This window comes from Oceanobacillus jordanicus (assembly GCF_022095695.1).
Classification (GTDB): domain Bacteria; phylum Bacillota; class Bacilli; order Bacillales; family Amphibacillaceae; genus Oceanobacillus_B; species Oceanobacillus_B jordanicus.
Window position 1 is genome coordinate 1 of sequence record NZ_JAIFZM010000010.1, and the last position, 57,671, is coordinate 57,671.

61 protein-coding genes are annotated in these 57,671 nt (G+C 37.9%); 22 read left to right on the forward strand and 39 right to left on the reverse strand.

The window, feature by feature from the left end:
- Positions 1–7: 7 nt before the first annotated feature.
- Both K3T81_RS12285 and K3T81_RS12290 read left to right on the forward strand, forming a co-directional pair.
- The gene (locus K3T81_RS12285; RefSeq protein ID WP_238020502.1) at positions 8–970 is read left to right on the forward strand and encodes a helix-turn-helix transcriptional regulator; all 963 of its coding nucleotides are present in this window, start codon (positions 8–10) and stop codon (positions 968–970) included.
- Positions 971–1,044: 74 nt separating this feature from the next.
- The gene (locus tag K3T81_RS12290; protein WP_238020358.1) at positions 1,045–1,677 is read left to right on the forward strand and encodes a type 1 glutamine amidotransferase family protein; all 633 of its coding nucleotides are present in this window, start codon (positions 1,045–1,047) and stop codon (positions 1,675–1,677) included.
- A 595-nt stretch (positions 1,678–2,272) separates the two neighbouring features.
- Here the strand turns inward: K3T81_RS12290 and mscL are convergent.
- The 3 genes from mscL to K3T81_RS12305 form a co-directional block, all read right to left on the reverse strand.
- Complete coding sequence (mscL, locus tag K3T81_RS12295) at positions 2,273–2,668, reverse strand: large conductance mechanosensitive channel protein MscL (RefSeq protein WP_238020359.1); 396 nt, start codon at positions 2,666–2,668, stop codon at positions 2,273–2,275.
- A 252-nt stretch (positions 2,669–2,920) separates the two neighbouring features.
- The gene (locus tag K3T81_RS12300) at positions 2,921–3,073 is read right to left on the reverse strand and encodes a small acid-soluble spore protein P (RefSeq protein WP_058949927.1); all 153 of its coding nucleotides are present in this window, start codon (positions 3,071–3,073) and stop codon (positions 2,921–2,923) included.
- Positions 3,074–3,134: 61 nt separating this feature from the next.
- Entirely contained in the window at positions 3,135–4,484 is a 1,350-nt protein-coding gene (locus K3T81_RS12305) for a dihydrolipoyl dehydrogenase family protein (RefSeq protein WP_238020360.1), read from the reverse strand.
- Between the two features lie 111 nt (positions 4,485–4,595).
- Here K3T81_RS12305 and menC point away from each other — a divergent pair, with 111 nt between their 5' ends.
- On the forward strand, positions 4,596–5,705 hold the full coding sequence (menC, locus tag K3T81_RS12310) for an o-succinylbenzoate synthase (protein WP_238020361.1): 1,110 nt from the start codon (positions 4,596–4,598) through the stop codon (positions 5,703–5,705).
- A gap of 124 nt (positions 5,706–5,829) precedes the next feature.
- Here menC and K3T81_RS12315 read toward each other — a convergent pair whose 3' ends face one another.
- The 3 genes from K3T81_RS12315 to K3T81_RS12325 form a co-directional block, all read right to left on the reverse strand.
- Positions 5,830–6,762 (reverse strand): manganese-dependent inorganic pyrophosphatase, encoded by a 933-nt coding sequence (locus K3T81_RS12315; protein ID WP_238020362.1) that lies wholly within the window; start codon positions 6,760–6,762, stop codon positions 5,830–5,832.
- A 71-nt stretch (positions 6,763–6,833) separates the two neighbouring features.
- Positions 6,834–7,400: a hypothetical protein gene (locus K3T81_RS12320; protein WP_238020363.1), complete on the reverse strand. Its 567-nt coding sequence runs from the start codon at positions 7,398–7,400 to the stop codon at positions 6,834–6,836.
- Positions 7,401–7,416: 16 nt separating this feature from the next.
- The gene (locus tag K3T81_RS12325) at positions 7,417–7,971 is read right to left on the reverse strand and encodes a hypothetical protein (RefSeq protein WP_238020364.1); all 555 of its coding nucleotides are present in this window, start codon (positions 7,969–7,971) and stop codon (positions 7,417–7,419) included.
- Positions 7,972–8,097: 126 nt separating this feature from the next.
- Here K3T81_RS12325 and K3T81_RS12330 point away from each other — a divergent pair, with 126 nt between their 5' ends.
- Positions 8,098–8,550, forward strand: coding sequence for a DinB family protein (locus K3T81_RS12330; RefSeq protein ID WP_238020365.1), 453 nt, complete (start codon positions 8,098–8,100; stop codon positions 8,548–8,550).
- Entirely contained in the window at positions 8,534–9,676 is a 1,143-nt protein-coding gene (locus tag K3T81_RS12335; protein WP_238020366.1) for an NAD(P)/FAD-dependent oxidoreductase, read from the forward strand. Before K3T81_RS12330 ends, K3T81_RS12335 begins: the two co-directional genes overlap by 17 nt.
- A 134-nt stretch (positions 9,677–9,810) precedes the next feature.
- Here the strand turns inward: K3T81_RS12335 and K3T81_RS12340 are convergent, their stop codons facing one another.
- The 3 genes from K3T81_RS12340 to K3T81_RS12350 form a co-directional block, all read right to left on the reverse strand.
- On the reverse strand, positions 9,811–10,167 hold the full coding sequence (locus K3T81_RS12340; protein WP_238020367.1) for a hypothetical protein: 357 nt from the start codon (positions 10,165–10,167) through the stop codon (positions 9,811–9,813).
- A gap of 74 nt (positions 10,168–10,241) precedes the next feature.
- Positions 10,242–10,658: a universal stress protein gene (locus K3T81_RS12345; protein ID WP_238020368.1), complete on the reverse strand. Its 417-nt coding sequence runs from the start codon at positions 10,656–10,658 to the stop codon at positions 10,242–10,244.
- A 41-nt stretch (positions 10,659–10,699) separates the two neighbouring features.
- Positions 10,700–12,160, reverse strand: coding sequence for a SulP family inorganic anion transporter (locus K3T81_RS12350; RefSeq protein ID WP_238020369.1), 1,461 nt, complete (start codon positions 12,158–12,160; stop codon positions 10,700–10,702).
- A gap of 260 nt (positions 12,161–12,420) precedes the next feature.
- Between K3T81_RS12350 and K3T81_RS12355 the strand changes: the two genes are divergently transcribed.
- A complete protein-coding gene (locus K3T81_RS12355; RefSeq protein WP_238020370.1) occupies positions 12,421–12,591 on the forward strand; it encodes a hypothetical protein in 171 nt (56 codons plus the stop codon).
- A 111-nt stretch (positions 12,592–12,702) separates the two neighbouring features.
- Here the strand turns inward: K3T81_RS12355 and K3T81_RS12360 are convergent, their stop codons facing one another.
- The 3 genes from K3T81_RS12360 to K3T81_RS12370 all read right to left on the reverse strand — a co-directional run bounded on the left by K3T81_RS12360 (position 12,703) and on the right by K3T81_RS12370 (position 15,221).
- Positions 12,703–13,383: a DUF7986 domain-containing protein gene (locus tag K3T81_RS12360; protein ID WP_238020371.1), complete on the reverse strand. Its 681-nt coding sequence runs from the start codon at positions 13,381–13,383 to the stop codon at positions 12,703–12,705.
- A 183-nt stretch (positions 13,384–13,566) separates the two neighbouring features.
- Complete coding sequence (locus K3T81_RS12365; RefSeq protein ID WP_238020372.1) at positions 13,567–14,553, reverse strand: cation diffusion facilitator family transporter; 987 nt, start codon at positions 14,551–14,553, stop codon at positions 13,567–13,569.
- 23 nt (positions 14,554–14,576) lie between these two features.
- Positions 14,577–15,221 carry a YczE/YyaS/YitT family protein gene (locus K3T81_RS12370; RefSeq protein ID WP_238020373.1) on the reverse strand — a complete coding sequence of 215 codons (645 nt, stop codon included), beginning with the start codon at positions 15,219–15,221 and terminating at the stop codon, positions 14,577–14,579.
- 193 nt (positions 15,222–15,414) lie between these two features.
- Between K3T81_RS12370 and K3T81_RS12375 the strand changes: the two genes are divergently transcribed.
- Positions 15,415–16,314: a 3-hydroxyacyl-CoA dehydrogenase gene (locus K3T81_RS12375; RefSeq protein ID WP_106896105.1), complete on the forward strand. Its 900-nt coding sequence runs from the start codon at positions 15,415–15,417 to the stop codon at positions 16,312–16,314.
- Positions 16,315–16,886: 572 nt separating this feature from the next.
- Here the strand turns inward: K3T81_RS12375 and K3T81_RS12380 are convergent.
- Together K3T81_RS12380 and K3T81_RS12385 are read right to left on the reverse strand one after the other, a co-directional pair.
- Positions 16,887–18,077 (reverse strand): DUF4317 domain-containing protein, encoded by a 1,191-nt coding sequence (locus K3T81_RS12380; RefSeq protein ID WP_238020374.1) that lies wholly within the window; start codon positions 18,075–18,077, stop codon positions 16,887–16,889.
- 288 nt (positions 18,078–18,365) lie between these two features.
- Entirely contained in the window at positions 18,366–20,189 is a 1,824-nt protein-coding gene (locus K3T81_RS12385) for a M3 family oligoendopeptidase (RefSeq protein ID WP_238020375.1), read from the reverse strand.
- Positions 20,190–20,430: 241 nt separating this feature from the next.
- On the opposite strand from K3T81_RS12385, the gene K3T81_RS12390 reads away from it, so the two are divergent.
- The 4 genes from K3T81_RS12390 to K3T81_RS12405 are packed head-to-tail and all read left to right on the forward strand — an operon-like array spanning position 20,431 to position 24,597.
- Positions 20,431–22,179 (forward strand): class I adenylate-forming enzyme family protein, encoded by a 1,749-nt coding sequence (locus tag K3T81_RS12390; protein WP_238020376.1) that lies wholly within the window; start codon positions 20,431–20,433, stop codon positions 22,177–22,179.
- A 34-nt stretch (positions 22,180–22,213) separates the two neighbouring features.
- Positions 22,214–22,663 (forward strand): acyl-CoA thioesterase, encoded by a 450-nt coding sequence (locus K3T81_RS12395; protein WP_161465007.1) that lies wholly within the window; start codon positions 22,214–22,216, stop codon positions 22,661–22,663.
- A gap of 26 nt (positions 22,664–22,689) precedes the next feature.
- Positions 22,690–23,970: a beta-ketoacyl-[acyl-carrier-protein] synthase family protein gene (locus K3T81_RS12400; RefSeq protein ID WP_238020377.1), complete on the forward strand. Its 1,281-nt coding sequence runs from the start codon at positions 22,690–22,692 to the stop codon at positions 23,968–23,970.
- A gap of 51 nt (positions 23,971–24,021) precedes the next feature.
- A complete protein-coding gene (locus K3T81_RS12405) occupies positions 24,022–24,597 on the forward strand; it encodes a Maf family protein (RefSeq protein WP_238020378.1) in 576 nt (191 codons plus the stop codon).
- A gap of 290 nt (positions 24,598–24,887) precedes the next feature.
- Here K3T81_RS12405 and K3T81_RS12410 read toward each other — a convergent pair whose 3' ends face one another.
- The 5 genes from K3T81_RS12410 to K3T81_RS12430 all read right to left on the reverse strand — a co-directional run bounded on the left by K3T81_RS12410 (position 24,888) and on the right by K3T81_RS12430 (position 29,159).
- Complete coding sequence (locus K3T81_RS12410; RefSeq protein WP_238020379.1) at positions 24,888–25,397, reverse strand: YehS family protein; 510 nt, start codon at positions 25,395–25,397, stop codon at positions 24,888–24,890.
- Positions 25,398–25,790: 393 nt separating this feature from the next.
- Positions 25,791–26,435: a hypothetical protein gene (locus K3T81_RS12415; RefSeq protein WP_238020380.1), complete on the reverse strand. Its 645-nt coding sequence runs from the start codon at positions 26,433–26,435 to the stop codon at positions 25,791–25,793.
- Between the two features lie 271 nt (positions 26,436–26,706).
- Complete coding sequence (locus K3T81_RS12420; RefSeq protein WP_238020381.1) at positions 26,707–27,357, reverse strand: SDR family oxidoreductase; 651 nt, start codon at positions 27,355–27,357, stop codon at positions 26,707–26,709.
- Positions 27,358–27,491: 134 nt separating this feature from the next.
- Positions 27,492–28,238: an SDR family NAD(P)-dependent oxidoreductase gene (locus K3T81_RS12425; protein ID WP_238020382.1), complete on the reverse strand. Its 747-nt coding sequence runs from the start codon at positions 28,236–28,238 to the stop codon at positions 27,492–27,494.
- A gap of 108 nt (positions 28,239–28,346) precedes the next feature.
- Positions 28,347–29,159, reverse strand: a complete 813-nt coding sequence (locus K3T81_RS12430) for an alpha/beta fold hydrolase (RefSeq protein WP_238020383.1) — start codon at positions 29,157–29,159, stop codon at positions 28,347–28,349.
- Positions 29,160–29,364: 205 nt separating this feature from the next.
- Between K3T81_RS12430 and K3T81_RS12435 the strand changes: the two genes are divergently transcribed.
- The gene (locus K3T81_RS12435) at positions 29,365–30,216 is read left to right on the forward strand and encodes a DegV family protein (protein ID WP_238020384.1); all 852 of its coding nucleotides are present in this window, start codon (positions 29,365–29,367) and stop codon (positions 30,214–30,216) included.
- A 155-nt stretch (positions 30,217–30,371) separates the two neighbouring features.
- On the opposite strand, the gene K3T81_RS19495 is transcribed toward K3T81_RS12435, so the two are convergent.
- Positions 30,372–31,586, reverse strand: a complete 1,215-nt coding sequence (locus tag K3T81_RS19495) for a YecA family protein (RefSeq protein ID WP_338044648.1) — start codon at positions 31,584–31,586, stop codon at positions 30,372–30,374.
- Between the two features lie 289 nt (positions 31,587–31,875).
- On the opposite strand from K3T81_RS19495, the gene K3T81_RS12445 reads away from it, so the two are divergent.
- The 4 genes from K3T81_RS12445 to K3T81_RS12460 all read left to right on the forward strand — a co-directional run bounded on the left by K3T81_RS12445 (position 31,876) and on the right by K3T81_RS12460 (position 34,253).
- Positions 31,876–32,043, forward strand: coding sequence for a hypothetical protein (locus K3T81_RS12445; RefSeq protein ID WP_238020385.1), 168 nt, complete (start codon positions 31,876–31,878; stop codon positions 32,041–32,043).
- 107 nt (positions 32,044–32,150) lie between these two features.
- Positions 32,151–32,552, forward strand: a complete 402-nt coding sequence (locus K3T81_RS12450) for an Rrf2 family transcriptional regulator (protein ID WP_238020386.1) — start codon at positions 32,151–32,153, stop codon at positions 32,550–32,552.
- A gap of 160 nt (positions 32,553–32,712) precedes the next feature.
- On the forward strand, positions 32,713–33,612 hold the full coding sequence (locus tag K3T81_RS12455) for an NAD(P)/FAD-dependent oxidoreductase (protein ID WP_238020387.1): 900 nt from the start codon (positions 32,713–32,715) through the stop codon (positions 33,610–33,612).
- Between the two features lie 44 nt (positions 33,613–33,656).
- The gene (locus K3T81_RS12460) at positions 33,657–34,253 is read left to right on the forward strand and encodes a class I SAM-dependent methyltransferase (protein ID WP_238020388.1); all 597 of its coding nucleotides are present in this window, start codon (positions 33,657–33,659) and stop codon (positions 34,251–34,253) included.
- Positions 34,254–34,351: 98 nt separating this feature from the next.
- Here the strand turns inward: K3T81_RS12460 and K3T81_RS12465 are convergent, their stop codons facing one another.
- The 10 genes from K3T81_RS12465 to K3T81_RS12510 all read right to left on the reverse strand — a co-directional run bounded on the left by K3T81_RS12465 (position 34,352) and on the right by K3T81_RS12510 (position 43,354).
- Positions 34,352–34,987: a hypothetical protein gene (locus K3T81_RS12465; protein WP_238020389.1), complete on the reverse strand. Its 636-nt coding sequence runs from the start codon at positions 34,985–34,987 to the stop codon at positions 34,352–34,354.
- Positions 34,988–35,004: 17 nt separating this feature from the next.
- Positions 35,005–35,928: a CPBP family intramembrane glutamic endopeptidase gene (locus K3T81_RS12470; protein WP_238020390.1), complete on the reverse strand. Its 924-nt coding sequence runs from the start codon at positions 35,926–35,928 to the stop codon at positions 35,005–35,007.
- Between the two features lie 2 nt (positions 35,929–35,930).
- On the reverse strand, positions 35,931–36,524 hold the full coding sequence (locus K3T81_RS12475; protein ID WP_238020391.1) for a TetR/AcrR family transcriptional regulator: 594 nt from the start codon (positions 36,522–36,524) through the stop codon (positions 35,931–35,933).
- Positions 36,525–36,652: 128 nt separating this feature from the next.
- Positions 36,653–37,087 (reverse strand): regulatory YrvL family protein, encoded by a 435-nt coding sequence (locus K3T81_RS12480; protein ID WP_238020392.1) that lies wholly within the window; start codon positions 37,085–37,087, stop codon positions 36,653–36,655.
- Positions 37,088–37,275: 188 nt separating this feature from the next.
- On the reverse strand, positions 37,276–37,746 hold the full coding sequence (locus tag K3T81_RS12485) for a VOC family protein (protein ID WP_238020393.1): 471 nt from the start codon (positions 37,744–37,746) through the stop codon (positions 37,276–37,278).
- A 118-nt stretch (positions 37,747–37,864) separates the two neighbouring features.
- Complete coding sequence (locus K3T81_RS12490) at positions 37,865–39,760, reverse strand: FtsX-like permease family protein (protein WP_238020394.1); 1,896 nt, start codon at positions 39,758–39,760, stop codon at positions 37,865–37,867.
- Positions 39,735–40,499: an ABC transporter ATP-binding protein gene (locus K3T81_RS12495; RefSeq protein WP_106896087.1), complete on the reverse strand. Its 765-nt coding sequence runs from the start codon at positions 40,497–40,499 to the stop codon at positions 39,735–39,737. The genes K3T81_RS12490 and K3T81_RS12495 overlap by 26 nt, the downstream gene beginning before the upstream one ends.
- Positions 40,500–40,581: 82 nt before the next feature.
- Positions 40,582–41,583: a sensor histidine kinase gene (locus tag K3T81_RS12500; RefSeq protein WP_238020395.1), complete on the reverse strand. Its 1,002-nt coding sequence runs from the start codon at positions 41,581–41,583 to the stop codon at positions 40,582–40,584.
- Positions 41,580–42,284 (reverse strand): response regulator transcription factor, encoded by a 705-nt coding sequence (locus K3T81_RS12505; RefSeq protein WP_238020396.1) that lies wholly within the window; start codon positions 42,282–42,284, stop codon positions 41,580–41,582. Before K3T81_RS12505 ends, K3T81_RS12500 begins: the two co-directional genes overlap by 4 nt.
- Before the next feature lie 197 nt (positions 42,285–42,481).
- Positions 42,482–43,354 (reverse strand): nuclease-related domain-containing protein, encoded by an 873-nt coding sequence (locus tag K3T81_RS12510; RefSeq protein ID WP_238020397.1) that lies wholly within the window; start codon positions 43,352–43,354, stop codon positions 42,482–42,484.
- Between the two features lie 194 nt (positions 43,355–43,548).
- On the opposite strand from K3T81_RS12510, the gene K3T81_RS12515 reads away from it, so the two are divergent.
- Together K3T81_RS12515 and K3T81_RS12520 are read left to right on the forward strand one after the other, a co-directional pair.
- Complete coding sequence (locus K3T81_RS12515) at positions 43,549–43,872, forward strand: nucleoside triphosphate pyrophosphohydrolase (protein WP_238020398.1); 324 nt, start codon at positions 43,549–43,551, stop codon at positions 43,870–43,872.
- A gap of 226 nt (positions 43,873–44,098) precedes the next feature.
- Positions 44,099–44,497, forward strand: a complete 399-nt coding sequence (locus K3T81_RS12520) for a (deoxy)nucleoside triphosphate pyrophosphohydrolase (RefSeq protein ID WP_238020399.1) — start codon at positions 44,099–44,101, stop codon at positions 44,495–44,497.
- A 27-nt stretch (positions 44,498–44,524) separates the two neighbouring features.
- Here K3T81_RS12520 and K3T81_RS12525 read toward each other — a convergent pair whose 3' ends face one another.
- Positions 44,525–47,422, reverse strand: a complete 2,898-nt coding sequence (locus K3T81_RS12525; RefSeq protein ID WP_238020400.1) for a DEAD/DEAH box helicase — start codon at positions 47,420–47,422, stop codon at positions 44,525–44,527.
- A gap of 285 nt (positions 47,423–47,707) precedes the next feature.
- Here K3T81_RS12525 and K3T81_RS12530 point away from each other — a divergent pair, with 285 nt between their 5' ends.
- Positions 47,708–47,815, forward strand: a complete 108-nt coding sequence (locus tag K3T81_RS12530; protein ID WP_222705296.1) for a putative holin-like toxin — start codon at positions 47,708–47,710, stop codon at positions 47,813–47,815.
- Positions 47,816–47,990: 175 nt separating this feature from the next.
- Here K3T81_RS12530 and K3T81_RS12535 read toward each other — a convergent pair whose 3' ends face one another.
- The 4 genes from K3T81_RS12535 to ahpC form a co-directional block, all read right to left on the reverse strand.
- Positions 47,991–49,922 (reverse strand): fructose-1,6-bisphosphatase, encoded by a 1,932-nt coding sequence (locus K3T81_RS12535; protein WP_238020401.1) that lies wholly within the window; start codon positions 49,920–49,922, stop codon positions 47,991–47,993.
- A 159-nt stretch (positions 49,923–50,081) separates the two neighbouring features.
- The gene (locus K3T81_RS12540; RefSeq protein WP_238020402.1) at positions 50,082–51,020 is read right to left on the reverse strand and encodes a hypothetical protein; all 939 of its coding nucleotides are present in this window, start codon (positions 51,018–51,020) and stop codon (positions 50,082–50,084) included.
- A gap of 132 nt (positions 51,021–51,152) precedes the next feature.
- Positions 51,153–52,724 carry an alkyl hydroperoxide reductase subunit F gene (gene ahpF, locus K3T81_RS12545; protein WP_238020403.1) on the reverse strand — a complete coding sequence of 524 codons (1,572 nt, stop codon included), beginning with the start codon at positions 52,722–52,724 and terminating at the stop codon, positions 51,153–51,155.
- A 14-nt stretch (positions 52,725–52,738) separates the two neighbouring features.
- Positions 52,739–53,302: an alkyl hydroperoxide reductase subunit C gene (ahpC, locus tag K3T81_RS12550; protein ID WP_036574467.1), complete on the reverse strand. Its 564-nt coding sequence runs from the start codon at positions 53,300–53,302 to the stop codon at positions 52,739–52,741.
- Positions 53,303–53,625: 323 nt separating this feature from the next.
- On the opposite strand from ahpC, the gene K3T81_RS12555 reads away from it, so the two are divergent.
- Positions 53,626–54,003 carry a PH domain-containing protein gene (locus tag K3T81_RS12555; protein WP_036574470.1) on the forward strand — a complete coding sequence of 126 codons (378 nt, stop codon included), beginning with the start codon at positions 53,626–53,628 and terminating at the stop codon, positions 54,001–54,003.
- 135 nt (positions 54,004–54,138) lie between these two features.
- Here K3T81_RS12555 and K3T81_RS12560 read toward each other — a convergent pair whose 3' ends face one another.
- On the reverse strand, positions 54,139–54,534 hold the full coding sequence (locus tag K3T81_RS12560) for a VOC family protein (protein WP_238020404.1): 396 nt from the start codon (positions 54,532–54,534) through the stop codon (positions 54,139–54,141).
- Between the two features lie 314 nt (positions 54,535–54,848).
- Here K3T81_RS12560 and K3T81_RS12565 point away from each other — a divergent pair, with 314 nt between their 5' ends.
- Both K3T81_RS12565 and K3T81_RS12570 read left to right on the forward strand, forming a co-directional pair.
- Complete coding sequence (locus K3T81_RS12565; protein WP_238020405.1) at positions 54,849–55,199, forward strand: MerR family transcriptional regulator; 351 nt, start codon at positions 54,849–54,851, stop codon at positions 55,197–55,199.
- The gene (locus K3T81_RS12570) at positions 55,192–55,653 is read left to right on the forward strand and encodes an SRPBCC family protein (protein WP_036574477.1); all 462 of its coding nucleotides are present in this window, start codon (positions 55,192–55,194) and stop codon (positions 55,651–55,653) included. The genes K3T81_RS12565 and K3T81_RS12570 overlap by 8 nt, the downstream gene beginning before the upstream one ends.
- Before the next feature lie 167 nt (positions 55,654–55,820).
- On the opposite strand, the gene K3T81_RS12575 is transcribed toward K3T81_RS12570, so the two are convergent.
- Genes K3T81_RS12575 through K3T81_RS12585 form a run of 3 tightly spaced genes read right to left on the reverse strand, consistent with a single transcriptional unit; the run spans position 55,821 to position 57,666 of the window.
- Entirely contained in the window at positions 55,821–56,750 is a 930-nt protein-coding gene (locus tag K3T81_RS12575; protein ID WP_238020406.1) for a helix-turn-helix transcriptional regulator, read from the reverse strand.
- A gap of 21 nt (positions 56,751–56,771) precedes the next feature.
- A complete protein-coding gene (locus tag K3T81_RS12580) occupies positions 56,772–57,086 on the reverse strand; it encodes a MazG-like protein (protein WP_036574480.1) in 315 nt (104 codons plus the stop codon).
- Complete coding sequence (locus K3T81_RS12585; protein WP_238020407.1) at positions 57,076–57,666, reverse strand: DNA-3-methyladenine glycosylase I; 591 nt, start codon at positions 57,664–57,666, stop codon at positions 57,076–57,078. The genes K3T81_RS12580 and K3T81_RS12585 overlap by 11 nt, the downstream gene beginning before the upstream one ends.
- Positions 57,667–57,671: the final 5 nt, after the last annotated feature.

A 57,671-nucleotide genomic window follows, 5' to 3' on the forward strand; every position in this document is an offset into this window, starting at 1 on the left:
GAATTACATGCCTAAAATTGACAATATGTTAGCAATTCTATGGATGCTTCGTTCAGGTGAAAAAATTACTGCAAAACAAATTTCAGAAAAATTAGAGCTGAATATAAGGACTGTGTACCGATATATTGATACAATTTCAACAAGTGGTGTACCTATAATTTCAGAACCAGGACATAACGGTGGTTACTCTTTATTGAACAATTTTATTGAGGCTCCTCTTTTCTTTGATTTTGAGGAACAAACTTCACTATTTCACGCTGCTGTTTTTGCAGAAGAAGCCGGATATTATGGAGGGGAAGCACTAAATAGGGCCATTTCAAAACTAAGTAAATACTCAAATCAAGAGCAGGAAAAAAAGATAAACCAACATGTAACTAGTCTTGACGTAATAAGTCGAGTAAGTTCAGTCTCGATGGAACCTTTTTTGAAGGAGCTGGAGCAGGCCGTAGCTGACAGGTACTCAGTAAAAATTCTTTACCATAAAAGTGGTGAAAAGCAATTAAATTATAGATTGGTCGACCCGTATAGAATTATCTATTGGAATAATAAGTGGTATGTGATCGGATTTTGTCATCTTAGGAATGATATCCGTAGTTTTAGAGTAGATCGAATTGAAAGTCTAATGCTAACCGAAAATAAGTTTAACCAGCCAGAAAATTTTTCAGCACGTGACTTTTTTATAAAAAGTCTTCTTCCAACTATAGAAGATAAGGAAGGGATTATTTCTTTGGTTATTAATGGGGATAAAAGTGTATTGTATGATATTTGCCAACATTGGTTTTTAGGACATTACTTACAAGAACGGACTTCAAATCAAGCAGTTTTTATTCTTGAAAAAGATATGATCCATACATATGTACCGTATTTACTTTTGCCGTACAATAAATCTATTAAAGTTATAGAGCCAATAAGTCTTAAGAAAAGACTTGTTGAAGTTCTGTCGGAATTAATAGAATTTCATCAAGTATGATAACTTCCCTGACGTTAACTGTCAGGGAAGTTATATTATAATAGCTGTATCAATTGAGATTGGAGTGTTATTGGATGCAAACAAAAAAAGTTTTTCTATATGTATTTAATACAATGTCGGACTGGGAATATGGATATTTAGTTGCTGAACTAAACACAGGGAGATATTTCAAAAAAGATTTAGCACCTTTAAAAGTAATTACAGTTGGAGCTAATAAAGAAATGATTACTAGTATGGGAGGACTTAGCATAAAACCAGATATTTCCCTTGATGAATGTACTCTTGAAAATAAAGATCTTTTAATTTTACCAGGAGGGACTACTTGGAGTGAAGAAATTCATCAACCTATCTTGAAAAAAATCGGCCAAGCTTTAAAGTTTGGCACTATTGTTGCTGCAATTTGTGGTGCAACTGAGGGCCTCGCGAATATGGGATACTTAGATACTAGAAAGCATACAAGTAATAACTTAGAATATACTAAAATGGTATGTCCTAACTATAAAGGAGAAAAGTTCTATGAGTTGGAATCTGCGGTATCTGATGCGAATTTAGTTACTGCATCAGGAATAGCTCCTCTGGAATTTGCAATGGAGGTACTGAAAAAAATAGATGTATTTACAACAGATACATTACATTCATGGTATAACCTAAATAAGACACATAAACCTGAATACTTCTTCCAGTTAATGAATTCAATAAATAAATGAAGTAACTGAAAAGCTCGATTTCTATATTTAGTTTGTAGAAGTGTTGAGCTTTTTAAATTGGAATTTCCTTATTGTTGTAAATACGCATTGTCCTGACGCTACTACCACTATAACGATCTACAAAGCCATCTCACCAAAATATTTCTACCATGTGTATAAGAGCGATTTATATACTCAATTTTTTGAAAGGGATATTTTCTGTTAATGACTTCTTGACTTCTGCTTTGTTATCATCACCTATTATTTTCCTAAGATATAATTGAGCTTATTAGGTGGTTTTTACAATTGTTTCAACTTTAATTACATCACTCAGCGGAGAAAAATGCGAAGACTCCTTGATAATGCAATCGCATTTTCTGCTTGCGATGAATCGCTGTCGCAGCCTTACTTGTCCAGTGGGAACAGCACGAGTCCGAAGACCCCGGAAGCGGGAGAGAAAGGAACAAAGGCTAAGGTCGCCACGTCCTATGGCAACGCCTTTGTGACCAACATCCTGTTGGCCCGAGTCTGAGGCCGTGCCCACAGAAAGCGGAGCATTTTTCTTAGCGCAGAAATGATGTAATCTTGTTATGCTCCGCAGTTACTCAGACCATCATTAGGAACTATGTTTATTCTGCTCACGCAACAAGTCCCTGATTTCGATCAACAACTCTTCCTGTACACTGACCTTTGGTACTTCTTCCTCCACTACTTCCTCTTCTTTCTTTCGCTTCAATTTCATTGCAAGACGAATAAAAAGAAAAATAGAAAACGCGACAACAAAAAAGTCTAGAATGGATTGAATAAATGTCCCGTATAATATCTCCGCATCACCAAATGTATATTTCAGTCCCGAAAGATCCACACCATTCATAAGTATTCCTACAAGCGGCGTAATGATATTGGTTACTAACGATGTGACGATGCCACTGAAGGCTGCACCAATTACAACAGCAATGGCTAAATCCATAACATTTCCTTTAAAGGCAAATTCCTTAAAATCTCTCCACATATGTTTGACTCCTTCCCTAACTATGTATGACAAAATGATAGCAGAACTTCGTTGTTATGTGAACAGATGACCATCAATGTGTTTTCTTAAAGAGACTGGGAAATAACTAACTTTTCAGCATGGCTTCGGCAGAACTCTCCGTTACATTAGATTTCATTCATACAAAACCCGAACTAAGCAAACCTTTTTCAAGGGTTTGCATTATAGTTCGGGTTATTTCTAGACGCGATCCTTTTATCCCACGCTTTATTTTTACATATCATGATGAACATTGCGATTTTGTCGCGAATGATTTTTATTCTTAACCTGTTTTGAACCACTTAATGGCTCCCCATATGGTTGTTGCGGGCTTTGTGGCAATTTTGGCTTTTCCTGCTGTTTTGGTCCTTTTGGTTTTCCACCCATGTGATTTCCTCCTTCCAACTGGTAATTAGCTTTTGAGAAAGGGGTGTAAATTATGCATTTGTTATAGCATGGATGGAATATCTGAGACAGCAGTTGGAAAAGCATAGACAACATTTTTCAGTTGATTAACAGGGATTCTCATTTGAATAGCCATTGCAAAATAATTTATCAATTCATCAGATTTTCCACCTATTAAATGTGCACCAAGAATTAAATCTGTTTTTTTATCAATAATAATTTTGACAGCAGCCGGCGCATCGTTTGTATGACGGTACGTAAACCAATCCGAAATGTCTTGATGGTTTACCTTTACATCATAATTAGCTTCTCTTGCCTCTTTTTCTGTAAGACCTGCTTTGGCCAATTTTGGCTCAGAAAAAACAACTGACGGGATCCCATTATAGTTTGCTTCTTGTTTTGCATCTGAAACAATGTTTTGCGAAACAATTTGTCCCTCCATTTCTCCTACTGGTGTTAAAGGAGAACCATTTGTATCTGCTACATCGCCAACAGCATAAACGTGTTCATTGCTGACACTTTGTAAATACGTGTTGACAGTTATCCCAGTCTTGCTATGATTAACACCCGCCTGATCTAGCTTGAGATCGTTTATTTGTGGAACGCGACCGCCCCCATGTACGACTAAATCTCCACGGAATGAAACTTCTTCATCGCCTTTACTTGCCTTTACTATATATTCTTTATCATTTTTTTCAATTGCATTTACTGAACTATTTAAATGAATGGAAATACCTATTTCTTTCGATTTTTTTTGCAACAGGTCTACCATATCGGAGTCAAATGACTTTAATGGCTGTTCTCCACGTTGCACAATATGAACATCACTTCCTGCTCTTACAGCAATATGGGCGAACTCAAAGGAAATGTATCCACCCCCCACAAAGATAACACGTTTTGGTAGCTGATCAAGTTCAAGAAAGTCTTCACTATACGTAAGATGGTCCGCTCCGTCAACTGGTAATGGAGCAGGTCGAGCTCCTGTTGCAATAACAATTTTCCCCCCTTCTAAGACCTTCTCCTTAACTTTTAGCGTTTTTTCATCTAAAAATTGCGCTTGTCCATGGAAGGTTTCAATTCCTGCCTTTTCAAAGCTTTTCTCCTTCGCTTCGGGAACTGGCTCTGTAAAGGAACGCTTGAACTCCATTAGGTCCTGCCAATTAATCTTAGCAGGCTTTGCAATCCCCTTTCCTTGCATCCGTTCTGTTTCATCAATCATGGTGGCAGCACTCGCTAACACTTTTTTCGGGTTACATCCCCTCAATGGGCATGTACCTCCATAAGCACGTTCATCTATAACAGCAGTACGCAGCCCTTCTTGTGCACAAGAAGTTGCCACTGAAGATCCAGCGGGTCCTGTCCCGATTACAATCACATCAAATTTCTCTGTCACGCTTTCCCCTCCTAGTTACTATTCACGTACAATAATTTTCCCCTTACCTTATAGAGGTTAAACTTTTTCAATAGGAAGGGAAGGTGTAAACTTAAACGAGGAGGGATATAAATGACGATTCCAATACAGCAAATCACATTACACCATCTAAGCATGGAACTTAAACAACCCTTTACAACAAGTTTTGGGACTGTGGAAAACAAAGACTTTTACATCACAGAGATTGATGATGGACAAGGAAACCGAGGCTTTGGAGAATCTGTTGCATTTACAGCTCCTTGGTATACAGAGGAAACCTTCACCACAACCGGACACATGATGAGAGACTTTTTAATTCCTATCTTATTAAATAATTCGATCAAGCACCCTGATGATGTTTCGAAGCTTTTCACAACGATAAAACGGAATAACATGGCGAAATCTGCCTTAGAGGGGGCAGTCTGGGATTTATATGCCAAACGTGAAGGCCAATCACTTGCCGAAGCCCTTGGCGGAACGAAATCAAAAATTGAAGCAGGCATTGCTATTGGCATGCAGTCTTCCATAGCGGAACTATTACATAAAATTGCATTAAGCCAAGAAAATGGATATAAACGAGTGAAACTGAAAATTAAACCAGGTAAAGACATAGATGTCCTTAAAGAAGTACGGCACCACTATCCGGACCTGCCTATCATGGTTGATGCAAATTCTGCTTATACATTAGAGGATACAGCAAGGTTAAAGGAGTTGGATGCCTTTCAATTGTTGATGATGGAACAGCCTCTAGCACATGATGATATTGTAGATCATGCAAAGTTACAAGCAGAAATTGATACCCCCATTTGTCTTGATGAAAGCATTCATTCTCTTGAAAATGCGAAAATAGCGATTGAGCTTGGAAGCTGTCGGGTCATTAATATAAAACCAGGCCGAGTCGGTGGCTTAACCGTAGCAAAGCAAATTCATGATTATTGTGTGGAAAAAGGCATTGCCGTTTGGTGTGGCGGTATGCTTGAAGCAGGTGTGGGAAGAGCGCAAAATATTGCCCTTTCTTCTTTGGAAGGCTTCCGTTTTCCTGGAGATAACGCTGGCTCAGACAACTACTGGAAAAAAGACATTATCCTGCCAGAGGTTGTTGCCCATAACGGATTAATCACCGTTCCTACAGATCTGGGAATCGGCCACGCCATTGATATTGAAGCCTTGGCCCAATTCAAAGTCGACGAAGAGATTTTCTGAGAAATAAAAAAAGCTAATCACGATTTTAACTCGTGATTAGCTTTTTTAACATGTAAATAGCGCAGATATTTTACTTCAACTGCCAGAAACGAGGCTATTTAAAGCATGTCTGCTCTACAATTTATTATTTAGTAAAGGCATCTGTTAATGCTGTTACGATTTGTTTCTTACGTGACACAACGCCTTTTAGCAAAGCACGGTTATTGGCATCAAGGGACACATCAAATGCCTGCTCCACTTTCGCTTTTCCACTACCAAGTGCTAACACTTCGGAGTCGTTGTTAAGAATATCCGTCACAACGAATAGAAATAGATCTAACTCTTTATCCTTAATAATTTGGGCAATCTCTGTATCAATATCATCTTGGAATTTATAAATCGCGTTCGTGTCAACAGCGTTTACTTGTGCAATTTCCACCTTAGCTTCACCCATAGAAAATTCTTTCGCATCCATTGTCAGTAAATCTGTTACAGATTTATCGCTCAAGTCTGCTCCTGCCTGTAGCATTTCAAGACCGTAAGTTTCTAAGTTTACACCAGCTAGTTCTGCCAATTCATATGCTGCATCAACGTCTTCTTTTGTACATGTAGGAGATTTTAATAAAAGGGAGTCGGAAACGATAGCGGAAACAAGAAGTCCAGCTATTTCTTTAGATACCGCGACACCTTTTTCTTTATATATCTTATTTAAGATAGTTGCTGTACATCCAACTGGTTCAGCGCGAAAAGATAGAGGCTCTTTTGTTTCAAAATTCGCGATGCGATGATGGTCAATAACCTCTGCAATGCGTACATCTCTAATATTATCAACACTTTGTTGGAATTCATTGTGATCCACAAGAATCACTTCTTTTATGTCAGATCCTACTGTTTCAATTAATTCAGGTGCTTGTACACCAAAATAGTCGAGTGCAAATTGCGTTTCCTTGCTAACTGTTCCAAGTCTGGCAGCTTCTGCATTCACGCCAAGCTTTTTTTTAAGATCAGCGTAGGCAAGTGCTGAACAAATGGTGTCAGTATCTGGATTTTTATGTCCAAAAATCAATGTTTTTTCCATATTCATTCTCCTTCTTTCACAATATCCACTATAAGATTATCATACCTACTATGTAGATGAATAGCGATTTACTATTTTAATGTTTCGGTTACCCTCCAAATTTTATCAGAGCCATTATAATGATTCAATGCTATATCCAAATCATGGAAATATCGATGTAAATGTCTAACTTGTTCCACTTTCTCATCACTTATAGTAGCCTTTGCAATCTCCACAATTGCTTTAAGATCTGTTTTTAATGCATCACTTTGAACCGTTTCGATCTCCTTCTCAATAGTTCCAATGATTTCTTTTGCTTTATCCGTTTGTTCTTTCCAATTAAGATTGTTAATATTCCCATAGCCTGTTTTATCATTATAAAAATCATGGGTCTTCACTATAAAATCACCTATCTCAACGTGTTGCGCTCCTACTGTCTCCTGAATCTCTTCAATCTCTTTTGCAGTGTCCGCATCGACTTCCTGCCCCTCTGTCGCCTTCTCATTCTGTGCATTCTCCAAGTCCTCAATTGAAAAAACACTATTAATTTTGAATACGTTAAAAAAGAGTAACAATGAAGCTATGAGTGCCACGGAGAAAATTGTTACCAAACTCCACCCAAACCATCCGATTTTTCGTTTTTTCTTACTAGTTTCCAAATCTGCTCATCCTTCTTTACTGTTGATAATACCATTCGAGAATCTTATTTCTCTTTTCTGTATCTTGCACATCCTTCGCACTAAACCCACCAACGTCGACGACTTTAATTTCCGGGTTTAGTGGCCTGCTTGTATCTTGTACCTTGACGATACAGTAGCCTTCCAAATTTGCAAGTCTTATTTCTAATATTGCTTTATCAGAATATAATTCATAGATCTTTTCTTCATCTTCTCTTGTAAGTTTCCAAGCCGTGTCAATTTCTTCTTGACTGAAAACAACGGATTCTTGCTCGGTTGGTCTAGTAAGAGAAGGTGTTTGGGTAACTGTCTCTTTCTTCAAGATACCATCCAATAAACGGATAACCTCAGCTATACCGATTAATATAAAACCGTACATCAAGGAAGTTCCAGCAAGCATAAAAAACGTGTCCCAATCTATTGTTGCTGTTCCTTCCGGGTTATAATCGGAAAATTGATTCAATCTAGCCATATTCCAAGCCTTGTAAAATCCTGCTAAAAGGACAATAATTCCTGTAACAAATATAATTCTACTTATGATGATTGCTCTCAATGTCTTTCCCCCTTCTCTATTTAATTCTTTACCTGATCAAAAATCCCTTCATAAAATCAATATATTTTACATTCGAACCTTTTATTTTTATAGTTAATACCAAATGTTCTATTAGGAGGAATATAAATGTCAGAGCAATTTGATCTTACTCGTTCTGCTTTATTAGGCTTTATTAAAAATATCGACGAGAAAAAGGCTGATGTACAGCCTGAATACTTTAATAACACAATCCGTTGGCATATCGGGCATGTGTTGGTAACGCCAGAGTCGCTACTGTTTGGCTTTCCAAACCATTCCGAGAATCTACCAAAGTCATTTAATGACTTGTTTGGAACAGGAACGAAACCAGCTGATTGGCAAGATACTCCACCTAGTATATCTGAACTCGTTACAGAGCTCGAACAACAACGCTCACGTATTAAAGATCTGACAGATGACTTTTTCAAGCAGGATCTCCCTTATACCTTACCGTTTGGAAATTTTAAAACCTATGGAGATGTTTATGAAATGATTCTGCAGCATGAGAATGAGCATCTTGGTAAAATAAAGGCAATGAAGCAAGTTGTCGACAAATTATAAGAAAAAAGAAGGTTATATTGTAATTGGTGGCGGTATACTAGGTGCCTCCACCGCTTTTCATCTTGCTAGTAGTGGGAAAGCTGTTACGCTAATTGACCGAAAGGATACAGGACAGGCAACAGATGCTGCTGCAGGAATCGTCTGTCCTTGGCTTTCCCAGAGAAGAAATAAGGCCTGGTACCAGCTCGCTAAAGGTGGAGCAAAAATCTACCCGGAAATAATTAACAAGTTGCGAGAACTTGGAGAGGTCGACACCGGCTATGAGCGAGTCGGTGCAATTAGCCTGCATTCAGATGAAAAGAAACTTAATGCCATGAAGGAAAGGGCATTAAAAAGAAGAGAAGATGCACCTGAAATTGGCAATATAACGATATTAAACGAAGAAGAAACAAAACAAGCCTTCCCTTTGATTGGTGAAGGATATGGCTCTGTTCATGTAAGCGGAGCTGCTCGCGTTGACGGCCGAAAACTACGCGATGCCTTAATCAGTGGTGCAAAAAAGCTTGGAGCACAAATAGTCAAGGGTGATGCTAGCCTTGTTGCTGAGAATGGTAAAGTAACCGGTGTACGTGTGGATGATGAGTTGTATGAGGCCGGTACAGTGATCGCTACAACAGGAGCCTGGATGGGAGAATTATTTAAACCATTGGGAATCTCTTTTGATGTTAAACCACAACGAGCCCAACTCATGCATCTACAAGTTGCTGGGTATGATACAGCAAAATGGCCTGTTGTCATGCCGCCAACCAATCAATACATGCTCGCTTTCAAGGATCAACGCCTCGTAATCGGAGCCACACATGAAGACGACACAGGCTTTAATCCAAGGGTAACAGCAGGCGGACTTTACGAAGTACTCAGTAAAGCTCTACAGGTTTCCCCTCAACTGGAAAACGCGACCGTTCTTGAAACAAGAGTAGGCTTTCGCCCTGTCACACCTGGATTTCTACCAGTAGTTGGCATGGTACCTGGCGTTTCTGGACTCTTTGCCGCAAATGGACTAGGTGCCTCTGGTCTTACGATGGGGCCATACATAGGGGCAGAGCTTGCAAAGATGGCCCAGGGAATTGAATCAGAAATTGATCCCGCAAATTATCCTATAGCTGAGGCTGTTAAAAAGCTTTAGGTTAGATGGTATGGGTGTGAAGCGTCTCCTTTTTTGGAGGCGCTTTTTTTGTTGTTGGTGCGTCACTTTTGTGGGCTGTGGCGTCTCTCCCGTGTGTGGCTGCGTCTTTTGTGAATGAGGGCTGCCTCTCTTCTCTAGGCCGAAGCTCCATCATAAAACGTTGGCTTCACTTTATGGTGCTCTGGTTTCACTTTGTGAGGCTCTGGTTTCACTTTGCGGTGCCCTGGCTTCACTTTGTGGGGCTCTGGTTTCACTTTGTGGGGCTCTGGTTTCACTTTGTGGGGCTCTGGTTTCACTTTGCGGGGCTCTGGTTTCACTTTGTGAGGCTCTGGTTTCACTTTTCGGTGCCCTGGCTTCACTTTGCGGTGCCCTGGTTTCACTTTGCGGTACTCTGGTTTCACTTTGCCCCGCTCTCGATTCACTCTGCCTCCCTCTCGATTCACTCTGCCTCCCTCTCGATTCACTCTGCCCATCTCCAGATTCACTTCCAACACCTCTCCCCATGGAATACAAAAAAGGCTGCCGAATCGGCAGCCTTTTTCTATATCATTTGTTATCTACTATTCTATTTCACAATTAATACGGGACATTCTACGCGTTTTGCCACTTTGTGGCTCACGCTTCCGAGGATAAAGGTCTGCAGGTTGTTCAGCCCTCTACTTCCTAGCACTACGCCATCTATTTCATTATTGTTGGCATAATTGACTAAAGTAGGACCTGCTTCTCCATGCAAAATCTTAATCTCGTATTGAATATCGGTTTTATTCAATAATTCTTTAACAGCCTTTAGTTTATCATTACGCATTTTTTTTAGGGCGAATTTGTCCGTTGCATGTAGCACATCTGACTTCGCTTTATTGCCATCCACAACGTACACAACATTAATGACTCCATTAAACTTCTCAGCAAGCTCTATAGCATAATTTGCTGAGCGAATGGAATGCTCTGATCCATCTACAGCCAATAGTATTCTTTTAAACACCATAACCACCCTCTACAGATTCTGATAAAAGCACTTAATAATTAATGTCCTGACGCCTTCGATAAACCACCAATACGTTGAACTAAATTTTTACTTGCTTCATTTAAACCCGTGAACTCCACGTTAATCTGGTGTTGTTCAAACTTGGCTTGAATCTTATCAAGCGCCCCTACTGCTGAGTCATCCCATAAATGCGCACGACTTAGATCAATTTCTACTTCCTTAACAGTGTCAGCGAAAACAAACTTCGCTGTAAAATCACTTACTGAAGCAAAAAACAACTGACCTTCAATACGATAAACTCTTTTTTGTTCTCGCATCATTAACTCATCCGTAACCTTTACCTTGGATATTTTAGCAGCAAAGAAAATTGCACTTAATAGTACACCAGCAAGTACACCTTTAGATAAATCATGTGTGTAAAGTACTACAGCAACGGTTGTTAGCATGACAACTGCATCTGTCCTTGGCAATTTATGCAAGTTACGTATCGAGGACCAATCAAATGTACCAATAGATACCATAAACATAACACCAGCTAAGGCAGCCATTGGAATTTGCACAACAAGTCCGCCTAGTACAATAATCAAAAACATTAAGAACGATCCAGCAACCAATGCAGATAAACGGCCTCTACCACCAGACTTCACATTGATGACAGACTGACCAATCATGGCACAACCAGCCATTCCACCGAAAAAGCCTGCAACAATATTGGCAATCCCTTGTCCGCGACTTTCTTTGTTCTTATTACTCTCTGTATCTGTCATATCATCTACGATATTAGCAGTTAACAAGGATTCTAGTAATCCTACAATAGCTAAAGCCAGAGAGTATGGGAAAATAATCATCAACGTTTCAAACGTAAACGGAATAGAAGGAATTAAGAAGATAGGCAATTGCTGTTTCAATGCACCCATATCTCCGACTGTTCCAATATCTATTTTACCAAAAATTACGATTGCTGTGACGACAATAATTGCTACCAAAGCAGAAGGTACTGCCTTGGTAATCCTAGGCAATAGATAAATAATAGCCAAGGTAAGACCAACAAGTGCATACATAATCCAGCTTTCCCCTTGGAAATGCGGAATCTGTGCTGTAAATATTAGAATGGCTAGTGAGTTAACAAAGCCTACCATCACCGAACGTGGTACAAACTTCATAGCTCTTGCTAGCTTAAAAACGCCAAAAATGATTTGGATGATACCTGTAAGAATCGTTGCTGCAAACAAATACTGCAACCCATGATCCGCAACGAGATTTACCATGAGTAACGCCATTGCTCCGGTTGCCGCAGAGATCATACCCGGTCTCCCTCCGACAAAAGCAATTACAACTGCAATACAAAAAGATGCATATAATCCAATCATTGGATCAACACCCGCTATGATTGAAAAGGCTATTGCTTCTGGGATTAAAGCCAGTGCAACTACTAAACCTGCCAGGACATCCCCTTTGACATTGCCAAACCATTCATTCTTCAATTGTTCTACTTTCAACTATTCAACCTCTTTTCATATATATTCAAGCCAACTTATGGCATGTTCCGTAGATAACTAAGAAATCATACCATAATTACTCACATTTCACAAAACACGAAGAAAGCGTAATCAAAAGGTGCTTACGTCTATTTTTATTGTTTTTCTTCTATTTTCTCTTGATTTTAGTAGTAGGCCCATTCTCTATAAAAATGGTGGCTTTATTTACGTTTAAAATCAAGGTATACTTACATGTGAAATGAGTGAAAGAAGGTGAAGAAATGAAAGGAAGAATTGCAGTATTTGTTATTATTTTAGTTACGATTATTGCCATGTTCCTATGTTGGCTATGGCTTCAGGATGTTATCGAGGATTATGATTTGGAAAGAGCACTTGGGGGGACGAAGGTTGGGGATTACGAGCACAATCCGGGTGACTCCCAGTTATCATAAATGTTTTGCCATGTTGAACTCTTAATATCGGGATGAATTTAATTCTGATATGCCTCGAGGCAAGGCTTTCTACTTGGGGCTTACGATGTTCTGTCACACAAGCATTTCTTATCATAGCTTCTCTTCCATCGTTTGCATAGTGATACGGAGCAGAACGGGATACGACGAAGCTGGAACAACATAATCTGGATTGGAATTATGCCTTTCTAGAAACTGCCGAAACCTTCCCATTAACTCTGGTACGATTGTTACGGGAAGATGAAAGAGCCTGCCTTGCGTGGTATAAACATTGTTTCCAACAGGTAACAGGATGCCGCTTATGATCTCACCCATTTTAGGAGTTTGGAATATTTCATTAAAAATAAATACCTTTTTCTCCTCTTTTAAAAATACGTCTTGAACGTGGAATAACCGGTTATACTTTCTATCTATCTTGACTACACGATAAAACCCTGGCGTGATACTTAGCCAACTATTCAAGTGTGCCTGCACAACCTTGTCTGCCTTAGTCCATTTTTTATTATGTACTTCCAAATAATCCTGGTAGATGGTCATACCATGGGGAGCTTGCGGGTAGCAAAATAATAGCCACCAAATGATTTGGGGAAAAGCTTTATCAAACAACACTTCAGGAACATTCATTTGCTTTAGTAATTTTTCAATTTCTTCCCGCAATAACTGGTCATACTTTTCAATGGAAAATAAGAACAAATCATCCAAGATAAACAGTATTTCCTTTGTAGACTGCTGCGTATCATGTAATTCATCTAAACTTCTACCGTTATTCAACACCTGGAAACCCCCTTCGTGAATTCACCCTATCTTATCACGAAAAAAGCTACAAATCAGGTTGGTATAATCCCATTTCCACTACTATAAACCCCTTGAAAATAACTTTCTCCCTTAAGGAAAAGCCCGTTATCTTTCCCTTATAAGTACTAGAAATGTGATTATAAACGTTTAAATCTTGATTTCTTACTCATCCGTTTTAGGAATATTACGCTGTTTGCCTTTTTCTTCCCGACTCTTCTCCCCATCGTCCTCTATAATTCCTAGTAGTACATCTGCTACTTCGGATTGGCGTAAAAGCGTATCGGACAACTCAAACTTAATATCATCTGCTTTTGCCAGGCTAAGCCCTTTTTTTAGTTCAACTGTTCCCTCAACATGGTATAGACGACCTTCCTGCACAATTCGAATTCGATGAATATCCACTACGTCTTCATGGTCTAAAAGTATCGTTGTGAGCTTGTCTTGAACCTCTGCTGGTGCTGAAACTCCGATTAAACCGATCATATTGTCATAACCCACTCGAAAAGCGACAAACAACATTAAACACCCAATTAACATAGAAATTAAACCATCTGCTTGCAAAATACCAAAAAACTGCGAAAGCACTATACCAACCATTGCTAGGAGTGCACCTGATGTTGCAACAAGATCCTCATAAAAGACAAGTCGTGTAGCAGGCGACGCCTTCTTGACATTTTTAAAAGCTACGGTTATTACATTACTTGATTCATCCGTTTTACTTTCACTTCTTATTTCCCGCATCGCTTTAAAAAGAATTAATCCATCAATGATTAAGGAGGCAAGTAATACAATAAAGTTTAACAGTAAGCCATCTGATTCCTCAGGATCCTGAAATAAATGCCATCCTTTTAATATTGTCTCATAAGCCATCACGGTTACGACAATCACAGCGACCATACAAAAGATATTAATGACTCTTCCAAAACCTGACGGGAATCGTTTGGATGGAGGAAACTCAGCCAATACACTACCAAAAAATACAAACCCCTGATTTACAGCATCGGCAAGGGAATGCATAGAGGATGCAAACATGGAACCATTTCCACTAAATGCTGCAGCTATTCCCTTTATCCCGGCTAAAAAGGCATTTCCTAGGGCAGCAATACCCGAAGATGTATTTCCTTTACGTACCTTTTCTATGATACTCATGTAAATTCCATCCCTTTCTGAAGTTATGCTCCCGTTTTATGGAGGCCTTTCTCTTCTATTGAGGCTTCCATTTTATTTAAATGTCCACCAAGTAGCTTATACGTAAACTGAAAGATAGGACTTTGAATAAAGGTGAAGATAAAAGTAAAAAGAAAAACAGGCCCACCAAGCAACAGACCAATGAGTAATACAAGACATTCTGTTATAATACGCACTTTTCCTACAGAAGCACCGAGCTTATCAGAAATGGAGAGCATGAATCCGTCCCTTGGACCTGATCCAACTCCAGCTGAGTTGTAGATTCCCCCACCAATTCCCATTAAAATAATTCCTGAAATAATGACGATTACATCTAGCCAGCTTTCACTCGCATGTGGTAAGAAATCTAGAAATAAGAAAAAATCCACAAACACACCAACGAGGATGCCATTTAAAAACGTACCTAGTCTTATATAACTTTTATCCAGAATCCAAGAGACAATAATTAGGATTACAGAAATAATAATTGCCCAAGACCCAATTGATAACCCTAGTTTTTCATATAGTGCTACATTTAATACGTCCCAAGGATGAATTCCCAAATGTTGCATGTTTATCGCTATACTGATGCCTATACTAAATAGAATTAAACCAAAGAAAAACACACTCCAGCGGATCGTCTTTATCATAAAACCCCTTCTCTCTTGCTAAAATATTAAAAATCGTCTTCAATTTTTTTAAAAATCAAAACTCCAATTTAGTTTATCATTTTTCCTATAAATGTGTAGATAGTTTTCAAAGGATGATAAGCAAAATCCTTCATGTTTTTTTACATTTTATGTCATACTATTAATTGTACAGAATAGGAAAGAAGGAATTTACATGAACTTTTCAACTATCACAATCGCAGGAAGTGGTGTGTTAGGTAGTCAAATCGCCTATCAAACTGCATTTAAGGGATTCGATGTTACGGTATATGACATTAACGATGAAGCCCTAGAGAAGGCGAAAGAGAGAATTGAAAAACTAAAAGAACGCTATCAAGAGGATCTCGGTGCTTCAGAACAAGCTGTTAATAATGCGTACAATCGTATCGCGTTTCAGTCTGATCTAGCGAAGGCAGTTTCAGATGCAGACCTTGTTATCGAAGCGATTCCAGAGGTCGTAAAAATTAAAACAGAATTTTATAATGAGCTAGGAAAAGTAGCTCCTCACAGAACTGTTTTTGCTACAAACTCATCCACCTTATTACCAAGCCAATTTGCAGAGGCAACTGGTCGTCCAGAAAAGTTTCTTGCCTTGCACTTTGCCAATGAAATATGGATAAACAACACAGCTGAAATTATGAAGCATCCTGGTACTGATAACGATGTGTTTGACGAAGTAAGTCAGTTTGCAAAAGCAATTGGAATGGTTGCACTACCATTACACAAGGAGCAACCAGGTTACATTCTTAACTCTCTATTAGTTCCATTATTAGATGCTGCAGAGCTACTCCTTTCTAAGGAAGTAGCAGATGTTGAAACAATTGATAAAACGTGGATGATTGCTACTGGAGCTCCAAAAGGACCTTTCGCCATCCTAGATGTAGTCGGAATTACGACTTCTTATAATATCGTAAATGCAAAAGCCGAAGCGACCGGTAATGAAGAGTTTAAAAAGCTGGCAAACTTGCTCAAAACGGAGTATATCGACAAAGGTAAACTTGGTACCGCAACGGGAGAAGGATTCTACAAGTATCCAAACCCAAGCTTTGAAGAGCCTGATTTCTTAAAAAACTAAACGAATGGCGTCTGTTACGTGAGTACTACGTAATAGGCGCCTTTTTTTATATTTCCTAGGTATGTTTTGCTTACGGAAGTTAGGTGAAAAAATAGTATAAAATTTAAAAGGCCGGGACATAACGTCCCGGCCTTTTATAAACGCAAACAATAATAAACAAACTGCTTAATTACCGCTCCGGAAAATACTACGCGTTCCGTGGGCACGGCCTTAGTCTCGGGCCAACAGGATGTTGGTCACGAAGGCGTTGCCACAGGACGTGGCGATCTTAGCCTTTGATCCTTCTCTATCTTGCGGGGCCTTCGGACTCGTGCTGTTCCCACTGGACAAGTAAGGCTTCGTCAGCGATTCATCGCACGCAGAAAATGCGATTGCATTTTCAAGGAGTCTCCGCATTTTTCCTTCGCTAAAGTGTGATTCAGATACCAAGAAAATAAAGGCTATCGGATGTATTCGAACTTTTTCTGCAATAATCCGATGGAATGTCAGGTTTTTTCTTGTTTAATTTTCTTGTGCCTCATTATATGTTCTCATATATTTCAACTAAAGAGGAGTAGTGATTTCTTTAGAAATTATTCTTCCTCTACTTTTGCTTTTTGGACTAATGCTTCAGGGATCATTTCAAAGCCCTCAATCATTGTGTTCTCTTCCAATTCGATCATAAGACTTAGTTTTCCATCAAAATGAATTTGCTTCACAAATCGTAAGTCTTCTGGGCTTACTTTTATGTCTGCCACTTTCGTCTTAATCTTAATGGATTTTTTATTGTATTTTGGAATGATACTACTTGCTTTTAACTCATATTTTTCATCGTCAATCACTGTCTTAAACGCAGTTTCAACCTTTTCTGTATCAACGTCCTCTATCCCACTGCTTTTCAGAACACTTTCCACATCTTTATAATCCAACCTTGGTATATCATCTTCTTCATGCTCTTCAATTACCCGATGAATTTCATCATACACATTAGAAAGCGTGGACGTATTAATTTGATCTCCGCTAACCTTTTTGACAATCTCCTCGAATACTACCTTATCATCTTCTGCTGTCATCGTTTCTTCCGCATTCAAAACTTCCTCAATAAAATGGTAATTCAGTTCATATGCTTTTCCAGCAGAGTAAAGAACATGGTTTACATCCGCTACGTTCTCTGTAAAGGTTGGAAATAAAAAGCCGGAAATCGGCGCCTTAAGATTAATAACAGGGTCCACCACGATGTTATATTTAAATTCCTTTTCTACATAGTCAAACAACAGCTCTTTTTTGGGATCCTGTGTTTTATTCATACTACATAAAATAAACTTATTGGAGTAAACTGCATCTCGGGAGCTTTCTTCTGTATCTTCATTGCTTCGTTTCATCGGCTTCATATATTCACCTTGTATAAAAGTAACCACAATATCCATTTCATATTGCTTATCCTTTAACATTTTTTCCACAAGACGCAACATTTGGCCTTTCCATTCTTCCGTATCATTACTCAATATTCCTTGATGCAAGATAAGCTGGCTACTATCCTCTACATCACGTTGAAATTTCAATTCAAATAATTTCTCATCAAGCTGTCCTGTTAGCACTTTTTTAAAATTGGTCATAAATAAATCTTTTTGTTCCTCTTCAAGTAAGTCGAAGGGCACACTCTGATGATGATAGATTTCACTCGATTCTTTCATGATATATACGTTAAAGATATCGTTTATTTTCAACAAATCGTTATTTATTTTAAACTGCTTTCGAATATTTGCGATGTCTTTTTTGTTCAACTTCATTCCACTCCTAAATTGGACTACGAATATATATTCTTCGTTCATCCATTCTATCATTTTCCATTTAGGTTATATAGATAAATATTTTTAAATGAAAGTTGAAAAATCTCTGTACAATATTAATTGTGTGTTGCAAAAGAGAACGGTTCTTCAGCCACTATGATACTATCAGCTAATTTTATAAAGTGAAACTTCAATCAGTGGGGTTTTCGTTCTTCCCAACTGATTTGTTAGTTGAACGAATCGGAGCGTTAGCGTCTGTTACTCCCACTTAACTTCACTGTTTCACTTCATATTTTGAAGTGGGGTTCTTACGGACGCTTGCACCGCGATAAATTCCTTCACATCATTCATACACAGCTCCATCCCTTTTTCCCAAAATGACTCGGAAGTAATATCTTCTCCGAGGTGTTTCATCACTAGTTCTTCCGTTGACATACTTCCGGAATCACGAAGGAATGCAAGATAATCTTTTTCGAATCCTCTTCCTTTTTCTTTTGCCTTTGCATAAATACTCAAGGAAAGTAGGTATCCAAATGTATATGGAAAGTTATAAAATGGAGATTTGGTAATATAGAAATGTGGCGTCCAAACCCATGAGTGAACAGGGATATGACCAAGTGAACCATTATATCCTATATCCATAGACTCTTTCATTAATGTATTCAAACGAGTTGTTGAAACAAACCCCTGCTTTCTTTCCTCATAAAATTTCTTTTCAAATAGGAACCTTGCATTTATATTCATAAAGTTCATTACGCTTCTCTTTAATTTTTCATCTAATAAGAGTAGTTTATCTTTTTTTGTAGTTGCCTGATCTATTGCCGCATCTAATACGATCATCTCCAAAAAAGTAGAAGCTGTTTCTGCGAGACTCATAGGATATTGCTTGTTAATACTATCAACATCCTTCATGGCATGATTATGAAAGGCATGTCCAAGTTCATGTGTAAGAGTTAGCAAGTCCTTTATCGTTCCTGAATAAGTCATGTAAACTCTGGATTCACCTGTTTGTGGGAAACCTATACAGAATGGGACTGCTGATTTATTTGGACGATTTTCAGATTCCACCCACCCCTTTTCAAATGCATTAGAAATAAAGCTTGCTAATTCTGGACCAAATTGGCTTAGATGACTTGTCACAAATTTCACAGCCTTATCGTAGTCAATATGCTGATCACTATTTGTAATGGGAGCCCAGAAATGATAGGAATTGAGTTTCGCTTCCCCTAAAATCTCAGCCTTTCCATTTAGATATTCAGTAAATGCATTTTTATGTTTATCCACTGCTCCCCACATTACTTCTAGGGTCTCCTCTTTTATTCTGTTATTTAACAAGGGTTCTTCTAAAATATTTTCAACTCCTTTGTTCTTATACACTTGTAATCGGAAACCAGCAATGTGATTTAGAATCTGTGCAAACAATCCCTCTTTTTCTTTCCAAACATTTTCTAATGCCTCATGAGAAGCTTTGCGTACTTCCGCATTTGGGTCTGCCCTTAAATTTATAGCCTGACCAACTGATAATGTATTTTCCTTTCCATTAATTGATACTTTAACTTTTATGCTACTCATCAGCGTTTTGTAAAACGAATACCAAGCGTGATAACCATCTATCATTAAATCAGATATTAGCCGCTCCTCTCTTTCAGATAGTTGTAACCTACCTTTTTGTCGCCATTCATTTAATATATATTTATAATTACTTAATATCTCTGTATCCAACATTTCATTCCATAACTTCTCTTCTATTTGTTGAAGGAGTTGCTGTGTTCTTTTGACACTTGTTTCAAAACTAGCATTAAGATAACCTACTTTATCCTCCAGTGTAGAAGCTTTTTGATCTTTTGGATTTTGTGCCAGTAGGCATACGACAAAAGATTTGGCTTGTAATACGTTCATTTCAATTTCACTAATCAATCTAATTAACTCTGTTACCTCTACTGGTTCAGCAATACATTTCGAACTTACAAAACTACCAACTTTACTGTTAAAATCTTTTATCTTTCTTTCTGTATTTCGTAGATGTTCAACTAATTGTGGTGACTCACTCTCGCCCGGAAATATGGAGTCTAAGTCCCATACTTCACGATAAACACCATTTTTCATATTTCTCCCTCCATCCACCTATCTACATTCACAACAGCAATTACTAGCTGACAATTCAAATAATTATATATCCTCATCTTACATGAAACCGTCACCTAACAAAATACTATTTGAGCTTTGTGTGCTAATAGAGCATCCAAATATTTTCCTTTTTCCCTCAAAAGTTTTGAAGGTTATATTTGAAAGTTCTATAATGAATACTAGGTTCGAAATATTTTTACATATCAAGGAGGAACAGTTTATGCCAACAAAGGACAATGCAACTGAATCTACCATTACTGAGGATATCTCTGCAAGACGAGCAGCACTTGATGCTAGATTTAATAAATGGCCACGTAATACGATTTCCACACACTTTTATCAAGCCAGTTCTACATATCCTGAAAGAATGTATATTCAAACAGATAACGATTCGATTACCTATAAAGAAACATGGAAACTCGCCAAGAACTATGCTAAAGCGTTGATCAATCTTGGTGTAAGGCGTCGGGACCATGTTGCGATTCTAATGGAAAATGACGTCGTATATCCTGCTCTCATGATTGCATGTTCAATGGTAGGCGCTGTGTTTATCCCAATAAATACCATGTTAAGCAAAAACGAATTAAAATACATACTTACACAATCTGATGCACGCTATTTAATCATGCATCAAGCGACAAAAAATAATCCCCTTGCTGACTCTATAACTGCTTTATTAAATGAAGAATATTTTAAAGAAGAGACTCTGCTTCAAGAAATCATTTGTTTACCGAATCATAATGAGTTATTGGACGAGCGCTTTCTTCCATGGGAGAAATTTTGTAAGAAAGCTGAATTAATTACAGATGAGAAATGGCAAGAAAGATGGAATGCGTCCCGTTACCCTGATGAAGTAGGTGCAATCATATATACTTCTGGATCTACTGGTACACCTAAAGGAGTAATGCTTACAGATGACATGCTGCTCAGGTCTTCCTACAGCACGTGTATGAGCAGGGCAATTGAGGATGGGCGTGTAACGTTTGCGCCACTTCCATTTTATCATTGCTACAACCTGATAGAAGGGATCTTTGCTATGTCCTTTGTTGGTGGCTTATTGGTCGCACCACGTTCTTTTTCGCCACTGTCTGCTATGGAAATGATAGAAAAATATCAAGCAAATGACTTTCTACTTGTTCCAACCATGCTTGTTCCATTTTTGAATCATCCAAAGCTCACAGAATATGATCTGTCCAGTCTTTTTGCGATGTGGTGTGGTGCGGCACCTGCTCCTATCCCAGTATGGAAAAAGGCAATCGAATTACTTGGTCTGACAGAAATCATTACTGGCTACGGGCAGTCCGAAGTAGCATCTTCTGGTGTAACGACAGAGCTTGGTATTTCTCTTGAAACACTTACAACAAGAGTTGGCCGGCCGAAGCTTGGTGGTGTGAGTGGTCTTCCAGAATTCAATGGCAGCAATGTAGAGTACAAAACGGTAGATATCGAAACGAGAGAAACTCTACCCCATGGAAGTGTTGGAGAACTTGCCGTACGTGGTGCGACAGTTAGTCACGGTTACTATAAAAAGCCGGAAGAAACCGCAAAAGTTATCGATAAAGATGGTTGGTTACTAACAGGTGACGTAGGTCGACTAGATGAAAATGGTTATATTGAGCTAATTGGACGAACGAAGGATATTTACAAAGTATCGGGGGAATTAGTTTCCCCTCGTGAAGTGGAAGAGGCCATTTCCAAGCATCCAATGGTCGACCAGGTTGCTGTTATCGGTGTACCGGATTCTTTAACAACAGAAGCTGGTGCCGCGTTCATTGAATTAAAAGCCGGTGAAGATTGTAAGCGAAAAGATATTTTGAGCTGGTGCACTGATTATCTCGCTCGGTTCAAGGTGCCTCGCCATATCTGGTTTATAGAATCATCAGAATGGCCATTAACGAGTACTGGAAAGGTGCAAAAATTCCGTTTAAAGGAAATTGCCGAAGAAAGATTGGCGACAAGAAATAAATAATTTCTAGAGTTCAAAAATAGGGAGATGCATGTAAATGAAGGCTTGGCATAAGGAAGTAATACGTGTTCATTATAAAGATACGGATCAAATGGGCGTTGTCCATCACGGTAACTATGTAAACTTGTTTGAAATAGGTCGAACCGAATGGATGCGACATGCAGGTATTCCGTACAGCAAAATGGAGGACATGGGACTTTTATTGCCTGTAATGGATCTGAATATAAACTATCAAAAATCCGCTCGATATGATGATCTTCTTGTCATCTATACGAAAGTAAGTAATTTTTCAAAAGTACGCCTGCAGTTTGATTATGAGGCAAGGCTTATCCCAAACAATGATTCTCAAGGAGAGATAGCCGATACACCAACTGGAGAGTTGCTCGCACAAGGTTCCACTGTCCATATGTGGGTCACACGTGATTGGAAGCCCGCCCGGATAGATCGCTTTGCACCAGAAGTATATGCGCTATTTCAAGAAGCGTAATTATTTTAATAGAGAGGAGCATGACTATGAATGAATCGATGCCAATAGCTGTAACGGGAATGGGAACGGTGAGCCCTTACGGTGTTGGACTGTCTACGTTTTGGGACAATTTAATTGCGAATAAATCTGCTGTTAAAGAGGTTGAAGATGAACAACTGCACCAGTGGGCTCCCGTTGGTGCGCGGGTTCAAGATTTCAATCCTGCCGAATATCTACCAAAGAAGCTAGTTAAAAATACGGATCGTTTTACCCAACTTGCACTTATTGCAGCAACAGAGGCTTTGTCTAATGCTGGTATTCTTGGAGAGGATGGCGAAACAATTGCACCCAGTATTGATCCAGAACGGATCGGCACCTCTATTGGATCAGCTTTTGGGGGTATTCAGTCATTAGAGGAAGGGTCCGAAAAATTAGCTACAGGAAAAGCCTCGCGTGTCGGCCCTCGGCTCATTTCCAAATGCATTCCAAATGCTGCTGCAGCCACTATTGCAAAGCACTATGGTTTACGCGGTCCTTCAAGTACTCATGTAACAGCCTGTGCAGCATCAGCGCATGCGATTGGTGAGTCTACTTTCTGGTTTTGGCGTGATGATGTGGATTTCGTACTCGCTGGCGGAGCTGATTGCCTCTGGTCACCTGTTTTCCTATCAGGTTTACGTGATATGGGGGCGCTCGCAACAGAAGGCCCAGAAGACAAAACGACCTGGTCACGTCCTTTTGATCAAGATAGAACGGGAATGTTAATGGGGGAAGGATCAGCGTTATTTGTGCTTGAACCACTAGAAAAGGCAAAAGCACGCGGTGCCCATATTCATGCCATTTTAGGCGGGTATGGCTCGTCAAATGATGCCTACCACGATACAGCACCACATCCTGATGGCACAGGTGCCGCGCTCGCGATGAAACGTGCACTGCGTTCAGCTAATTTGGGTCCCACTGACATTGAATATGTTAATGCTCATGCTACATCAACTAAAGTCGGAGACATTGCTGAAACGAAGGCATTGCAAAGTTTATTTGGGAAACAATTGGATGCTATCCCTGTAAGTTCGATAAAAGGTGCGGTTGGCCATCTGCTTGGAGCTGCTGGCGCAATCGAAAGCATCGCTAGCATAAAAGCAATGGAAACAGGAATTATTCCCCCCACCCTCCATTGCAAAAATCGGGATGAGCTCGCCCCAATGGATGTCGTACCAAACCAAAGTCGTAAACAGCAGATTAAAACAGTACTAAGCAACTCATTTGGCTTCGGTGGGCAAAACGGCACATTGATATGGAAGGCATATAATGCTGAGGAGCAGGGTTAATCCCTGCTCTCTTGCATATTCTAAAACGAAAACGTAGTAGGAGGTATTAACATGTCAACTGATAAACTTATTCTCGGTTCTTCTTCCCCTAGAAGACAGGAGTTGCTAAAACAAGTAAACCTCCCCTTCTCTGTTCGTACACCAGATATTGATGAATCACAAATTACAACAAATAATCCAATCGAGAAGGTAGAACAACTAGCAATACGAAAAAGCCAAGCTATCCCTTTATTAGATGAAAAAGAAGTGATCTTAACAGCAGATACAGTCGTTTCCTATAAGCAACAAATCTTTGAGAAGCCAAAGAACAAAAAAGCTGCTATTCAAATGATTTCGGACTTAAGTGGAGAAATGCATGAGGTCTATACTGGTGTACAGATACGTTCTTCAAAACAGGAGCTTGTTTTTGTAGAACGAGCAGAGGTAGAATTTTGGTCATTGTCAGAGGAAGAAATAAACTGGTATGTATCAACGCCTGATCCCTACGATAAAGCTGGCGCTTACGGGATACAGAGCCTTGGAGCAGCGCTTGTCAAAAGAATTAATGGTGACTACGCAACAATTGTCGGGCTACCTATTTCGAAGGTAGTACGAGAATTAAGGCAGTTTTCCATTTTTCCGTATTAAAAAAGGGCCGCCTTTGGACAAGCCCATATTTGCGATAAGCTTATAATGCGTGTTCAAAAAGGAGGATCTAAAGGACCGAGAAGTTCGAGGCGGCGTAGCTTTGAGTACCGGAACGTATGCAATTAATACGTGAGGAACGGAAAAGCAAGCCAACGAGCTTCCACAGGATGTGGTGACTTCGACGTTCGACACAGGACGTGTCGGAATTTAGTCGAAGGTCATCAGTACCGATGTGTCATTTTTACCGGATTTTTTTAACAACCTCTTATAATATGAATCCATTTATAAGCTTATCCCCTATATCGCATGCCCAGTCCTTTTAAAAAGTTCCTTGCATACCTATCTCCACATCTTCTGTAATTGCTGTGGCCTTCTTTTCGAAGCAATGCACTTAACTCTCCTTTAGAGACGTTAACCCCTACTACTTCCCAAATTGCTAACATATCCTCAGTTGTTAGCTGCAACGCTATCTTTAACTTTTTCAGCATAACATTATTAACACTGCCACTGTTTTTTATCATCATAGGCGGACGTTCAGGCTGGCCAGGTTTAGGTTCTTGTTTTCCTCTTTTATGTACAATAAGACCATTAAAAAAAGACTCCAGCATTGTATTATCACATGGAAGCTCATACTCATTTTCATCATCACTTAAGCTATCATTTAACCTGCTGAGCATTTCCTGTACATCTTCTTTTGTAACTTCCACTTCTCCTAATTGAAATATCTTAACCATATCCTCATCTTTTATATCAAGTGCATATCTTAAACGAACAAGGATATCATTATTGTTCATATCCATCGCCATTCCTCCTAATAGTCGGGTTAAATAACTAGTTTACCACGTAACGGAAAGGTTTTACAGTATGGCTGGATGATTGGACTTATGTCTGATAAAGGCGAATATGAAACTGCCACGTGAACCTTTTAAAGTGGCGTAGCTTTGCCTTGTTGTGACGCGACTTTCTCTCTTTCTGGCGCGACTCTGTCCTGATGTGACGCGGCTTTGTCTCATTCTGACGCGACTCCGCCTTGGTGCGGCGCGATATTCACTCTTTCTGACGCGACCCTGCCTTGTTGCGACGCAGCACTCCCATAAGCTAACGCGACTCTACTTCCCAATAACGTGCGCTCCAAAATACATATGAAAGGGAGGAGCCATCACAAGGGTCCTCCCTAAGCTTACAAGCTAATCTTAAACTTCTCCTTCTTCTAATGGTGCGAGGGAGTCCATATGGCTGGCGATCATAGCGATAATGGTGCTAGCTTCATCCTTGCTAAAAATAAAATGAGATTCATCTTTAATCAAATCGTCGTCTTCTGTCCAAATACGGTTTGTTCGCTTAAGTACTCCATCTCCAGTTTCTCCTACAACTCCAAACTGGTAGGAAATCTCTACCTCATCCTCGTCATAGTACGCCGTAACCTCAGGAGTTTCCCATTCCACATCGATTTCCTCAAAGTATATTTCATCCGTTTCTTCTTCATCGTCCATAATATAACCTGAGTCGTCTGTTTCAATAAAATCCGCTTCAATGTACTCGTGGAAGCTCTCATGAACAGCATCCATGATATCGTCAATATCTTCAAGCACTACTTTACTCGTCAATCCATATTCCGGGTCTATCGTTTGAATATAGAACTCTTCATTATATGGATCGAAGAATAATGTACAGAAGTAATCAATGTCCTCTTCCCCACTATAAGTGAAAAAGTCTAAACGAGGATGTTTGGCACCGCGCTCAATAGACATTCTTCCATTCTCATCGTACTTTTCACATATCGAATTAAGATTATCCTGCAATTCCACACATACCCTATCAAACCATTCCATGTGCATAGAGATTCCCACCTTTTTATTGGATTCCTCTTTAGTATGAACGGATATCCAAAAATATCTCCATGAATCAACAGGTAAATTTTGCGATATTATTATTTCACTAAAAAAATCACTATAATTAATATAGCAAACCCACTTAATAAAAATAAAAAACCCCCAGTAAGAAATGTTTTCTCTCCTTACCAGGGGACTTTTAATCCTTTATAAACCCTATATAATGAAGTACGAATCATAGAGCTAAAATGGAAAACTCTAGCTTGCTAGCGTCATCCTATAGCTCTTTAATTGCTTCTTTAATCGTCTTACCACCATTCACAATTTGGAACTCTTTTCCGATCGTATTCTTATCTTCTAGGCATGCTTCAATAACTTTGGCAACATCTTCTCTGGAAATTTGCCCACGTCCCACATCCATACCTGCTTCAATTTTACCAGTTCCTTCTTCATTTGTAAGTCCACCAGGATGGATAATGGTATAATCCAAATCGGTTGCACGTAACCATTCATCTGCATAATGTTTGGCTGCAACATATGGAGCAAAGGAAGAAGGTGCTTCCTGAATGGCTTCCCGTCTTGTATCAAAGGAACTAATCATGATAAATCGCTTCACACCGGCCTTCTTGGCAGCTTCTATTGTTTTGACTGCACCATCCAAATCAACCATAATAGTTTTGTCTTTCCCTGTTTTCGGTCCAGATCCGGCGGTAAATACAACTGCATCTACATCCTCAGCAGCTTTTGCAATCGAATCAATATCTTCCTCCAAGTCAACTATTGCTGTTTCTGCATTTCGTTCTACAAAATAAGTTGCCTGCTCCTTTTTACGGATCATTGCTTTTGCTTCAAGTTGATCATTTCCTTGAATAAATGTGACAAGATGCTTACCAATTTGGCCATTTGCCCCAACTACTAATGTTTTCAATGCCAACACCCTTTCTAAGATTATGAGTTATGTTACCTCTATTGTGCCCCTTTCCCTTTCTGTAAATCAATTATGCTGTTTGATCGTACTATGCTATGATAAAACAGAACCCAATAAAGGATTCTGTTCTTAAGTTATTTTGCAGTATAGCCGCCATCTACGAGAATGGTGGTTCCTGTAACAAAATCATTTTCAGCTAAAAACACGAAAGCATGTGCAACTTCTTCTGGGTTTCCTAGTCTTCCAATTGGATGTTTATCCACAAGACCATCATAAAAATCACCCAAAGATTCTTTATTTACAAGGCCTGATTCGATAAACCCTGGTGCCACGGCATTTACACGGATGTTCTGATCAGCATACTCCAGCGCTAGTGATTTCGTTATTTGATTGACAGCACCTTTGGATGCGGCATATGCCATTGAAGTTGGTTCACCAACCGAGCCTAAAATAGAAGAAGTGCTTAGAACGACACCGCCGCCTGTTTTTATCATTTCGCGTATTGCGTATTTCGCTCCATAAAAAACACCATCCTGGTTAACTGAAATAACTCGTTTGTATTCTTCTTCGGTAACCTCATGAGTTGGTTTCTGGATACCAATACCAGCGTTATTAACAATAATATCTACTCTGCTAAAATGTTCTACCGTTTTAGCCACCATGCTTTCAACAGATTCTTCATTTCCAGAATCTACTTTTACAAAATACATATTGTCTGAATATGTTTGTTTTAATTCATTTTCAGCAGCTAGTCCACCTTCTTCATTGAAATCAGCAATAACAACCTTCGCACCCTTTGCTAGAAAAGCTTCAACAGTTGCTAAACCAATACCAGATGCTCCACCTGTAACAATTGCAACTTTATTTGTTAAATCTGTCATATTATCTTCCTCCTCTTATTATAGGAAAAGTTATACCCATGCATCTTATTATGCTCACTTTTGTATTCTTCCCTTATAAGATTTGAAAGAAACACGAGGGTTTCTTTGTCACTCCATTATCGTCCTATCCAGCCATTCATTCACTAATTTCTGGAATAGATCTGCTTGTTCAATTTGTACATAATGTCCTGCTTGTTCCAGTACATTATAAGATGCCTTCTGGTAGCGATCTAGAATTTGAAAAGCATCTTTAAATCCGACCACTACATCTTGTTTTCCAAAAATAAACGTACTTGGTTTATCAAAACTATCTTCTTCTAGCATTGTGGACAATCCATAATGCTGTTCAATTTTTGCAAGAAAGTCGTTATCAGCACAAATGATCCCCACATAAACTTCATCCCGGTAACGAACCCAATTCTTTTTATTCAACACAACGTTCTCTGAGCGAAAGGCTTCTTTTTCGCGTGGAGTCAATTTTGATAGTAATCCATCATCCTCATATAGAATAGTATGAGCGGGTAAAGTCCTTTCTCCTTTTTCAGGAATAATGACGGGACAAAGCAAGCATAGCCCATGTACAAGCTCTCGCTGGGCATCTACAATGCCACAGGCTAGGTATCCACCATACGATTCTCCCATAAGTAGGTACTGCTGATTAGGAATAATCTTTTGGATAAAATCTAAGACAGTCTCCAATATGTCATCCGCATTTTCTACTTGATGGTATTCCACTGTCTTCCCCATACCAGGTAGATCAAAATAGATCCTTTTGAACCCAGATCTCTCCAGAAAGATCGGTTCCATACAACCTTTCATAAGTCGGTGATCAACACCAAAACCATGTATCATGATTATGGGGATACCATCTCCAATCATCTCATAGTAGATTGATGCTTTCGTTACACTACAATATGGCATAGGACGCCTCCCTTATTTTTAAATAGTTATATGTAACAAGACTACTAACGCTTTTTCATAAAGGGAAACTTCATGTTTTAAGTGGGTTTGCAACGGGATAAATTAGAGAATAATCTCCTTTAATTACAATATCCATGTATTCTAGCCCTTTTTTCTTGTATAGTTAGAATAATTAAGAAAAAATGATGACTTTGGAGGATATTTAATGAGAAAAATTATCTTATCGACAGAAAGCGGAGCCGATTTACCAGCAGATTTAGCTGCAGCCCACAATATTCAAGTTGTCCCAATGCACGTCATCATGGATGGGAAGGACTATCTAGATGGTTCTTTACCTGTACAAGACATATATGATTATTATGATCGTACCAAAAAAATACCTTCCACAACATCCACAAATGCACATGAATACGAAGAATTCTTTTCAAAGATAAATAAAGACCATCCTGATTGCATGATTGTCCATATCGGCTATACATCCAAAGCCTCTTCCTCTTTCCAACATGCAGTGATAGCTTCAGAAGAATTTGATAATCTCATCCTCATTGACGCTTTAAATGTCACAGGTGGGCTAACAGCCATCGTTATGTTCGCTGCCCAACTGTTAGAAAAAGAACCAGGAATAGAGCCAACTTCACTTGTACAAAAAATTGAAACCATCATACCGAAATCCAAGCTTGCTTTCGTACCTGGCAGCTTAGACTTTTTACGAGCAGGTGGACGCGTAAGTAATGTGGCTTATCTTGGAGGTGCCTTGCTAAAATTAAAGCCCAGAATAGAACTAATTGATGGCCACCTTGTGTCCAATAAAAAATATCGTGGAAAAATGAGCAGTGTTGCAGAAAAATTCATCCGAGAATACTTCAATCAATACGATATTAACAGAGAGCAATTATATCTAATTTACTCTATCGGTCTTGGAGAAGATATTAAAAATAGAATGGAAGAAATTGCAACCGAACATGGCTTCAAGAATATAACTTGGATGCAAGCTGGTGCAATGATATCCACCCATTCTGGCCCTGGTGGTTTTGGAGTAGCGGGGATAGAAGCATAAAGGACATTAACACAAAATAAGTGTGCGTTTATTGGTTAAAGCAATTTAAATAGTTCTAAACAAAAAGAAGTAACCGCCCCTTCAACCAGTGCGATTACTTCTTTTTAAATAACTATCTATGTTCAACCGCTCTTTATGCGGATGGGAAGTACCCTCTACCTCCCACAGCATTTCTTATACTTTTTTCCACTTCCACATGGGCATGGTTCATTTCTGCCAACTTTCTTATTTTCTGTGGGTATTGGCGAATTCTTTTTAGCTTTCACCAAGGGATGTAGTTCAGATTCACTTTTTTCTCTTATCTCTATTGGCGAAAAGCCTTTTAGGAACCACTGTTTCGTGTTATTCATTAAGTTTACAACATAATCTGTTAACTGTTGGACGCTCTCCATGCTTTCAAGTTCTATTACCTTACTCAAATAATCTATAACCTCCCCTAGCTCATCGCCAATTAGCGTTGCATATACACACTCTTCTACAATTTCGTCAGCTTCCTCTTTATCCATTTCATAATTTCGGGTTAGGTACTGGACCAAATGCATATAACTTTGGTTTCTTTCTAAATAATCAGGTTTACCAGCACGGAGTAATTGTTCTTTTGTATAGGGGAAGAATTGCAAATTATTTCTCTGTTTATGTTCCAGTTTCACTTTTTTTGGATTAATCACTCTCCAATGAGAGAACCCTTCCCGATCACTATACATTTCCTCTTGGTACACATTAGCTTCATAAATGACTTCAAAATAATCCTTAAGGTCGAGTTGCTCTTTCGTATAGGTTTCTAGCATTTTTTCTAATTGTGTGACACTCAATGTTCCATAATAATATAAAAGGCCCCTTGTCAGCTTAATCCAATCGGTATTTCTTTTGACTATAGACCTTACTTGTAAATTATTATTCAGCTTCAAAATTGGGGCCACCAGCTCTTCTGGTAATGATAATATCTTTTCCCCTTGATATATCCCTGAGTACACTAAACCAGTTGCTCGCAGGTAGATAATTTGTTCTATTTCTAAATCTGGAGCTGGAATAGAACCGCCTTTACGCGCGATCTTAACTAGTAGACCAAACCGCTCTTCATCAAAACGCAGGCAAGTCGTTTCCAGCAATTCTGGAATCTTTTCTTGATAAAAGGAAATAAGCTCTTCTTTTCTTAAGTTACTAATTCCTTTTAACTGTAAATGTCTTCTTATATTATCTAACTCATTTTTCTTATATCTGCTGAGCCCCTCTTTTAGTGAAAAGGGTATCTCTAATTCACTCCAATATTTCTTATATTCCTTTACTGCCAAATCTTTTTGCGCCTCTGTTAATCCGCTTAAAGCGTTTCTCAATGTATCTTCCAATTCCTGATTTATTTTATTACTCACTTTTAAAAGACTCCCTTTCTAGGCAGGGGCAAATTATATCTGATTAAACCTCAAGCCATTTAATATTTCATCATCTGCTTTTATAACATTTTTAAGGATAACCTAGAAAGTAACAAGCATGAAGATACTACTAATCTCTCTAATTATCTTCTACACATTCTATAATTCCATTGTATTGTATTTCGGTATATTATTCATTACATACACCAAATTTCATACAAAATCGACAGAATATACATATAATATGCTACAATAGTAATAGATTTTTTCCAAAAAGGGGCAGCTCCAAATGGTCGAAAAAGTAAAAGATACATTTCTTAAGTTTACAGAATTAAAGGAACAAAAAGGTATTAAGCTACTGGGAAACTTCCTATTAGTTCTATCCGTTATTGTCATGGGACTAATAATATGTACAGTAGTCTATTTTTTTGTTGCTGATTTTTTATACAATAATTAAATAAAAGGTTCATCTACAAATTAACCCGAAACTACATGGTTGACTTAATACCCGTTCGTGTATATTATAGATATTGTAAGTCTACGATTAAGGAGTACAATTTTATTATGAAATTTTCAAAGGCTACAAACTACGCTTTGCATACAATGCTATTCCTAGTTAAAGCAGAAACGGATAAACCGATTGGTGTTCAGCAATTAGCTGAATCTCAAGATGTTTCTCCCACATACCTTTCCAAGATATTAACAAAACTTGTAAAAGCACGCTTGATTGATTCGATCTCAGGTGCACAGGGAGGATATAAATTATCCCGGAATAGAGATGAGATTAATTTCTTAGACATTATTCATGCAATAGAGGGAACAGCTTCCTTATTTGAATGTGACTTTCACCACAATAACGGATGCCTCATCCAAGCTGAAATTAAGAATGCTGAGGAAAAAATGAATGAGCATCTTAGGAAAACAAAATTGATTGATTTGGTAAAAAAGGAACTGCGTTTATCATAACTTCATTTCCGTTATGGTAAACATATTTTTAAGCGCATTACAGATATTAAGAGTCTTTAATATCTTCCTGGGTGGTGGTGTCTTATATAGTAAAGGATGTTTTTTTATGCAAATTATAGATATCAACAGTCTTTAATATCTTTCAAAGGAGATGACATAAATGAGATATGATTGCGTCATAATTGGTGGAGGGCCAGCTGGGTTGAATGCTGCACTAGTACTAGGAAGAGCAAGGCGCAGCGTGGCTTTAATTGATGGTAACAAACCGAGAAATGCAGTAACGCACGCTTCACATGGGTTTATTACAAGAGACGGTGTAACACCAACTGAATTTCGTACAATAGCAGCAAATGAATTATTACGATACCCTACCATTGACCATTTACAAGCAGAGGTATCTTCTGTTGAAAAAGTGGATGCTGGATTTGAGGTTCGAGATTCTTCTGGCTTTGTTTATAAAGCAAGAAAAGTCATCTTGGCTACAGGGGTAAGCGAAATCTTTCCTAAAATTGAAGGATTCTATTCCTTTTACGGTAAAAGTTTATTCGTATGCCCCTATTGCGACGGCTGGGAGCATCGTGATCAGCCGTTAGTTATCGTATCTGAATCACCTCACGTATTTCATTATGCAAAAACAATCTACAATTGGAGTAAGGACTTAGTTGTTTGTACAAATGGTCATGCTCTCCTGGATGATGAACAAAAGGAGAAATTGGAAGCAAAAGGAATTAAGATAATGGAACAAGCTGTTTCCTCTTTTCTTGGACAAAGTGGCCAGCTTGAAAAGGTTCGCTTCAAAAATGGAACAGAAATAAAGCGAAGGGCTGGCTTTGTCATGTCAGAAATGGTGCCTAATATACAACTCGTTGAAAACTTAGGCTGTGAAAAGGAGCAATCAGGCACATTAAAAACCGATGATTTTGGTCGTACTTCGATAAAAGATTTATATATTGCCGGGGATGCCTCCTATGTGAATCCATCTCAATTAATCTTTGCTGCAGCAGATGGTAGTCGAACAGCAGCTGCTGTAAATATGGATTTAACAGAAGAAGATTTTTAGCTTATGAGATAGACTTTAATCAAGAACGAATAGGAGGAAGTAATGTGGAACAAAATGTTTTTGAACAGCTAGCAAAGAGATATGATTCAGAAGAAAGAATAGAATTAGCAAACGTAATTGTGAAAGAAGTGAAATCAGAATTACCAAACAGTAAATCAAAGTCTCTTCTGGACTATGGTAGCGGTACTGGTCTCGTTAGTTTAGAATTAATCGATTTAGTGGATTCTGTCGTTTTAGTCGACTCATCTAAACAAATGACGGACGTTGCGCAAGCGAAAATTAACAAAAGGGGTATTAACAATGCAACAGCAGTTTACTCAAATTTCACTCAAGAAACTCCTACACTTAAGGCAGACATCATTCTAACATCTCTTGTCCTTCTTCATATCCCGGATACGAAGAAAATCTTACAACAGCTGTTCCAGGTTTTAAATAGTGGTGGCAAGTTAATCATTGTTGATTTTGACAAAAACGATAAAATAAGTCATCCAAAAGTACACAACGGTTTTACTCATGAAGAAATGAAAAATTACTTAACAGAAGTTGGCTTTAGATCAACTCAAATCAAGACATTTCATCATGGAACACGGATTTTTATGAATCAAGATGCTTCCATGTTTATCTCAAGTAGCATAAAGTAATAAAAGTATAAAGCGGACTCTAGCACCTAATAAGAAAAGCCACTAATATTCAAAGTGACTTAAATAATTATTGCTAAAGCAATTTATATACAGTTTATTTATAGTAAAGCCAGCAATCTTTTGTTGCGGAGTAGAAGTGCACGTTCTGCACCAGCCAATGCTCCAATTCCCGCGATTAAGATATTTTCAATATAATTGAAATTAATTGGAGATACAAATGTTCCAAAGTTATCTGAAACCCAAGGAATTTGAGTAATACCTTCCATTATTTGAGGAAGACCTAGAATTGCAGTTAATAATAAAAGGCAGATTGAAGTACACCCTACTAACTTACTCAGTGTAGGGTGTTTTTTCTCTAGCCTTAAGCGTAATCCTCTAACTGAATTATTAGCCGGGTGCAAAGGATATTCTTTTCCTTCATTATCAACATAGTGCATTCTCTTAATTCCATAGGAGCCTGAAGAAACTTCAATTACACCATCATCTATAGAGAAAGTAGCCGGAAGTTTTGAGTAAGCAACTTGTTTTCCAGCACGGTACAATTCAGCTCTTGGTTCTTCAACAAAATATGGATAATTTATAGCATAATCAACTAACTCACCTTTGTCATTCTTAATTTTTATATAAAATACAGTTCGAGTAAATATATGCCATTTCTTATAATCTTTTAACTTCTCACCGTTTCCTTCCTTAACTTTATTTAACTGTCTACGTCTTTTATTAGAACGTAACATATACATACATCCTCTCCTTACTTAAGATTCTTATTAGAAGTTAATACGGGACCGGTATGGCGTGTTTTATACCATATACATATACTTATCAGAATACTAGCAGCCGAGGGGATGAATATAATCCAGGTCCCTTCCATTCCATCTGTTCGGTCTACATCAGCTAACAAATCAGTTCGTAACACTGTAGCGAGGATATAAGTAAGAGAATTATTAAGTGCATGAATTACTACTGCATACTCTAACCCACCAGTTCGCCACGTCATTATTGCGAAAGAAATACCAAGCATAATGTAATGTAGGTTGAACCAAATGTCAGCTGATAAATGAATAGAGGCAAACAATAAACTAGAAACAGTTATTCCAACAACAAGAGATATTTTAGGGTTTTTAAACCAACTGGAGGAAATTTGAAAAACAAGTCCACGAAACCCATACTCTTCTCCGGCAATTTGAAGTGGCACCAGTAATATACTTAAAGCAAGGATTAGTAATAAGTCATTCGTAGTCCATTCCGTTACAGTGTAGGGAGCGAAGTAGTTTAGTGTTACAATACATACAGTCATAATAGGGAGTGTGACTAATATTGCACGCCCAAAAAGTTCTGCACGAAATGAAGAAAGAACTGAATGCAATATATTACCTTTCATACCGTAAAGCCATCGTTGTAATACCATGCTCCAAGGAATGAGCAGACCAACTGCAAGAAAATTACTCGCCATATAAATAGGGGTATAATCTGTTCCGCCATTTACAGGGCTAGTACGTCCAAACACACGACTGTCAATCTCACCGCCGATTAGCGAGAAACCTAAAATGAAGATAAACATTCCACCGATGAGAAGGATAAAAGCTATTACACCACGTAAGAATTGTGGTTTATTGCTTACCATAACACGGTGATACGGTACTCCACTTGGAACCTCTCTGTTTGATTTTTTCATAATTAATTGACCATCCTTTTAACACTCTTAATTACCTTTTCCGTATATGCTTCAAGATTTAATTCATCATTAGTTTTTAATATTGAGCCAGAGACAGCTCCTCGAACGATAACTGCAATAACTTTTGGATCAATATCAACAAATTCTTTAGCCGATACACCGTTGCGTAGTATTTCATCTAACAGATCATCTAATGCGTCTTTTTCGTCAATATCCACTAGATAATATGGAATATTTTCAGGAGTTCGAGCATTAAATACAATCTCCAGTAATGCAATATTATTGTCACGATATGCCGCCTGATAAGCTAAGCTCGCTTTAATATACGTAATTAATTTATTCATGTTTGATTTTTCTTTTTCAACTCTTTCCTGGATAAAAGCTCGTTCTTCTAACACAAGATATCTTAACGTGTTTTGCATAAGATCTTCTTTTCCAGAAAAATGATACGAAATAAGACCCGTACTAATATTTATATTTTGAGCTATTTTCGATAGCGTTGTTTTTACGTATCCTATTTCTGTCAGCACACTTATGGCGGAATTAATAATTTGTTTTTTTCGTTCATCCGTTTCTATATAATCTCTACTATTCATTTTATTTCCTCCCAAGACGCTCTTAATTTAATTGATCAGTCAATCAAATTCATTTTATATCTAGATATGAATTGTGTCAAATTATATTAGATCTAATAATAGTGACTCTAATGCCGTGAATTAGCAACTCATTCCTTATCCACGGCATCTTCAAAAACAATTTCTAATAATGCAATCAACACTGCAACGATAATCTCTGTTTTAATTGAAAGTGTAATGCTACTCATGAACTCATCCACTGTATAAAGGACTAACCAATTGGATGTGAATTCAATACAAACTCGAATAACCATTACTTTAGATTTCCCTTTTATGTATAGCGTTGTCAGCTTGAAAATAGCTTTAGAAAAAATTTCAACAATAATCCCAAGAAAATAGAAACTGATAACAAATAATAACAGTGACCAAACCGTATCGTACTCCACACAAAGTAGATTGAAGACACCCGCGATTCCAAAAAAGTAAACCCCCACTACAAAACCAACCAAAAAAATAATAAAGATTGATATTCCAACAATTGACGCCATTTTTTCTTTCCAATTCATATCACGAAATGGACTCACCTCTGCCTTCTTAAATATAAAGTTTCTAAAAAGCTGCCTTTATTATCATACATATAAGAGCGACAGAAAATTTCATATGCTGACGCCCTTGCATTTGATTGGGCACACATTACTAAAATAATCGATAGGCAAAGCCTAAACATATTAATTACCCTTTAAATATAAAGAGAAGATTAGCTTTCTATTATCTAAAAGATTTTAGTTGCCTTATGTAATTCTTCCCACTCACTTAAATACATACGTTTCGTAATATTTTTAGGATTGGGGAGTTTACATATAAATTCTAAGCTATTCCCATCTGGATCATTAAAATGAATTTTGGCATGAGCCATACCGCTATGTGCCATAACAAAGGGTTCTATTGGTTTAAACCCAAATGCTTCTCTTGGTTCATATCCCTTTTCATGTAGCCAAGTAACTGAATTTTTAAGTCCCTCTAACGTCACCTGAAAAGCTATGTGTCGTATGGACGGGTGATATTCGATCTCTACTTTATCTGTTTCCCAAAGCCCCAACCAACTCTTGTCTTTTTCAATCCAAAAGAATGCAAGTTTATCCTCGTGGCTATGAGAGAATTCTAAACCAAGTCCCTTATAGTATTCAATCGATTGTTTTAAGTTGCTAACTGGTAAATGTGCCTCATACAATCCTTTTATCATGTAAAATCCCCCTTTTTTCAGCACGTCTACTTAAATTATTCAACAAAAAGAGCGTTAATCCTCTTTCGATTAACGCTCCCTTTAGATAAAGACATATATATTGAACTCTAAAATCAGCCTAAAACACCATTCTCTTCACTTGCTTCACATAGAAGAAGCGTACAATTAAGAAGTATACAATCTGTATAAGAGCGAAACTTCCTAGCACGAGCGATGATTCGACTGTAAGATTGTAATCAAACAAATGAGATAAAGCAGTAAGTGCCACAATGCCGTGAACTAATGCCACTACAATCGGTGAGAAAAATAAGAGAGCAATTTGTCTGTTTACTACCTTTTTTAACTCCGTTTCTGTTAAACCAATTTTGGCAATGGATCGGAACTTGCGCTTCTCTTCATCCAGATCGGTAAATAAACGGAAGTACAGAAAGCTTCCGGCAGAAACGAAGAATACAATCCCAATAAATAAGCCGATAAATAAGATTGGCCCAAACGCTTTATTGATTTCATAAAGGCTATAATCCACTGAAAATGCTTTATATTCTAGTTGTTCACTTAGCTTTTTACCCGCTTCGATTACCTGATCCGTTTGACCGTCCTCTGCCTTCCAAGCAGCGCTATGATCACTTCTAACAACTGTGCCAAGCTGATTGTAGATCTCGTCATTTACCACATAATAGCCATTAAGCTCACCTAATACAGCAGATTTGATTACTTGGCTCGGTTTAATTTCTTCCCCGCTTTCTAATGCAACGTTGGATGCCATTAAGATTTCACTGGCTTTAGTTCCCTCTGCTAGCATGGCATCACTTTGCTCCACTACAATTGCCTCACCTTTCTCTGGATTGAGTGCTTCTTCGCCTATTAAAGCGGCAAATCGGTTATAATCAGAAGCCTTGGTTATAAGTACTCGACGATCCTGTTCTGGCATTTCATAATAGGTCAATTCCATATCTTCCATTTTTGCCTCAACATTTTCTTCTTCCAATATGGCATTAATTTTCTTAATATCATTCTCAATAATTTCCTTACTGTCATCCAGCCACGGACTATACGTAACAGTAAATGGGTTCATCTCCTTTACCCCTTTAGTTAGGTAAGATTGAAAACCATATAATGAACCAATTGCACTAAACGCAACTGTAGAAATAATGGCTACCATGAAAAATGTTCTCGCATTATCCTTCATGCGAAAAGATAAATCCGAGAATAATAGCATATTGGTTTTACGCCAAAAGATGGATGTATTGTTTTTAAACCGGCGGATGAAAAACACGCTCAGCTGGGTGAAGAGAAGATACGTACCAAGTGTGACTACGAGAATAACTGGGATCATTGCATATACAACATATATTCCCTCTACCAATACTGCCGTGCCATACCCAATGAGGAGGAGCAATGCTGCAACAACAGATAAGAAAACCGATGCTTTCGGCTCCCCTTTGGACTGCTTATCCCCTTTCACTAAGTCTGTTAATTTATTTGTCCGAAGAATAAAAGATACAAAAATAGATATGAAGAAAAACAGCAGCATAAAGCTTCCAAACGTTACAACGACTGCAAGTGTTGGAAAATAGAACGGAAGTGACTCACTTATGATTAATACATTTTCAGCAACGAGGAGGATGGCTTTAGCGAATAATAGACCTGCCAGGATTCCGCCAACTGTTGCAAAAAATCCTATTAAGATGTTTTCCAAGAACACCATGAGACGTATTTGCTTATTGGTCGCCCCTAACATGATTAAAAGACCAAACTCTTTTTTCCTCGACTGTAGAAAGGAGCTCATTGAATATAAGACGAAAAAGAAAGAAAACACATAGATAATTCCACCCGCAGCTGCCATTCCTAATAGCGCGTTTTGATTAACGGAACCATTGGAAAACGCTGGATGAAATGCAAAGATGGCAAAGGTGAAAAAGACCATCACTGTGAACATGCTACTAAGGAAGTAGGCAATATACAGTCGTTTATTTCGTAAGACGTTATTAAACGCGAACTGACGAAAAGTCATTGCCGTCCCCTCCCATCAAGGAAAGCATGTCAATGATCTTCTGGAAAAATGCTTGTCTATTCTCCCCACGATGGATTTCAGAATGGAGCTTCCCATCCCGGATAAAAATAACCCGATCTGAATAGCTAGCTGCCTGTGGGTCATGTGTTACCATTAACAGACTTGTCTTTTCCTTCTCATTAATCTCTTCAAGCATGTTCATGACATCTTTAGATGCTTTTGAATCTAGGTTCCCAGTAGGTTCATCGGCTAACAGTAATTTAGGCTTATGAATCATGGCTCTAGCAATGGCTACTCTTTGCGCCTGACCACCAGATATTTCATACGTGCGCTTCTTCATGATTGCTGAAATACCAAGACTCTCCGCAATGTCACGAGCCTTCTCTTTCATTTCTTTAACCCGGGTACCATCTAATGTAAGTGGCAACACAATATTTTCTTCCACCGTTAATGTATGCAGCAGGTTAAAATCCTGAAAAATAAAACCCAACTCATTACGGCGGAATTTTGCCAGGGCATTTTTCTTTAGCTTGTGTGGGTTTTCCCCTTCTATTTCTACTTCTCCCGTTGTTGGCATATCGTTTGTAGAGATAATATTAAGAAGGGTCGTTTTCCCGCTCCCAGATGGCCCCATAATAGAGACAAATTCACCCTTTTCTATTTCTAAGTTGATATCCGTTAGGGCACGATAAGCAACTTTTCCTTCATATATCTTACTTACTTTTGAAAGTCTCAGCATAATCATTCTCCTTTTTCGAGCTTCTAACAAAAGTATAGTCTACGTGTTGTACTTTAAACTATCGATTATGCTTTCACGAGTATTACACCGATGTAAGGTTTTGTGTTTCAGAGAAAATGATTCGGATGGTGGTCCCTTCCCCAACTGTTGATTCCATTTCAATATGATGCTCCAACCTCTCCGCAACCTCTTTTACTAAGTAAAGTCCCATTCCTGTTGATTCTCGGTAATTTCGGCCATTTTCTCCTGTATAAAACTTATTAAAAACTCGCTTCTGATCCACATCAGGGATACCAATTCCAAAGTCTTTTACTTCGAGAACTGCATTTCCTTCGTGCTCGAAAATTCTTAAAACAATGTGTTTTGCTTTGCCTATTGAATATTTCACCGCATTATGTATGAGCTGGGTTAACAAAAAGAAAAGCCACTTCTCATCAGATTCTACGGTTATGCCAGGTTTCTCCTCTCTTAGTTGTGGAAACACCTCATGACGAATATAAAATAGTTTATTTTCTTGATTCACTTCACGAATTAACTTGGATAGGGTAACCGGCTTCACCTGGAAGTCCTCTGTAATCGTACGAAGTCTGGCCATATAAAGAACCGTGTTCAGACCGTTTCGCATTCGCTCTGTTTCTTCCCGTATACTTGAGGATTCCGGCTCATCCAGTGTGCGTGCCGTTAATTCAATAACAGAAAGCGGGGTCTTCATTTGGTGTACCCAGCGATCCATGAACAGAAGGTGCTCATTCTGTGATTCTTCTGCCTGTTGAAGTTCTTCTTGGTATAACCTAAATTGCGCGAGTAATAATTGATCCAAGGCTTCTGAAATGGGAGTTTGTTCCGTAATTTCAAGGGACTCATCCAGCTTCGCCATTGGATTCTGTAACCTTTGGTAAAAGTTTTTTCTACTAATATAGCGGTAAATAAGAAAGGCCGTTAATAACACAATTGAAAGGAGAATTGCATAGATAATGACGCCCTTCCCTCGATAGCCGTCTAGCCAAAATATTACGGAAATCATGACACATTGGCTGAGCTGCGTAACGATAAGTAGTAGGTTTTCGCGAAGAAATAGCTTCATGCATTCTCCTCTCCCCATGTAACGCGTAGGCGATATCCCGCTCCTCTAACGGTTTCCACCGCGTCTTCAATCCCGATCTCTTGAAACTTTTTTCGAACACGCGTAATATTCACGTTCAGCGTATTTTCATCTACAAAGGCCTCGTCATCCCATAGTTTTGCTAACAGATCCTGTCTACCAGCAATTCGGGGATAACGATCAAGCAGACTTTCTGTGATATCTGTTTCTTTTTTAGTTAATTGCGCTATTTCATTTTTATAACGTAATTCTAACCGTTCAGGATATAGACTTAATCCCGCTTGGGTCAACACTCTCTCCTCATTCTTAACCGCATATTCACCGTAAGCGCGCCTGAGCTGACTTCTTATTTTGGCCATCACGATATCAGGATGGAACGGCTTTGTAATAAAGTCATCTCCGCCATTTTCAATTGCCATGACTTGGTCCATCTCCCCTGTCCGTGCCGAAATAAAGATGACCGGGCAAATGGATTCTTTTCGGATTTGCCTGCACCAATAATACCCATCATAACTAGGAAGATTTATATCCAGTAACAAAAGATCAGGCTGCACTTCTCGAAATGTCCCCATGATATCTGTAAAGTTGGTGGCAACCGTCACATCATATTCATACTTTTTTATATAAGAAGATAAGTACTCTGCAATTTTCATATCATCTTCCACAATCATTATTTTTTTCATATATATGTCTCCTAGCACCATATTTCATTCATGTTCAATTTTACATAACAATTCCGGGAAATACCATGATGAGGGAAATGAAGGCAATATAAATAACGGGAAAGCTTGTTGGAAGCTAACCCGTTACGTTTTTTCTGAAAAACATACAATTCGTCTGTGCCTGCTAAAAATGTGGCAAGCAGTGAATATAAGAATGACTATTTAACCCTTGTTTTTTGATGTTCATAACAATATATTTTTCCATTAAACTTCTTATTTGATAAGCAGTATGTAGCTACCTTATTAGAAACGGCTTTCCGACATACCTCACATTTCGAGTCACTTTTTTGAGATTCTGTTCTTTCTGTATTTTTCTTTTCATTAATTCGAGTTGTGTGCATTTCTCTAATCTTCGGATCTGTAATGTTTGCCTCAGTAAATTCTTTGTAAACTGCTGATTGGTCTTGTTCGGTTAATAAAGCTTCTTTAAATTTCAATTTATTAATAGACACTTTTCTTTGGATGGACTCAGATAGGTAAAGATCATATATTACCAGCTCATCAGAATGAATATCTCTTAGTTCAGAATCAATTTTCAACGTACAACGCTTCGTAAAAGAGACAATAGAAAAAAACTTATTGTGATATTCCTCATTAACATACTTTTTTAATGCCTCTATATGCCCGTAATTCTGTACGATAGGACTTAACATCTTAAATTTACCGTTTACTAGCCATGTTTTTCTATTCTTCCCGCCATAAATAGTTCCTTGATAGTTCTTTGTTTCAATTACGAATATGCCATACGGCGTAATAACCAGATGATCAATCTGAGAATAACCAGATATGGACTTTGGATTTTCAATCATGATGTCATTTAGGTATTTATATTCTTTTGGAAGCTGGGAAAGTTGGATATCTATTTTGTGTTCGCCAATTTCCCCTTTGCGCGTGGCTACCCTTTGATTATTGTTTCTCTTTCTATCACTCTGATTACTCTGTTTTCTCTTATCAACATGTTTCTTCTCATTAACGGTGCTTTTCTTTTTCTTCTCTACTTTATCTTTTCCCTTAAATAAGTTAAACAGCATGCAATTACTCCTTTACCTTTTAGATACTTTACTTATGTGGGATACCCCTGGTAACAATATTAATCTAGTCATTTCCTTTTATCGTCTTTTCCAAGGTAAATATGAACATTAATTTATAAAAGGCGACTGCTGTTGCTCCCTTTATTTTTTTCAATAGAATACTAAGTAAATAGACACTACAAGGAGGACTTACCATGCCAACATATAACAAACTAGTCCGAGACAAAATTCCAGAGATCATCAAAAACACAGGAAAATACTTCAAAACAGAAATCTTATCAAATAATCGTTACATAGAAGAGCTGAAAACAAAGCTAAACGCAGAGATAACCGAGTATCAAGAAACGACTACAGATACCAATGCTCTAGAAGAACTTGCAGATGTATTAGAGTTAATGCATGCACTTGCTGGTGTTCATGGCACGTCTTTTGATGAAATAGAAAAATTACGTAAAGAAAAAGCTGCTAAAAGAGGGGGCTTTACTGACAGAATCTTTCTAATTGAGGTTGAGGGGTAATGTTATTTTCGATTCTGTTCAAGATGCCCTTGACCAAGGAGCTGACTTTTAAATCCTGACTGGTGCTGATTATTTAAATGTCACATAATACCAGGCAAAATTGTGAATATAAACTCCAGGTCTATTTTAAACGGAAGGGGTATAAATAAGTCCCTGTTACTGTACAGTACTCTATCACTAAGAAAAATGTTATTATTTAACTAGCTAGAATTGAAAGAGGGATATAATGAAGAAGACAGTAAAAGTAGTTGCAGCTATAATTGAAAATGATCAAAACGAAATTCTTTGTGCTCTTCGCTCACCTGATATGTCTATTCCAAACATGTGGGAATTCCCGGGCGGTAAAGTAGAGATAAATGAAGATATTTATACTGCTGTGGAAAGAGAAATTGAAGAAGAATTGGGTTGTAACATCGAAACGAAGGGATTACTAAATGAAAACACTCACGAATATGAGTCTTTCATTATTAATCTTATCGCGATTAAAGCAAAGGTCATAAAAGGAGAACCTCTACCAAGTGAACATTCTACACTCATATGGTTAAAAAGAGAGAACTTAAATTCTCTGAAATGGGCTCCCGCTGATATTCCCGCTGTCAAAGAATTAATAAATGAAAAAGTCTAGCTCGCGAGCTAGACTTTTCTTATATTCCTATTCATTGCCATTAACAATGTACTGGTATAACTTATGCTCAATGGGTTTATCTAATACCATGTTCATGTGTACCACAGGTATTTCCTTACCGTTTTTATCAAGCATTTTATCCTGCTCGACTGTTTCTTTATCTGGAAGAGTTTGGCCGAGATAATAAAATCCGCTACCTTCATCATCATCCTTTTTTATAAAGAAATGTAGATCCATATTTGTCTCATCAGCATTTACAATCTTTTTAACCTCTTCTGAAGCTAATGTCCGCTTACTTCGCGTATACCATTTGAAAATTTCAGGACTAATAAATTCATCCCCATAATTAACACTAGATTCTACTTCGTCATTTTTGTGATAAGTAACGAATATCGGACAAGTCTGGTGTTTGGGTTTGTAGCCATACATGGTTGAACTTTCGTCATTATACCAGTTCAATAACTTACAAGCATCTTTTCTAGAATACTTCTCGTATCTAGTGAGTTTCTTATTGAGTTGATACTTTTTATTCCGCTCAAGCCCACACTTCACAACATCCATAACCAATTTATTAAATAATTGATTGGATTGCAGCCCATCTCTTAGTACTTCGTTAAAAGAATACTTATTATCTCTGTTTAACTCAATAATTGGCTTGTAACCATATTTTTTCTGATCTGTTTGGGTAAAAAAGGACAAATCAAATATACGATGCACAGAATTTAACGTTGATTCCTCAACAATACACCCTGACTCTTCTAATGCCAGGTGATATTCTTCTGAATCGACACTTCCTTTTGATAGTAACTGGTCTAACAATACAAGTTCATGTTTACGTTTCCCATCAAGTATTTCCAATGAAAGCATTGTGAGAACACTATGTTGGTATGCACTTAATGTAGTAATGTCTTCATTCATTTTTAGAAGGAAAGCGTAGAAACTTTTAAATTTGCCTGCAATTACGACTGGATCAATAGAATGATTCGTTATAAAGTCATATAAATATGGTGTCCGTCCAAGTCGGTTTTTCAATTCTACAAAAGCTTCTTTAAAAACCTTCATGGCTGTCAAATTACTAGCGTTTATCGATTTAAATATTTGTTTTTTTGCGATTTCCTCAAAATTAACGGTTGATACTCCCTTGATGTAACTCGTCTCTGTTGCGCGTCTACGTATATTGTCTTTGTTCTGCGATTTATCTCCAGATAAAGCCATCGGAATCATATAGTTGTTTTTGTAATTACCGATAAAATCAATGATTGTAACAAAATCTTTTGACTCATGTTTACGAAGGCCACGCCCAAGCTGTTGGATAAAAATAATGCTAGATTGTGTCTGTCTTAACATGACAACTTGGTTAATACTTGGAATATCAATTCCCTCATTAAAAATATCTACGGTAATAATGTAATCCAAAACTCCATTTTCCAAACGTTCAACTTGATATATACGCTGATCCTGAGAGTGGTCACCGGTTAAGGCAACAGTTTTAAACCCTTTGTCGTTTAAAGCAGTAGATAATTTTACCGCTTCCTCTTTTCGGCTACAGAACATTAATCCTCTTACTTTATCACCCGAATGACTATAATAATCCAACTTATCTATAATATGATTTACACGCTCATCTGTAACAAGTTTGGATAATATTGCTGTATCATCGATTATCTCTCCATCGTATTCAAGATCGGTAACACCGAAATAATGAAATGGACATAACATATCTTCTTCAAGTGCTTCCTGTAACCGAATTTCATAGGCAATATTATAATCAAACAGCTCATATATATTAAAATCATCAGTACGCTCTGGAGTTGCAGTCATCCCTAATAAGAAGTCTGGCTCGAAATGATCTAGTACTCTTAAATACGACGCTGCTCCTGCTTTATGCACTTCATCTATAAGAATATAATTAAACTCATGTGGGTCAAACTTTTGTAAGGTCTCTAGTTTAGAAATCGTTTGTATTGTGGTAAACAGGTATTTTGCGTCCGTTTGCTTAATTGAACCTGTTAATATACCAAAGTCTCTATCCAAACCTCCCAAAATTTGTTGAAAGTCGGACTTCGCTTTATGTAAAATTTGCTCTCGATGTACAACAAATAACATCCTTTTTGGTGCAACACGACGAACATCAAAGGCAGATAAAAATGTTTTTCCTGTACCAGTTGCCGACACAACAAGGCCCTTATCGTGACCTTCTTCTCTTACACTCTGTATTTCTTTTAAAGCTACTTCTTGCATTTTATTTGGATGAATGTCGGTCGCAGTTTTAATTGGATTGACATCATATTCTGTCGGAAGTTCAATTACTTTCGCTGCAGCTTGATATTTCACCGGCTTGTATATTTCCTCATACGACTTAATCCAATCATCTGTTAATGGGCTTGCTTCTTGCCACACCTCTTCAAATTGGTTCTTAAAGTGATGTATGACTTCACCGTTCTCATAGGAAGTTAGTTTCACATTCCACTCATAATTTACTTTTAATGCCTGTGCAGTAAGATTGGAACTACCTACAATTAACGAATAGTACTTATCATGCTCAAATATGTAACCTTTTGAATGGAACCCTTCCATTTCAGTTAACCGTACTTCAACGTTTGTTATCTTCTTCAATTCTTTAAAAACTTTCGGTTGGTTAAAATTTAGAAAGGTAGATGTTAGTATTTTACCCTTAATCCCTTTTCTTTTAAGATCAAGTAAATGTGATTTTAAAGTAGCAAGACCACTTTCCGTTATAAAGGCAACAGAGAAAATAAAAGATTTACAACTATCTAATTCCTTAACTAATGACGTTAATACATCTATGCTTTTCTTAGTATTGTTCAATAGCAATCTCGGTTTATATGTATCCATTTTTCCCTTGGTCTGATCTATAAATCCTTTATGTAAAGATTCTTCAAGATTTTTAATGAAATCCTCCATCTAATCCCCCACGTCTCTTACTTGTTATATCTCGACTGTTGACACTATATCGCAAATATCTTTTCCTAATTTTAACATAATTTATCGCAAAACATTGTAATACTTCATGAATTGCAATTAAGCAAAAAGAACTAGGCTCATAAATTATAGATTTTTTTTAAAGAGATTAACGAAACAATTGTTCCATCTTTTATACTAATCTATTAATTATTATGATAACATGATGATAACAACTACATAGTATAGTGGGCGGTTGGCCACTTCCTGAGAAGGGAGGTGGTAAAGATGACGACTTATCAAGTAATAAGTTTACTACTTCATTTTAGCGTTTCCATGACAGCAGGGTTAACACTTATCATAACCATCGTCATCTTTCTAAACAAAAAGAAGTAACCGCCCCCAGACCATGGTAGTGGTTACTTCTTTTTAGATCGTCAAACAATTGGTCAACCGCTCTTTATGCGGATGTAGTTGTGGTAGCGGGTAGTTGGCGCTACTCGATACCTTTTTCTTATTATTAGTATAATTTTATTTATATATACTGTCAATTATGTCCCTACTAGATCCATTACTTCATGTACCTATATTTCAACAGACCTTTCAACATAGAAATCTCCTGTAACAAGCTCTCTCCAACGTTGGTTTCACGCACTTTTTTTCGTTTCAATTCTTTATCCACTAATCTCTTTACAGATAAAACATCGTTTCCATTGTGTAATACTTCTTGTTTGGAATTGAAATGTTTATGGGCGACAAGCTGCATACCATAAGAATTGTATAATAATGTGTAGCCGGCGATTCCTGTTGTCGGTTGGTAAGCTTTGGAGAATCCTCCATCGATCACAACGATTTTTCCATTTGCTTTGATTGGGTTCTCCCCTTCGATCTCTTTGACTGGTGTGTGGCCATTGATAATGTGACCATGCATCGGGTCGAGATCAAATTCCTTTAAAATCTTGTGGCAGATTTCTTCATTTTCACGCATGTAATAATACGGATTTTTCACTTCTTTATGTGTTTTCTTATCTGTAATAAAATATCGCTCAAAGGTCGTCATTTCTCTCTTTCCAAATAAAGAGGAATGCTCACCTGTCCACAAATACCAGACCACATCTGTCGCAAGGTCATCTGTCTCTTCCGGATGGTCAAAGGAATAGCGTAAATAATGTTCAAAGATATCAAGCAGTTCACGGCCTGCATAAGATTTGTTCTCAATCTTCATCTCTTCCATGTTTCCTTGCTCATCTATCGGAATACATCCATGTATTAACAAGTTTCCATTATATTTGAGATAAAGGCTTCCCTTCTTCATGAGGAAGCGCATATGTCTGCCTAATTTCTCGGAATGCCGGACAGAGAATAATAATTTATCTATTACTTGCTGTTCTTCCTCTAGTAATTGATCTGGTTGTTCTGGGTTCACTGTTGCAAAGCAGGTGTTATCTAATGGATACGTTTCCCCGCGCAATGTGATCTCGTTATTCTCATAATTAACCTTCTCCAACACTAGCCGTTTCTCCATATTGAAGTTAGGACGTCTTTTGATGATTGGACTCTCCAGCTTAAATTGAATCATCGCAATTGCTTGATGAATTTTCGTAATTTGTGATTGTTCTTGATCCGATATTTTTTTATTGGAATGTCTTTTCGGTCTGAATGCTGGATTATCTTCATAGTACTTCTCCGCTAAATTAAGTAGTGGTCGAAGGTTAATTCCATAAACGTCTTCAATTATATCCAAGTTGTCATAACGAGCGCAGATACGGATAATATTCGCTAGACAAACCTTCGAACCTGCAAACGCACCTAACCAGAGCACATCGTGGTTACCCCATTGCACATCAACAGAATGGTAATTAATGAGCGTATCCATAATTTTATCCGGTTCCGGACCACGGTCGTAAATGTCCCCCACCACATGAAGATGGTCAACTACCAGTCGCTGTGTTGTATAGGCAAGCCCTATAATTAATTCATCCGCTTGATCGAGTGAAATAACTTGCTCCACGATTTTTTTATAATAGGGTTTCTTATTGGTGTAATCGTCTGTTTTATATAGAAGCTCTTCAATAATATATACAAATTGCTTTGGTAATGCTTTACGCAATTTCGACCTTGTATACTTAGAAGAAGCATAGGAAACGAGCTGAATCAAATGCTCAATCTTTTTTATGTACCATTCATTTATCTCTTTTTTGTTTGCAAAATGGCTCTTAATCAATTGTAGTTTTTCTTCTGGATAATAAACTAATGTCGCAAATTCTGTGATCTCTTCTTCAGATAATTCATTGGAAAAACGGTCTCTTATTTTCTCTTTCACTTTGCCCGAGCCATTTCGTAGCACATGTTGAAATGCTTGATATTCCCCGTGCAAATCACTAACAAAATGCTCTGTTCCCTTAGGCAGGTCGAGGATGGCTTCAAGGTTGATAATTTCGGTTACGACTTTTTCTTCACTTTCATAACGTTGTGCAAGTAAATCCAAAAACTTGTTTTTCAAAACGATTGCATCCCCTTTTAACAATTAAATCTATCATGTACATTATTACTAGTATAACTGAAAATTGCCTGCTAAGTGAACTCGATTTGTTCGCACAACCATGGAAAAGTATGGATTGCTATCGACAAGCCTATTCAACTTTGTTAAAAGGGTTGCATGTTACGCATTTTCAATTACATTCTGTCTATCTAGCTTAATCTCTTCAACTTTTTTCCTGTTTGCATCTACTTCTCTTTCTAGATCTCTTATGATCCTTTCGACTTCAGCCTGTTTATAGCTTACTTGATCTCTGGCTTCATTTATTCTGTTTTGAACCATAAAGTCGACAAAGATTCCGTCCAAGAAAAAGTCGGCAAATTTAAGCATACCTGAGATATCAATTTGGACATCTAATTCTTCCTCTACATCTAATAATTCTTTTTGGAAACGTCGCATGCTTGTTTGCGCCTTGTGGATAGCTTCTGTAGCGTCGTCTATGTGACCATGTTTTGCAATTCCTGAAATAGCTCCTCCGCCAAACATATCAAAGGTACCCCAGTTTGCTGCACTATCTAACGAGGCATGCGCACTATCCAAATCTTCTACTACATAAGAACCTGCCTTAATGGCTTCATTGAGTTCAACCATGTATGCTTTTGTATCGCCTTCTTGCTCAGTTAGCTGAACTAACATAGCAGCTGAGGAATTGTTACTTTGTTTGATGTATTGCTCTTTTTCAGCAAATAGTTGTTGATACCTTGCCTCTACATCCCCTAGTTTTTCCAGTTCATATCTTAGTTCTGTTAGTGCTTTCTCTAATTCCTTTTTCGTTTTCTCTGCTTCCTGCAATTCCAACTGGACAGCAATTATTTCTTGCTTCTCTTTTTCTATCTTTTCCTCTTTACTTCCTTTTAGTGCTAGGAATACTCCAGAAATACTAAACCCTTCTAACTTTTCAACATCCTTTTCCTCTTCAACAAGTTGCTTCTTTAAGTTGGATATAATACTATCAATTTCAGTACGTTCCCTTTCATAATCCGTCACTTGATTCTTCCATTTATTCTTTTTTCTTAGATCTGCTTTCACCTGTATAAGTTCTTCATTTAATCGATCTACCATTATACATTTCCCCTCCCTTATTTATTACGGAAAGTCTTTTACAAAAGTTTCACGGGATAAACAACTAAAAGAAGACCTTAGATAAAGACTACGTCCCCATCTAAGGTCATTCATTTTAGAATATTGCATTATTTAATCTTGATTAACAAGTTCGTCTTCAACGGCTCCTGCTTCAATAGGGTTTCTGATTAGATAATCAAAAGCTCCTAGTGCAGCTGTCGCTCCAGATCCCATTGAGATAATAATTTGGTTATAGACACTATCTGTACAGTCACCTGCTGCAAACAATCCTGATACTGTTGTAGCACCATGCTTGTCCACAACAACCTCACCAATGCGGTTCTTCTCAACTGTATTATCAAGCCAATCGGTATTTGGTACCAAGCCGATTTGGACAAACACACCTTGTAAATCGATCTGTTTCTCTTCATTTGTCTCACGATCAAGATACTTGATACCATTCACATTGTCTGAACCAGTGATTTCCGTTGTTTGAGCATTTTTAACGACCGTTACGTTAGGGAGTTTAGCTAGACTATTTTGAAGTACTTCATCAGCCTTTAAGGTATCAGAGAACTCAAGAACAGTTACATGGTTTACGATACCTGCTAGGTCAATAGCAGCCTCGACACCGGAGTTTCCTCCACCGACGACAGCTACGTCTTTTCCTTCAAATAATGGACCGTCACAGTGTGCACAGTATGCTACACCTTTGTTAGCGAACTCCTCTTCTCCAGGTACACCAAGCTTACGCCAGCTTGCACCAGTAGAAGCAATTACCGTTCTGCTTTTTAGAATGGCGCCATTTTCTAGCTCTACTTCAAACATGTCTTTCTTCTCTACGTGACGTACACGTTGTAAGTTCAAAACATCTATTCCGTAATCTTTAACATGTTCTTCTAAGCTTGCAACGAGCTTCGGTCCTTCAGTACTTTTTACACTAATGAAGTTCTCAATGCTCATTGTGTCTAGTACTTGTCCACCAAAGCGTTCTGCTACGATCCCAGTGCGGATGCCTTTTCGTGCAGCATAGATAGCAGCACTAGCACCAGCAGGGCCCCCACCGACAACAAGCACGTCGTATGGATCTTTTTCAGATAGTTCGGCTGCATCTGGTCCGCTACCTAATTTGGCAAGCATCTCTTCAGCTGTCATACGACCACTACCAAACTCTTCCCCATTTAAGGTTACAGTTGGTACAGCCATGATGTTTTTGCTGTCTACTTCTTCTTTGAAGGCAGCTCCATCAATCATGGTGTGAGTAATACCAGGATTAAGCACACTCATCATATTTAGTGCTTGTACGACGTCTGGGCAGTTATGACACGTAAGACTTACATAGGTTTCAAAGTGGAACTCACCTTTAACCTTTTTCGCTTGGTCTATAACACTTTGATCTACCTTGGGAGCTCTTCCACTAACTTGTAGTAAAGCGAGCACTAGTGATGTGAACTCATGTCCAAGTGGAACGCCAGCAAAGGTTACCCCAGTGTCTTCGCCAACACGGTTCACACTAAAGCTAGGTGTTCTTTTCAAGCTTGCTTTTTCGATAGTGATCTTCGATGACATAGAAGCAATTTCATCAACAAGCTCCTGCATCTCTTTTGATACACTATCGTCGCCTGTATCTACTTTCAGTACAATATCACTTTCAAGTAATTGCAGGTATTGGTCTAGTTGTGCTTTAATGTTTGATTCAAGCATGCTTATCGCACTCCTTAAATTTTACCTACTAGGTCTAGGCTTGGTGTAAGTGTTTCAGAGCCTTCTTCCCATTTAGCAGGGCAAACTTCACCAGGATTTTTACGAACATATTGTGCTGCTTTGATTTTATCAACAAGCACACTAGCATCACGGCCAATGCCGTCTGCATTAATTTCTACTGTTTGAATAACACCGTCTGGATCGATGATGAACGTACCACGATCTGCAAGACCTGATTCTTCGTTTAGTACTTCGAAATTACGAGATATCGTTTGGGATGGATCACCGATCATTGTATACGTAATTTTACCGATTTTTTCGGAAGTGTCATGCCAACCTTTATGAACGAAATGCGTATCCGTTGATACAGAGTATACTTCTACTCCGAGATCTTTTAGAGTCGCATATTCATTTTGGAGGTCTTCAAGTTCAGTTGGGCAAACAAATGAGAAGTCTGCTGGGTAGAAACATACTACGCTCCATTGACCTTTGAAGTTTTCTTCTGTTACATCTACAAAGTCACCGTTAAAATAAGCTTTTGCATTAAATGGTTTTACTTCTGATCCGATTAAAGACATTGTGTAAATTCCTCCTATAGGTACATTTTAATAATAGTTATTCTAATAAAGCATACACTAATATATATTGCCAAACATTGCAAGAGATATCCGAAACACCTTATTATATTTCACATTATAGTCAATTTTATGTAATGAAACCGTTATCATTTGGGGATTATAATTGAGATTTATTTAATTATTTTTTCCTTGCCTTTTCATAGGGAATAAATGCAGAAATATAGACGTATTGTTATACTGAGAGTATGGTTTCAACATATGTATTAGTGTAGTTATCATGCGGAATTTAGTCATGTATTAATAAAAATATTGGAGGTTATTTCATGGGATTTCTTGATGGGTTATTGGGTAACGCTTCGAATGTGGACAAAGGTGAAATAAAGAGGGAATTTAGCAAACTATTTATAGACGGCGAAGAAGTAAACGTAGCATTTAAGGTATTAAGGGACTTATTTATTTTTACGGATAAGCGTCTTATTTTAGTAGATAAGCAAGGGATAACTGGCAAAAAAACTGAATTCCACTCCATTCTGTATAAAAGTATCTCGCATTTTAGTATTGAGACAGCGGGGACTTTTGATATGGATGCCGAACTGAAGATATGGATATCTGGAAATATCGAACCACTTGTGGCAAAGAATTTCAAGAAAGATGACAGCATTTATGATATTCAAAAGGTGTTGGCCGCTGCTTGCGGGTAATAGAATATATCCGACTATAATCTAATTTCAATATAGATTGCACAAAAAGCATGGCTGTTTTTTAAATTATAAAACCAGCCATGCTTTTATTCGTTTAATTAGTTATCTAGTTGATCATTAAAACTATTAGCTCACTTATTTCGCATTCTCATCTGGTTGATGAATACCAAATGTGTTTCCTTCTGTATCGGTATAATACCCTTGCCACGCCATGCCTGGGAGTGCATATTTGGGCAATGCTACCCGCCCTCCACGCTCTAAAATCTTTGATTCAGTTGAGTCATAGTTCTCTACGTTCATTGTACAAGCAAATCCATTCAACGCTTGGTTCGATTCTAGAGGTGGCCCTTGGCGCTGCATTAACGCGCCATTAATACCAAGCTCATTATCATCACCAGTTACAGCACCAGCATAAGGCATGCCAGCATATTCACTCCAGTCCTCAAATGTCCAACCAAATACTTCCCCATAAAACTTCTTTGCCCTCTCCATGTCATCTACATGAATCTCGAAATGAACTAATCTACCCATAATATCCTCCTTATTATGAAACGTTTTATCATTCTCTTCCGAATCTAGTACGTCTTCTATTATACTTATTAATTCAACACTCTTTACCTTTTCTCCTTCCTAACTACTTATAATACTTTCTTAAGTTGTTAGGACTGTTTTCTGTTCTTTTTGGCTGGAATATCATATACATTTATCCCTCTATCTGATTCAATAAATAGAGACTCTTATTAACGTTCTCCCCTATTTTTCTGCAAATAGAAATTATCTATAAAACAAACATTGACTCTGTTGTGCACCACATAGTTTAAACTCGTAGTGAAAGGACAGGCATTATGTATAAAATAAGTGAATTTGCCGAAATAACCGGTTTGACTAAAGAAACACTTCGCTACTACGCCGAAGTGAAACTATTAGAGCCAGCTTATATTGATCCACATAATAATTACCGATATTACGATGATGGTAGCTACTTCTTAGCAATTCTTTTAGGGAAATTAAGGCGATTCGGATTTACCATTCAAGAGATGATTTCTGTTATGGAGGACGAATCGTTCTATCACTTAGAAGATCTGCTAATTCAAAAAAGGGAAAACATACAGCTAAAAATAGAAGACCTGCGCAAACAAACCGAGGAGATTGATGACTTTTTAGAATCTGGAAGGGAAGATGAAAACGATGATTGAATGGAAAGAAGAAACAATAATTGAAAGAGATATTGAAACTGTTTGGAGCTTATTTTCGGATAAAAACATTAAAAAAATCATGCCAAAAGTTGAAGAACATACTATAGTGGAAAAGTCAGAAACAGAAGTAGGAGCGAAGCATCAACAGAGCTACCGTGAAGGGAAACGCGTTGAAACGTACATCGTGGAAACCTTAGCCTACGAAGATACACCAGACAAGAAACTAAAAACAGTTCGATTTGTAATTGGGAAAGCGTTTGAAGTTAACTTTAGTTTTACCCTGGAAAAAGTGGACGAAAATAACACAAAGTTCATATACTCCGGCCATAACAAAGGCATTAACTTCGTCGGCAGGGCCATGATGAAGCTTGCAAACAAAAAAGGAAGCCAAAAAGTTGTTCATGAATTTATGGAAAGAGTGAACCAAGAAGCGTTGAACCATACTTCTCACTAATCCAAGATGATACATTTGTCACTCCTATTAATATTCTAGTAATATGAAATAGCCTAATTCCTTTTTAAAAGAACTGGGCTGCTGCTTTCTATATAATGCGCCATTTAGATGTCGTTCGAGTGAAGATTTATTTCAGAATGACCCGCAAATAAAAGAAGTCCTAAACTTTAACCTGGCTTATTTTTGGTCGGATTTTCTAGGTTATGCTTCAGCTTATCCATTATTTTCAATAACCGTTCGCGTAAATAATCAGGGTGAATATCTTCAATTAGTGTACCAAAGGACAAAAGATAACTATCTAGCCATGTGCCAACAGGGAAATTTGCTACAACGGTGTACGAGCCATCTTTATTTTTCGTAATCATATGGTCGTCAAACTCATCATAGACCCGGTACGCACCTTGAGAAGAAATTCTAATCTTTATCGGTATAGAGGTTTCCCCTATTTGTTTTTCGGCATCTTTTATCGCATCTTCTGTTGATCTCTTGGTAAATGTTTGATTTGAAACACACACTTGATCCATGCGACTAATTTTAAAGATACGAAAATCCTCCCTGCCTAAACAATACCCAGAAAGATACCAAGCATTTTTTTTGAATAATAATTGAATCGGCTCTACTTCTCTTACACTTTGCTCACCAAGTGAGTTAAAATAGCAAAAGTGAACGACAAATTGTTGGGAAATTGCATCTCTTAATAGGATAAATAACTGTTTCTTCTTTCCTCCACTTCCCCATGGAGAAAAATCAACATCAATCCAGTTTGTTGTTTGTTTTTTAAACAGCCGAGCTACTTTTTTTAGAATGAGATCTGTATTTGGAAATTCAGTAACAGCTAATGTTTGTAATCCTACTAATATGTCTTCTTGTTCATCACTTGTTAACATGGAAGCATTGAAGGAGTATCCCTCTAAAAGAGAAATCCCTCCTCCTCTTCCCTTATTAGCATAGATGGGGATTCCTGCCCCACTTAACACATCCACATCTCTATAGATCGTTCTTGTGGAAACCTCAAAGTGCTCGGACAATTCCTTTGCAGTAACCACTTTTCTATCCAATAAGAGATAGATGATTTCAAAATGCCGACTAATGGTCATGTGAAATCCTCCTACTTCACTTTACAAGAATTGTTCTTCTTTTTTCTTTAAAAAATTCTCCAATGCTTGTCCACTGTCAATGTCCATTCGCTCTGCCAAAACCATCAGCCACCAAAATGACTCCGCGATTTTATGTTCTAAGTCCGTTTCTGAATCAGCTCCTGCTGGCCATCTTTCTTGGTTTGCCATTGCTAATCTCCCAACTAGTGCCGCATCAGTTAGAAACGCAAGTGCATCTTCTTCTACTGTCCATTCAGAGCCATGATATTTTTTCTCGAGTTGATGGTAAGCTTTTCTAATTTGTAACGAACGATTAACTGCGTTATTAAAATCCATTTTCTTTTATCTTCCTTTCTTTGTTTGAAGTGTGGTACACACAGCTTGTCACGTGGTCATCCACCATACCAATTGCTTGCATAAAGGAATACATGGTTACTGGGCCAACAAATTTGAATCCCCTTTTTTTCAAATCCTTACTAATCTGGTTTGATAGGTCGGTTTGAGCAGGTATTTGCCCTTCTGAATGCCATTCATTAATTATTGGTTCAAAATCAACATAGCGCCATAAAAAATTGGAAAAGCTACCAAACTCTTTTGTTATTTTTATGACCGCTTGTGCATTACTTCTCACGGATTGAAGCTTAGCAATGTGTTTAATGACATTATATTGTTCCTTTATGTTCGTCAAGTCATTATCCGTTAGATTCGAACAAAAAGTAATATCAAAATTATGAAAAGCTTTTTGATAAGCCTCTCGTTTAGATAATACAATACTCCAAGACAAACCCGCCTGCGCACCCTCTAATGTCAGCATTTCAAAAATATATTGGTCATCAGTGGTCGGTACACACCACTCTTCGTTGTGATACATTCTCATAAGCTGATTATCACCCGGCCATGAACATTCCATTTTCATTCCCC

Excerpts from the sequence above, each read along its gene's own strand:
- K3T81_RS12285 (WP_238020502.1), top strand. The coding sequence starts at position 8 with ATGCCTAAAATTGACAATATGTTAGCAATTCTATGGATGCTTCGTTCA.
- K3T81_RS12290 (WP_238020358.1), top strand. The coding sequence starts at position 1,045 with ATGCAAACAAAAAAAGTTTTTCTATATGTATTTAATACAATGTCGGAC.
- mscL (WP_238020359.1), bottom strand. The coding sequence starts at position 2,668 with ATGTGGAGAGATTTTAAGGAATTTGCCTTTAAAGGAAATGTTATGGAT.
- K3T81_RS12300 (WP_058949927.1), bottom strand. The coding sequence starts at position 3,073 with ATGGGTGGAAAACCAAAAGGACCAAAACAGCAGGAAAAGCCAAAATTG.
- menC (WP_238020361.1), top strand. The coding sequence starts at position 4,596 with ATGACGATTCCAATACAGCAAATCACATTACACCATCTAAGCATGGAA.
- K3T81_RS12315 (WP_238020362.1), bottom strand. The coding sequence starts at position 6,762 with ATGGAAAAAACATTGATTTTTGGACATAAAAATCCAGATACTGACACC.
- K3T81_RS12330 (WP_238020365.1), top strand. The coding sequence starts at position 8,098 with ATGTCAGAGCAATTTGATCTTACTCGTTCTGCTTTATTAGGCTTTATT.
- K3T81_RS12355 (WP_238020370.1), top strand. The coding sequence starts at position 12,421 with ATGAAAGGAAGAATTGCAGTATTTGTTATTATTTTAGTTACGATTATT.
- K3T81_RS12365 (WP_238020372.1), bottom strand. The coding sequence starts at position 14,553 with ATGAGTATCATAGAAAAGGTACGTAAAGGAAATACATCTTCGGGTATT.
- K3T81_RS12370 (WP_238020373.1), bottom strand. The coding sequence starts at position 15,221 with ATGATAAAGACGATCCGCTGGAGTGTGTTTTTCTTTGGTTTAATTCTA.
- K3T81_RS12375 (WP_106896105.1), top strand. The coding sequence starts at position 15,415 with ATGAACTTTTCAACTATCACAATCGCAGGAAGTGGTGTGTTAGGTAGT.
- K3T81_RS12385 (WP_238020375.1), bottom strand. The coding sequence starts at position 20,189 with ATGAAAAATGGTGTTTATCGTGAAGTATGGGACTTAGACTCCATATTT.
- K3T81_RS12390 (WP_238020376.1), top strand. The coding sequence starts at position 20,431 with ATGCCAACAAAGGACAATGCAACTGAATCTACCATTACTGAGGATATC.
- K3T81_RS12395 (WP_161465007.1), top strand. The coding sequence starts at position 22,214 with ATGAAGGCTTGGCATAAGGAAGTAATACGTGTTCATTATAAAGATACG.
- K3T81_RS12400 (WP_238020377.1), top strand. The coding sequence starts at position 22,690 with ATGAATGAATCGATGCCAATAGCTGTAACGGGAATGGGAACGGTGAGC.
- K3T81_RS12405 (WP_238020378.1), top strand. The coding sequence starts at position 24,022 with ATGTCAACTGATAAACTTATTCTCGGTTCTTCTTCCCCTAGAAGACAG.
- K3T81_RS12410 (WP_238020379.1), bottom strand. The coding sequence starts at position 25,397 with ATGGATATGAACAATAATGATATCCTTGTTCGTTTAAGATATGCACTT.
- K3T81_RS12415 (WP_238020380.1), bottom strand. The coding sequence starts at position 26,435 with ATGCACATGGAATGGTTTGATAGGGTATGTGTGGAATTGCAGGATAAT.
- K3T81_RS12425 (WP_238020382.1), bottom strand. The coding sequence starts at position 28,238 with ATGACAGATTTAACAAATAAAGTTGCAATTGTTACAGGTGGAGCATCT.
- K3T81_RS12430 (WP_238020383.1), bottom strand. The coding sequence starts at position 29,159 with ATGCCATATTGTAGTGTAACGAAAGCATCAATCTACTATGAGATGATT.
- K3T81_RS12435 (WP_238020384.1), top strand. The coding sequence starts at position 29,365 with ATGAGAAAAATTATCTTATCGACAGAAAGCGGAGCCGATTTACCAGCA.
- K3T81_RS12445 (WP_238020385.1), top strand. The coding sequence starts at position 31,876 with ATGGTCGAAAAAGTAAAAGATACATTTCTTAAGTTTACAGAATTAAAG.
- K3T81_RS12450 (WP_238020386.1), top strand. The coding sequence starts at position 32,151 with ATGAAATTTTCAAAGGCTACAAACTACGCTTTGCATACAATGCTATTC.
- K3T81_RS12455 (WP_238020387.1), top strand. The coding sequence starts at position 32,713 with ATGAGATATGATTGCGTCATAATTGGTGGAGGGCCAGCTGGGTTGAAT.
- K3T81_RS12465 (WP_238020389.1), bottom strand. The coding sequence starts at position 34,987 with ATGTTACGTTCTAATAAAAGACGTAGACAGTTAAATAAAGTTAAGGAA.
- K3T81_RS12470 (WP_238020390.1), bottom strand. The coding sequence starts at position 35,928 with ATGAAAAAATCAAACAGAGAGGTTCCAAGTGGAGTACCGTATCACCGT.
- K3T81_RS12475 (WP_238020391.1), bottom strand. The coding sequence starts at position 36,524 with ATGAATAGTAGAGATTATATAGAAACGGATGAACGAAAAAAACAAATT.
- K3T81_RS12485 (WP_238020393.1), bottom strand. The coding sequence starts at position 37,746 with ATGATAAAAGGATTGTATGAGGCACATTTACCAGTTAGCAACTTAAAA.
- K3T81_RS12490 (WP_238020394.1), bottom strand. The coding sequence starts at position 39,760 with ATGACTTTTCGTCAGTTCGCGTTTAATAACGTCTTACGAAATAAACGA.
- K3T81_RS12495 (WP_106896087.1), bottom strand. The coding sequence starts at position 40,499 with ATGCTGAGACTTTCAAAAGTAAGTAAGATATATGAAGGAAAAGTTGCT.
- K3T81_RS12500 (WP_238020395.1), bottom strand. The coding sequence starts at position 41,583 with ATGAAGCTATTTCTTCGCGAAAACCTACTACTTATCGTTACGCAGCTC.
- K3T81_RS12505 (WP_238020396.1), bottom strand. The coding sequence starts at position 42,284 with ATGAAAAAAATAATGATTGTGGAAGATGATATGAAAATTGCAGAGTAC.
- K3T81_RS12510 (WP_238020397.1), bottom strand. The coding sequence starts at position 43,354 with ATGCTGTTTAACTTATTTAAGGGAAAAGATAAAGTAGAGAAGAAAAAG.
- K3T81_RS12515 (WP_238020398.1), top strand. The coding sequence starts at position 43,549 with ATGCCAACATATAACAAACTAGTCCGAGACAAAATTCCAGAGATCATC.
- K3T81_RS12520 (WP_238020399.1), top strand. The coding sequence starts at position 44,099 with ATGAAGAAGACAGTAAAAGTAGTTGCAGCTATAATTGAAAATGATCAA.
- K3T81_RS12525 (WP_238020400.1), bottom strand. The coding sequence starts at position 47,422 with ATGGAGGATTTCATTAAAAATCTTGAAGAATCTTTACATAAAGGATTT.
- K3T81_RS12530 (WP_222705296.1), top strand. The coding sequence starts at position 47,708 with ATGACGACTTATCAAGTAATAAGTTTACTACTTCATTTTAGCGTTTCC.
- K3T81_RS12540 (WP_238020402.1), bottom strand. The coding sequence starts at position 51,020 with ATGGTAGATCGATTAAATGAAGAACTTATACAGGTGAAAGCAGATCTA.
- ahpF (WP_238020403.1), bottom strand. The coding sequence starts at position 52,724 with ATGCTTGAATCAAACATTAAAGCACAACTAGACCAATACCTGCAATTA.
- ahpC (WP_036574467.1), bottom strand. The coding sequence starts at position 53,302 with ATGTCTTTAATCGGATCAGAAGTAAAACCATTTAATGCAAAAGCTTAT.
- K3T81_RS12555 (WP_036574470.1), top strand. The coding sequence starts at position 53,626 with ATGGGATTTCTTGATGGGTTATTGGGTAACGCTTCGAATGTGGACAAA.
- K3T81_RS12560 (WP_238020404.1), bottom strand. The coding sequence starts at position 54,534 with ATGGGTAGATTAGTTCATTTCGAGATTCATGTAGATGACATGGAGAGG.
- K3T81_RS12565 (WP_238020405.1), top strand. The coding sequence starts at position 54,849 with ATGTATAAAATAAGTGAATTTGCCGAAATAACCGGTTTGACTAAAGAA.
- K3T81_RS12570 (WP_036574477.1), top strand. The coding sequence starts at position 55,192 with ATGATTGAATGGAAAGAAGAAACAATAATTGAAAGAGATATTGAAACT.
- K3T81_RS12575 (WP_238020406.1), bottom strand. The coding sequence starts at position 56,750 with ATGACCATTAGTCGGCATTTTGAAATCATCTATCTCTTATTGGATAGA.
- K3T81_RS12580 (WP_036574480.1), bottom strand. The coding sequence starts at position 57,086 with ATGGATTTTAATAACGCAGTTAATCGTTCGTTACAAATTAGAAAAGCT.
- K3T81_RS12585 (WP_238020407.1), bottom strand. The coding sequence starts at position 57,666 with ATGAAAATGGAATGTTCATGGCCGGGTGATAATCAGCTTATGAGAATG.